The 57,671-nt window shown below is 64.3% G+C and carries 48 protein-coding genes and 1 tRNA gene (2 of these 49 cut by a window edge); 21 read left to right on the forward strand and 28 right to left on the reverse strand.

The features are described 5' to 3' along the window. On the forward strand, positions 1-1,442 hold the 3' portion of the coding sequence (locus tag ACOGJC_RS00265; protein WP_419846507.1) for a DUF459 domain-containing protein. 526 nt of this gene lie to the left of the window's left edge; 1,442 of the gene's 1,968 nt are visible here — the last part of the coding sequence; its start codon lies beyond the left edge, outside the window; its stop codon occupies positions 1,440-1,442. A gap of 52 nt (positions 1,443-1,494) precedes the next feature. On the opposite strand, the gene moeB is transcribed toward ACOGJC_RS00265, so the two are convergent. Next, positions 1,495-2,658, reverse strand: a complete 1,164-nt coding sequence (gene moeB / locus ACOGJC_RS00270) for a molybdopterin-synthase adenylyltransferase MoeB (protein ID WP_419846508.1) — start codon at positions 2,656-2,658, stop codon at positions 1,495-1,497. A 102-nt stretch (positions 2,659-2,760) separates the two neighbouring features. Continuing rightward, positions 2,761-3,534 (reverse strand): SIR2 family NAD-dependent protein deacylase, encoded by a 774-nt coding sequence (locus ACOGJC_RS00275; protein ID WP_419846509.1) that lies wholly within the window; start codon positions 3,532-3,534, stop codon positions 2,761-2,763. Between the two features lie 98 nt (positions 3,535-3,632). Here ACOGJC_RS00275 and ACOGJC_RS00280 point away from each other — a divergent pair, with 98 nt between their 5' ends. The 10 genes from ACOGJC_RS00280 to ACOGJC_RS00325 all read left to right on the forward strand — a co-directional run bounded on the left by ACOGJC_RS00280 (position 3,633) and on the right by ACOGJC_RS00325 (position 18,900). After that, the gene (locus ACOGJC_RS00280; RefSeq protein WP_419846510.1) at positions 3,633-4,058 is read left to right on the forward strand and encodes a hypothetical protein; all 426 of its coding nucleotides are present in this window, start codon (positions 3,633-3,635) and stop codon (positions 4,056-4,058) included. A 24-nt stretch (positions 4,059-4,082) separates the two neighbouring features. After that, entirely contained in the window at positions 4,083-5,270 is a 1,188-nt protein-coding gene (locus tag ACOGJC_RS00285) for a hypothetical protein (protein ID WP_419846511.1), read from the forward strand. Between the two features lie 40 nt (positions 5,271-5,310). Next, entirely contained in the window at positions 5,311-5,808 is a 498-nt protein-coding gene (locus ACOGJC_RS00290; RefSeq protein ID WP_419846512.1) for a MauE/DoxX family redox-associated membrane protein, read from the forward strand. 359 nt (positions 5,809-6,167) lie between these two features. Further along, positions 6,168-9,329: a fibronectin type III domain-containing protein gene (locus tag ACOGJC_RS00295; RefSeq protein ID WP_419846513.1), complete on the forward strand. Its 3,162-nt coding sequence runs from the start codon at positions 6,168-6,170 to the stop codon at positions 9,327-9,329. A 72-nt stretch (positions 9,330-9,401) separates the two neighbouring features. Further along, positions 9,402-10,019 (forward strand): hypothetical protein, encoded by a 618-nt coding sequence (locus ACOGJC_RS00300; protein WP_419846514.1) that lies wholly within the window; start codon positions 9,402-9,404, stop codon positions 10,017-10,019. Positions 10,020-10,171: 152 nt separating this feature from the next. Further along, complete coding sequence (locus ACOGJC_RS00305) at positions 10,172-12,436, forward strand: fibronectin type III domain-containing protein (protein WP_419846515.1); 2,265 nt, start codon at positions 10,172-10,174, stop codon at positions 12,434-12,436. Positions 12,437-12,465: 29 nt separating this feature from the next. Then, on the forward strand, positions 12,466-13,701 hold the full coding sequence (locus tag ACOGJC_RS00310; RefSeq protein ID WP_419846516.1) for a CAP domain-containing protein: 1,236 nt from the start codon (positions 12,466-12,468) through the stop codon (positions 13,699-13,701). A gap of 316 nt (positions 13,702-14,017) precedes the next feature. Then, positions 14,018-16,894 (forward strand): RTX toxin, encoded by a 2,877-nt coding sequence (locus ACOGJC_RS00315; protein WP_419846517.1) that lies wholly within the window; start codon positions 14,018-14,020, stop codon positions 16,892-16,894. A gap of 163 nt (positions 16,895-17,057) precedes the next feature. Then, positions 17,058-18,029: a nucleotidyltransferase domain-containing protein gene (locus ACOGJC_RS00320; protein ID WP_419846518.1), complete on the forward strand. Its 972-nt coding sequence runs from the start codon at positions 17,058-17,060 to the stop codon at positions 18,027-18,029. Positions 18,030-18,180: 151 nt separating this feature from the next. Next, on the forward strand, positions 18,181-18,900 hold the full coding sequence (locus ACOGJC_RS00325) for a Uma2 family endonuclease (RefSeq protein ID WP_419848276.1): 720 nt from the start codon (positions 18,181-18,183) through the stop codon (positions 18,898-18,900). A gap of 25 nt (positions 18,901-18,925) precedes the next feature. Here ACOGJC_RS00325 and ACOGJC_RS00330 read toward each other — a convergent pair whose 3' ends face one another. Then, positions 18,926-20,395, reverse strand: coding sequence for a leucyl aminopeptidase (locus ACOGJC_RS00330; RefSeq protein ID WP_419846519.1), 1,470 nt, complete (start codon positions 20,393-20,395; stop codon positions 18,926-18,928). Positions 20,396-20,477: 82 nt separating this feature from the next. Between ACOGJC_RS00330 and metH the strand changes: the two genes are divergently transcribed. Beyond that, positions 20,478-23,981, forward strand: a complete 3,504-nt coding sequence (metH, locus tag ACOGJC_RS00335; RefSeq protein WP_419846520.1) for a methionine synthase — start codon at positions 20,478-20,480, stop codon at positions 23,979-23,981. Here the strand turns inward: metH and ACOGJC_RS00340 are convergent. The 6 genes from ACOGJC_RS00340 to ACOGJC_RS00365 form a co-directional block, all read right to left on the reverse strand. Further along, positions 23,978-24,835: a hypothetical protein gene (locus ACOGJC_RS00340; protein WP_419846521.1), complete on the reverse strand. Its 858-nt coding sequence runs from the start codon at positions 24,833-24,835 to the stop codon at positions 23,978-23,980. The two genes, metH and ACOGJC_RS00340, sit on opposite strands and share 4 nt — an antisense overlap. After that, a complete protein-coding gene (locus ACOGJC_RS00345; RefSeq protein ID WP_419846522.1) occupies positions 24,832-25,938 on the reverse strand; it encodes a M24 family metallopeptidase in 1,107 nt (368 codons plus the stop codon). Before ACOGJC_RS00345 ends, ACOGJC_RS00340 begins: the two co-directional genes overlap by 4 nt. Before the next feature lie 5 nt (positions 25,939-25,943). Further along, positions 25,944-27,611 (reverse strand): lipoyl synthase, encoded by a 1,668-nt coding sequence (gene lipA, locus ACOGJC_RS00350; protein ID WP_419846523.1) that lies wholly within the window; start codon positions 27,609-27,611, stop codon positions 25,944-25,946. A 7-nt stretch (positions 27,612-27,618) separates the two neighbouring features. Next, positions 27,619-28,911 carry a dihydrolipoamide acetyltransferase family protein gene (locus ACOGJC_RS00355; RefSeq protein WP_419846524.1) on the reverse strand — a complete coding sequence of 431 codons (1,293 nt, stop codon included), beginning with the start codon at positions 28,909-28,911 and terminating at the stop codon, positions 27,619-27,621. Between the two features lie 33 nt (positions 28,912-28,944). Further along, positions 28,945-30,342 (reverse strand): dihydrolipoyl dehydrogenase, encoded by a 1,398-nt coding sequence (gene lpdA / locus ACOGJC_RS00360; protein ID WP_419846525.1) that lies wholly within the window; start codon positions 30,340-30,342, stop codon positions 28,945-28,947. Positions 30,343-30,481: 139 nt separating this feature from the next. Further along, positions 30,482-30,787 carry a lipopolysaccharide assembly protein LapA domain-containing protein gene (locus ACOGJC_RS00365; RefSeq protein ID WP_419846526.1) on the reverse strand — a complete coding sequence of 102 codons (306 nt, stop codon included), beginning with the start codon at positions 30,785-30,787 and terminating at the stop codon, positions 30,482-30,484. Between the two features lie 70 nt (positions 30,788-30,857). Between ACOGJC_RS00365 and ACOGJC_RS00370 the strand changes: the two genes are divergently transcribed. Next, the gene (locus ACOGJC_RS00370; RefSeq protein WP_419846527.1) at positions 30,858-31,754 is read left to right on the forward strand and encodes a TIGR01777 family oxidoreductase; all 897 of its coding nucleotides are present in this window, start codon (positions 30,858-30,860) and stop codon (positions 31,752-31,754) included. Positions 31,755-31,765: 11 nt separating this feature from the next. On the opposite strand, the gene ACOGJC_RS00375 is transcribed toward ACOGJC_RS00370, so the two are convergent. Continuing rightward, entirely contained in the window at positions 31,766-32,224 is a 459-nt protein-coding gene (locus ACOGJC_RS00375) for a ribonuclease H family protein (protein WP_419846528.1), read from the reverse strand. Positions 32,225-32,269: 45 nt separating this feature from the next. Between ACOGJC_RS00375 and aceE the strand changes: the two genes are divergently transcribed. Continuing rightward, positions 32,270-34,966: a pyruvate dehydrogenase (acetyl-transferring), homodimeric type gene (aceE, locus tag ACOGJC_RS00380; RefSeq protein WP_419846529.1), complete on the forward strand. Its 2,697-nt coding sequence runs from the start codon at positions 32,270-32,272 to the stop codon at positions 34,964-34,966. A gap of 13 nt (positions 34,967-34,979) precedes the next feature. Here aceE and ACOGJC_RS00385 read toward each other — a convergent pair whose 3' ends face one another. Next, positions 34,980-36,179: an amidohydrolase family protein gene (locus ACOGJC_RS00385; RefSeq protein WP_419846530.1), complete on the reverse strand. Its 1,200-nt coding sequence runs from the start codon at positions 36,177-36,179 to the stop codon at positions 34,980-34,982. 85 nt (positions 36,180-36,264) lie between these two features. Between ACOGJC_RS00385 and ACOGJC_RS00390 the strand changes: the two genes are divergently transcribed. Beyond that, positions 36,265-37,086 carry an enoyl-CoA hydratase-related protein gene (locus tag ACOGJC_RS00390; RefSeq protein WP_419846531.1) on the forward strand — a complete coding sequence of 274 codons (822 nt, stop codon included), beginning with the start codon at positions 36,265-36,267 and terminating at the stop codon, positions 37,084-37,086. Positions 37,087-37,107: 21 nt separating this feature from the next. Here the strand turns inward: ACOGJC_RS00390 and ACOGJC_RS00395 are convergent, their stop codons facing one another. The 3 genes from ACOGJC_RS00395 to ACOGJC_RS00405 form a co-directional block, all read right to left on the reverse strand. Continuing rightward, positions 37,108-37,413, reverse strand: coding sequence for a type II toxin-antitoxin system PemK/MazF family toxin (locus ACOGJC_RS00395; protein ID WP_419846532.1), 306 nt, complete (start codon positions 37,411-37,413; stop codon positions 37,108-37,110). After that, on the reverse strand, positions 37,400-37,660 hold the full coding sequence (locus tag ACOGJC_RS00400) for an antitoxin (protein ID WP_419846533.1): 261 nt from the start codon (positions 37,658-37,660) through the stop codon (positions 37,400-37,402). The genes ACOGJC_RS00395 and ACOGJC_RS00400 overlap by 14 nt, the downstream gene beginning before the upstream one ends. An 82-nt stretch (positions 37,661-37,742) precedes the next feature. Continuing rightward, entirely contained in the window at positions 37,743-38,888 is a 1,146-nt protein-coding gene (locus ACOGJC_RS00405) for an aromatic ring-hydroxylating oxygenase subunit alpha (protein ID WP_419846534.1), read from the reverse strand. Positions 38,889-39,012: 124 nt separating this feature from the next. Between ACOGJC_RS00405 and ACOGJC_RS00410 the strand changes: the two genes are divergently transcribed. From ACOGJC_RS00410 to ACOGJC_RS00425, 4 genes are all read left to right on the forward strand, one after another. After that, positions 39,013-39,807, forward strand: coding sequence for a hypothetical protein (locus ACOGJC_RS00410; protein WP_419846535.1), 795 nt, complete (start codon positions 39,013-39,015; stop codon positions 39,805-39,807). Next, on the forward strand, positions 39,800-40,561 hold the full coding sequence (locus ACOGJC_RS00415) for an SDR family NAD(P)-dependent oxidoreductase (RefSeq protein WP_419846536.1): 762 nt from the start codon (positions 39,800-39,802) through the stop codon (positions 40,559-40,561). Before ACOGJC_RS00410 ends, ACOGJC_RS00415 begins: the two co-directional genes overlap by 8 nt. Before the next feature lie 66 nt (positions 40,562-40,627). Next, positions 40,628-41,299, forward strand: a complete 672-nt coding sequence (gene rpe / locus ACOGJC_RS00420; protein ID WP_419846537.1) for a ribulose-phosphate 3-epimerase — start codon at positions 40,628-40,630, stop codon at positions 41,297-41,299. A 2-nt stretch (positions 41,300-41,301) separates the two neighbouring features. Then, entirely contained in the window at positions 41,302-41,796 is a 495-nt protein-coding gene (locus ACOGJC_RS00425) for a hypothetical protein (protein WP_419846538.1), read from the forward strand. A gap of 33 nt (positions 41,797-41,829) precedes the next feature. Here ACOGJC_RS00425 and ACOGJC_RS00430 read toward each other — a convergent pair whose 3' ends face one another. The 8 genes from ACOGJC_RS00430 to ACOGJC_RS00465 all read right to left on the reverse strand — a co-directional run bounded on the left by ACOGJC_RS00430 (position 41,830) and on the right by ACOGJC_RS00465 (position 47,109). Beyond that, positions 41,830-42,420 (reverse strand): ATP-dependent Clp protease proteolytic subunit, encoded by a 591-nt coding sequence (locus ACOGJC_RS00430; RefSeq protein ID WP_419846539.1) that lies wholly within the window; start codon positions 42,418-42,420, stop codon positions 41,830-41,832. Between the two features lie 18 nt (positions 42,421-42,438). Continuing rightward, a complete protein-coding gene (locus ACOGJC_RS00435) occupies positions 42,439-43,587 on the reverse strand; it encodes a DUF1214 domain-containing protein (RefSeq protein WP_419846540.1) in 1,149 nt (382 codons plus the stop codon). After that, positions 43,584-44,111 carry a cupin domain-containing protein gene (locus ACOGJC_RS00440; RefSeq protein ID WP_419846541.1) on the reverse strand — a complete coding sequence of 176 codons (528 nt, stop codon included), beginning with the start codon at positions 44,109-44,111 and terminating at the stop codon, positions 43,584-43,586. Before ACOGJC_RS00440 ends, ACOGJC_RS00435 begins: the two co-directional genes overlap by 4 nt. A gap of 1 nt (position 44,112) precedes the next feature. Beyond that, positions 44,113-44,197 (reverse strand) — tRNA-Leu (locus tag ACOGJC_RS00445). Positions 44,198-44,216: 19 nt separating this feature from the next. Continuing rightward, positions 44,217-44,813 (reverse strand): RdgB/HAM1 family non-canonical purine NTP pyrophosphatase, encoded by a 597-nt coding sequence (rdgB, locus tag ACOGJC_RS00450; RefSeq protein ID WP_419846542.1) that lies wholly within the window; start codon positions 44,811-44,813, stop codon positions 44,217-44,219. Beyond that, entirely contained in the window at positions 44,810-45,541 is a 732-nt protein-coding gene (gene rph, locus ACOGJC_RS00455) for a ribonuclease PH (RefSeq protein ID WP_419846543.1), read from the reverse strand. The genes rdgB and rph overlap by 4 nt, the downstream gene beginning before the upstream one ends. Positions 45,542-45,731: 190 nt before the next feature. Further along, positions 45,732-46,682 (reverse strand): PLP-dependent cysteine synthase family protein, encoded by a 951-nt coding sequence (locus ACOGJC_RS00460; RefSeq protein WP_419846544.1) that lies wholly within the window; start codon positions 46,680-46,682, stop codon positions 45,732-45,734. A 10-nt stretch (positions 46,683-46,692) separates the two neighbouring features. Then, the gene (locus tag ACOGJC_RS00465) at positions 46,693-47,109 is read right to left on the reverse strand and encodes a Mov34/MPN/PAD-1 family protein (protein WP_419846545.1); all 417 of its coding nucleotides are present in this window, start codon (positions 47,107-47,109) and stop codon (positions 46,693-46,695) included. An 83-nt stretch (positions 47,110-47,192) separates the two neighbouring features. Between ACOGJC_RS00465 and thpR the strand changes: the two genes are divergently transcribed. Next, entirely contained in the window at positions 47,193-47,696 is a 504-nt protein-coding gene (gene thpR / locus ACOGJC_RS00470) for an RNA 2',3'-cyclic phosphodiesterase (RefSeq protein ID WP_419846546.1), read from the forward strand. Between the two features lie 12 nt (positions 47,697-47,708). Here thpR and ACOGJC_RS00475 read toward each other — a convergent pair whose 3' ends face one another. From ACOGJC_RS00475 to ftsE, 5 genes are all read right to left on the reverse strand, one after another. Then, positions 47,709-48,359 (reverse strand): protein-L-isoaspartate(D-aspartate) O-methyltransferase, encoded by a 651-nt coding sequence (locus tag ACOGJC_RS00475; protein WP_419846547.1) that lies wholly within the window; start codon positions 48,357-48,359, stop codon positions 47,709-47,711. A gap of 45 nt (positions 48,360-48,404) precedes the next feature. Continuing rightward, positions 48,405-48,824, reverse strand: a complete 420-nt coding sequence (locus ACOGJC_RS00480) for a hypothetical protein (RefSeq protein WP_419846548.1) — start codon at positions 48,822-48,824, stop codon at positions 48,405-48,407. Positions 48,825-48,961: 137 nt separating this feature from the next. Then, positions 48,962-50,044 (reverse strand): S-(hydroxymethyl)mycothiol dehydrogenase, encoded by a 1,083-nt coding sequence (locus ACOGJC_RS00485; protein WP_419848277.1) that lies wholly within the window; start codon positions 50,042-50,044, stop codon positions 48,962-48,964. 134 nt (positions 50,045-50,178) lie between these two features. Beyond that, a complete protein-coding gene (locus ACOGJC_RS00490) occupies positions 50,179-51,072 on the reverse strand; it encodes a cell division protein FtsX (RefSeq protein ID WP_419846549.1) in 894 nt (297 codons plus the stop codon). Positions 51,073-51,125: 53 nt separating this feature from the next. After that, the gene (gene ftsE / locus ACOGJC_RS00495) at positions 51,126-51,803 is read right to left on the reverse strand and encodes a cell division ATP-binding protein FtsE (protein ID WP_419846550.1); all 678 of its coding nucleotides are present in this window, start codon (positions 51,801-51,803) and stop codon (positions 51,126-51,128) included. A gap of 224 nt (positions 51,804-52,027) precedes the next feature. Here ftsE and ACOGJC_RS00500 point away from each other — a divergent pair, with 224 nt between their 5' ends. Further along, positions 52,028-53,188 carry an ATP-binding protein gene (locus tag ACOGJC_RS00500; protein WP_419846551.1) on the forward strand — a complete coding sequence of 387 codons (1,161 nt, stop codon included), beginning with the start codon at positions 52,028-52,030 and terminating at the stop codon, positions 53,186-53,188. Positions 53,189-53,211: 23 nt separating this feature from the next. On the opposite strand, the gene ACOGJC_RS00505 is transcribed toward ACOGJC_RS00500, so the two are convergent. Then, positions 53,212-57,671, reverse strand: the 3' portion of a protein-coding gene (locus ACOGJC_RS00505; RefSeq protein ID WP_419846552.1) for a hypothetical protein. Its footprint extends 67 nt past the window's final position; the window shows 4,460 of its 4,527 coding nt (coding positions 68-4,527); its start codon lies beyond the right edge, outside the window; its stop codon occupies positions 53,212-53,214.

Below are 57,671 nucleotides of genomic sequence, written 5' to 3' on the forward strand. Positions count from 1 at the left end.
TTCGGCCCGACTACTTCAACTGGCCGGCAGAGCTGTTGAAGGTGTCCATTCGAGACGACCCCGACGTGGTGGTGCTGTTCCTTGGGGCCAGCGAATGGCAGAACATGGAGGCCAGAGACGGCAGCCTGGTCGAACCGGGGACACCGGAATGGCTAGAAGAGTGGTCGTGGCGCTTGAGCGTGGCGCTCGACGTACTCTCGGCTGACCATCGACTGATCGTTTGGGTCGGCCTACCGCCGATGCGCGTCGCGTGGAGCGTTGCCGGGGTGCCGGCCATCAACGCCGCCGCGGCGGCCGTCGTCGCCGACTTTCCCCAGGCGGCGATGATTGACATTTGGGACCTGTTCGGAGGGGCGCCTTACGCAGAGAAAGTGGCGCCGCCGGCCGGTGGGTCGCCGGTGCGAGTTCGCATGGATGACGGGATTCATCTCAATCGCACGGGCTCGTCTTGGGTGTCCCATGAGGTGGTGAAAGCCGTTGCCGCGGTTTGGGAAGGCCAGTGCGCCGCCGCCGCTGAGGACGGCGCCATCTGCTGGAGGGCCAGGGCGGACGCCGGCCAAGGCCGAGGGGAAGGCACTGAAGGGGAGGAAACCTGCGCCGAGCTGCCCGACGGAGAACTCGTCTGCTGGCCGACCGATCGGGCCGCGCCGCTGTTCAGGCCCCCGGGGAAGTATGAGTCGGTGTCGGCCAGCTGGAACCAAGTGTGCGCCCTGAGGGCGGCTGACTCGACCGCCACATGCTGGGGCGACGACTTGGACGGTCGCGGCAACATACCGGGGGACGCCTTCGAGTCGGTGGTGGCCGGAGCGTGGCACGCGTGCGGGATCAGGCCCTCGGGGCAGGTGCAATGCTGGGGCACCCCGGTGGCGAACATGGCGGTTGCCCCGACCGGGGTCTATACCGAGGTCACGATCGGAGAGCGCCACTCGTGTGCCCTCAAGCCTGATGGGCGGGTCGACTGTTGGGGCGACAACGAGTACAACCGCAGCGCGGTGCCCGATATTGAGTTCGCCATGGTCAGCGCGGGGCGGTGGCATTCCTGCGGGCTTGTTCCCGACCTCTCGGCGGTGTGCTGGGGAGACGATTCCTACGGCCAGGCAGACCCGCCCGGTGGGCAGTTCACGTCGCTGAGCGCGGGCGAGATCCATACGTGCGGCCTGAGGGCCGACGGTACGGTCGAGTGCTGGGGAGCGAATCTTTACGGCGAAACGGAGGCACCCGATGGGGAGTTTGTGTCGGTGGCCACCGGCGAGCGGCACACGTGCGGGCTGCTGGCCAATGGCGAGGCCCGGTGCTGGGGCAACAACGATCACGGGCGGGCCGAGCCCCCCGCCGGGGTGTTTTTGTCGCTGGACGCTGGCGGGAACATCTCTTGCGGTCTGCGTCCCGACCAGAGCGTGGAGTGCTGGGGGCGGGAGTTGGCCGGAGAGACGGTGCGCTAGCCGCGCTTGGCGCTAGTCCACCGGGGCGGGGGCTAGCCGATTTGGATCACGGTTAGCCCATTGGAGCAGGGGCGCAGAGACCGTCGAGTTCCACCACCTGGATCTTGTCGCGGTTCTCCCAGGTGATGGGCTGGTCGGGATCAGGCCGCAGCTTGTACTCCCGGAACGACATCTCGCTGGCGTCGAAGGCCAGCAGCCGTCCCACCAGAGTGTCGCCGTGGCCCAAAATCAGCTTGATGGCCTCCAGGGCTTGGATCGACCCCACGATGCCGGGCAGCACGCCCAGCACCCCGGCCTCGGCGCAGCTCGGGGCCATCTCAGCGGGAGGCGGCTCGGGAATCATGTCCCGGTAGGTGGGGCCGCTGCGGGGATCGAAAACCGTGATTTGGCCCTCAAACCGGAAGATCGACCCGTGGACCACGGGGATGCCCAGCTTCACCGAGGCGTCGTTGAGCATGTAGCGCACCGGGAAGTTGTCGGCGCCGTCCACGATCACGTCGTAGTCCTTGATGATGTCCACGATGTTGTCGGCCCCCAGCCGCACGTCGTAGGTCACCACGTTCACATCGGGGTTCAGGGCGTTGAGCGTCTTTTTGGCCGAGTCCACCTTGCGTTCGCCCACCCGGTCGACGTTGTGCAGGATTTGGCGCTGGAGGTTGGAGGCGTCCACCACGTCCATGTCCACGATGCCCACGGTTCCCACCCCCGCGGCGGCCAAGTACAGGGCGGCGGGAGAGCCCAGCCCGCCGGCGCCCAGGCACAACACCTTGGCCTCCAGGAGTTTGAGTTGGCCCTCGGCGCCCACTTCAGGCAACAGCAGGTGGCGGTGGTAGCGGTTGCGCTGGTCGGGGGTGAGGGTCACCGGCAGGGCCCAATCCCGGCCCTCGTCCTTCCAGCGGTTGAACCCGCCGTCCATGGACACCACGTCGCCATAGCCCATTTCCTGGAGGGTCTGAGCGGCGAACGCCGAGCGCACCCCGCCGGCGCACATGACCACCACCGCGGCATCCTTGTCGGTGAGGCGGTTCTCCACGTTGGGCTCGAGGTTGCCCCGAGGGATGTGGACCGAACCCGGCACCGCCCCCTGCTCGAATTCGTCGGGCTCTCGCACGTCCAGCAGCACCGCTCCCTCGGCCAGCATCGCTTCGGCTCCCGCGGGGTCGGTCTCTCGGATTTCAGCTTTGGCTTCTCTCAGCAGATCTCTGAATGTGGGCATCGCTACGGTCACCTCGGTGTTGGCGGGACATCGGGTCAGGCAAAGGGAGGATTCCCCATAAATCCTACCGACTTAGTCCGATTTTACCAATCCCCGGCCGGTTCACGGAGCCACAATCAGCGGCAGCGCCTCGCTGATAGAGGCGGGCACCACCGCGGCAGCCAGACCGTCGAACGGGGTGGGCTCCGCGTTCACGATCACCACCGCCGCTCCGGCCTGGTGGGCGATGGGGACCACGTTGGCTATCGGGTACACGGTGAGGGTGGATCCCACCGCCAGCATCACATCGCAGTCCATGGCGGCCTGCTCCGACCGGTGCAAGTCGGCCATGACCAGGTTCTGGCCGAACGAGATGGTGGCCGATTTCAAGATGCCCCCGCACCGCCGACACGGCGGGTCGGCCTCCCCGGCCCTGACCCGTTCCAAGGCTCGCTCCATCGGGGCGGTGTCTCCGCAGTCCAAACAACGGACCTTGGACGTGGTGCCGTGAATCTCCACCAGCCGCCCCTCCGATGTGCCCGCCGCCCGGTGCAGGCCGTCCACGTTCTGGGTGATCAGCAGGTGCAGCTTCTCCTGGCGCTCGAGTTCCACCAGCGCCCGGTGGCCGGGGTTTGGTGCCTTGCCCTCCCACATCGACCCTTCGGCCAACCGCTGCCAGTTGCGCTGTCGCAGTTCGGGGTCGGACACATACGAAGACAACGTGGCCGTTTTCTCCGCCTCAGGGTTCTTGGTCCACAGCCCCTCCGGCCCCCGGAAATCAGGTATGCCGCTGTCGGTGGAGATCCCCGCACCGGTCAGCACCACTACCCGTTGCGCATCCCTCAGGACCGCCCTCGCCGCGGCGATCTCGCCGTCAAGTTCTTCGATTGGTCGCATAAATGGCCCTTGACAAGATTACACGAACATGCACAATATACACCTAAAGCTTCCCCTAAGTATCGAGTATGGCGAATGCCAGGAGAAACGATCTTTCCATGACTATCCCCGCTTTGCATTCTTCCCTTTGGATCGAGCCGTGGCGTGATCTGATCACCGAGGAGAAGGGGCATGACCCCCGCTCCAGATACGTGGAGCAATTCTGGCTGGGGGTGATCGGCCCGACTGCCGCTTGGCTCATGCGCCACGTGGCTCACGAGTTTGACAGATCACCTGACGGATTCGAGCTTCCCGTGACCGACATCGCATTGCAATTGGGGATCAGCCCCAAGGCCGGGCCTCGCGGCGGCCTCCATCGGACCCTGGACCGATTGGTGATGTTCCGCCTGGCGTCAGAGGGCCACGCCGGCTTCGCCATACGGCGTCGGCTGCCTCCGCTCAACCACGCCCAACTCCGCCGGTTGCCCCAACACCTCCAACGCTCCCACTCCTCCTACTACTCGCTGGCCGAGCCCGCAGCCTGAGGCCCAAGACGCTAGACATTGGTCGTGGACAACGAACTGAGAGCTTCCTGGGACCGGCTATGCGACACGCTAAAGCAGTCGGCCGACTACGTGTTCGACCCGGCACGGGGGGCGGATGCCTCTGAACAGGCTGAGGGCTTGCGCCACCACCTGAGGATGCTGTTTTGGGCCTATGACCGGATCGTGGAGAACAACGACCCCGAACACCCCGAGTTGGGCTGGGTGTACCCGTTCAAGGTGGGCCAGGACAATCCCGATGCCATGTACATGACCGCTCCGGTGGACCTGAGCCACACCTACCGCCTCACCGGCCGCATAGACACGCTGCGCTACCTGGGGGTGTCGCTGATGGACCACAGCTTCGGCCGGGGGCGCATCATCCAGCTCGTCGACGTCGGCAGCACAGATCTGACCGACATCGGCGATGGCCGCATAAACGTGATCTTCAGCCCCGACCCCGACCCCGGCGACCACATTGGCGACTGGTTCCAGGTGGAGCCGCGCGAGAGTCGGCTGTTCGTGCGCCAGTTCTTCTCCGACTGGGCTGCCGAGAGCCAAGCCGAGCTCCATTTCGAATGCCTCGACCCATCGGGTCCGCCCGCCCGGCTCGATCCGGTGCGGACCTGCGAGCTGCTCGACGAACTGGCCCGGGAAGTGGACACCGTGCCCAAGTTCTGGACCGAATTCGCCGGGGGCCAGCGCGACCGGGGCCAAATCAACTCTTTCGACCATGTTCCCCCTCACAAGGTGAGCCAGAGCGCCCAGGGAGGAAGCGAAAAGCAGTCCTACGGCCAGTGCTGGTACGAGGTGGCCCCCGACGAGGCGCTGCTCTTCGAGGTAACCCCGCCCGACTGCCTGTACTGGAACATCCAAGTGGGCGACACCTGGTATCAGAGCCTCGACTACATCAACCTGCCCACCACGATGAACGACTCCCAGGCCCGCCTCGACCCCGACGGCGTGCTCCGGGTGGTCATCTCCCACCAAGACCCCGGCATCCAGAACTGGATCGCCCTGGGCGGCTGCCCCCAGGGGGCCATCACCTACCGCTGGAACAACGCCGACAGCGCACCGGTGCCCACACTTCGGCTGATGCCTGTCTCCGAGATCGACGGCTGTCTCCACCCCGACACCCCCCGGCTCAGCTCTGATGATCGGGCCGCGCTCGATGCTGAGCGACGTCGCCACGCTTTGCGCCGCTTCACGCGATAGTTCCCTGGAGATGCCTCAGCCCGCGGAGACGAGATAGCTCATGGAATACGTGGCCGCGGTCTACCTGATGGCTGCGGTCTTGTTGGGCGCGGCGGGTGCATCCAAGGTCGTCACCCCTGAGCCGGCATCGGCCGCGCTGGCCCGACTCCAGCTCTACCACCGCCCATGGGCCGTGCGGGCCTTGGGACTGGTAGAGCTGGTGGTGGCGGTCAGCGCCTTCATCCTGGGAGGCATCGTCCCCGCCACCGCCCTCGCCGCCTTTTACGCCGCGTTCGCGGTGGTCGCCGCTGCCATGGTGCGCTCAGGATCAGCGGAACCCTGCGGTTGCTTCGGCCGGATCGAAATGCCAGCCACCAGGCGCCACTTGATTGTGAACATCCTGGCCGTGGTGGCCGGACTGGCAGCCGCCTCCTGGCCAGTCGAAGCCATCGACAAACTCTTCGACGGCCAAAAGTGGCTCCTCGCCCCCTTCACCGTTGTCGTGGTGGGAGGAGCCTACGGAGTGTTCGCCTGGCTCAGCCGGCCTGCTCCCAGTTGACCTATCGACACCACCCGATTCGCCCCTTCTTCAAGGCGGATACCGGACCTCAGAGACGACTCTCCCTCGATGGCGCGCCCGTAGGCAGACTCTCCTTTGGTGAAGACATAAGCCTTCCATAACGAGACATGAAGTTGCCTCAGAATGACTTTTGTACTGTAGGGTCACCGCGTGAGGTCTCCGTCCCCCCCCCCCCCCCCCCAATAACTGATCCAAGGACGAGACGCCACAGCCGAACATTCTCAATCCCCCTCCTGGTCCTCTGCCTGCTTGCCGCCGGACTCGTCACTGCTGCCACTTCGGCCAACGCCCTCCAAAACCAGCAGACCGAGTGGTACATCAACGACGATCCCTCTCTGTTGGGTCCGCAGGAGTCATGGTACGAAGGTGATGCGGGGCAAGGCTACGGAGCCAACAACTACCGGTGGACCTACGCCATTGGGGGTGAAGGGGGAATAGATAACTGGGCTATGTGGGATATGGGCGAACGCATTGGCAGGCAACAAGTAGCTGTCTATATCCCCGGAACAAAAGCTACTGCCACTGTTACGTACATAGTTATATTTGACGGAATTGGACAGTACTCGAGGAAGATTAGTCAGAAGCTCAACGCAGGACGATGGATAAACCTAGGAACGTGGGACTTCAACGGTAAAGATGTCGAGATCGTTGTCTACGACAATGGGGCAGTCCAGCACTGGCGAACAGACGGACTAGAAAATAGCAGGATTGGGGTAGACGCAATGACGATGCGATGCGTCGCCAATTGCGCCACGACGACACCAACGCCAGACCCAACACCAGAGCCGACGCCGACGGTCCAACAACTCGGCAGAGTGACCGGCTTGGAATACAGCAGAAGCGACAGCCGGATCACGTGGAATCCCTTGAACGGCGCAACAGCCTACGACGTTGAATGGCGACAGGCTGGGGAAGATCATATTAGAAGGCCAGTGCTATGCGCTCGCGCTGATGGAACTTTGTTCGGGTCTCGGTGTGGGCTTCAGATCACCCCTGTTGTCTCAAAGGACCTTCAGTTCCGTGTTCGGGGGAAAAACAACAGCGGCACCAACTTGGGCCCTTGGACAAGCTGGGAGACGGTACGCGGCGTCGATGAGCAACCGAAACCTCCACAAGGCCGCGCCACAGGACTGACCTATCACTCAGGACGAATCAACTGGCAGGGATTATCAGATGCCACGGCGTACGACGTGGAGTGGAGAAATGCAGGAGAACGAACAACGAGACAGGAGGTAACCTGCTCCTCTTCCTGCTACCTGAACATTACTCGTGCCCGACATTTGGAGTTGCGGTTTCGCGTAAGGGCCAAGAACAGCGGCGGTACTGGCCAATGGACAGGATGGACAATTTCACCTGCCGAAGTCACGTCTCCGAGCAGTCCGCTCAATCTTCAGGTTCGTGCTACTAAGGCGTCCGACGGGGGGAATCGTGTTGTTGCCTCGTGGTCGCCGCCTTCGAGCAACGGCGGATCGCCGATCACTGGCTACACCATTACGTTCTCCAGGCCGGGCAATAGCAATGTCGCAACCCGGACCCTTTCGGCCTCTCAGCGCTCCCTCGCCCTCATCAGAGCGTTCGACAACACCACATACACCGTCACCGTCACAGCTACTAACGCCTTCGGAGCAAGCACCGCAGCCATAAACACCGTCACCACACCAAGACCTGCCGGTACTGTGCCGTCGGAGCCGCAGAATGTTCGGATTCGGGTCGTTCCGCAGTCGGACGGGACGAACAGCGTTATAGCGTCGTGGTCGCCCCCCTCAAACAATGGCGGCTCGCCGATCACCGGCTACAAGGTCACCATCTCCAGGCCAGGAAGCAACTTCGGCGGACCCCGCAATTTCTCCGCCAGCACGCGAACCCGGACAGTCAACAGAGCATACGACAACACCACGTACACAATTCAGGTCGCGGCACGAAACGCGATCGGCACAGGCTCCGAAGTCACCCGCTCAGTCACCACTCCAAGACCCTCCGGAACCGTTCCGTCGCCGCCGCGGAGCCTACAGGTCCGTACTGCCAAGTTGGGAGACGGGAGGAATCGCATTGTCGCAGCGTGGTCGCCGCCCTCGTACGATGGCGGTTCGCCTATCACCGGTTACACCATCACCTTCTCCCGGCCGGGCAACAGCAACGTCGCAACCCGCAACCTACCGGCAACACAGCTCCACCTCGGCTTCAACGGAGCGCTCGACAACACCACCTACACCGCCATCGTTACCGCCACTAACGCCATCGGAACGAGCGCCGCAATCACCAACACCGTCACTACACGAGGACCAACGTCAACGCCTAACGAGGATTCAAGAGAAATAGAGGATCTTACCTACACACATGGACCCTACCTTGAGCAAGGCCGATTTAGAGTCGTCAATTTGAGATGGGATGAGGTACCCGGTGCGACATCTTATGAATATAGGTGGAATTATCCTTATCCTCATATAAAGGGGGGCTCTGGTGATGCGGATGCATCATGCACAAACAATATCTGTGCTGCGGAGTTCTGGCGCAACCCCGATAACCAGCAGGTGAAAATCGGCGTCCGAGCAAAAATAGGTACTCGGTTTGGTCCTTGGTCGTCATGGATAACTATTGGCAGCCAGTGCCCAAGCGGAGGAAAGTATGAGCATGTGGACGATAGAGGGGCCAATAATAAAAATGTAGCGTTGAAGACTTTTGCGTGGGATTTCGTGGATGAAACGAAGACGGTCACCAGCGAGATAGTGATCAAAGAGGGGTCAGAAGGAGGCCAAGCTAGGCATCACAATTCTCTCTCGCAAGATGGGTGTTCGTGGGTCATGAAGGGATCTAGAATCTTTGATGACGCTAAAGTCTATGAAAATGCATTACTCATCAACAACGCAACCGCAAAAGATAATGCAAGGGTCTATGGAAATGCAATCGTGAATAATGCGACAGTCAGTGGAGATGCAAGAGTTTACGGCAGTGCGGAAATCTGGGATGGGGCGGTGATAAAGGGATCCGCCGATGTTTCAGGTACTTTCAAGCTCAAAGGAGGGGAAATTTCGGAGGGTAAATTCGATGGGTTCGAAGAAAATCTCCGGGCACTTGAGGACATTTACAGGGCTTTATATAGAGAGGTATTCACACATCTAAAGGAATGCCCGAACAATCGTAACAGTTCTAATGTTGAAGTGCATGCACAAGTTAAGGTACTTATCGATCTGTCTGGACAGAAAAATACAGTGGACAATAAAATTGAAGCAGCGCGGCTTCAGGATTGTGTGAATCGAGATCTGATTGGAAGAGCGATGTTAGCTGTTATTCCAGGTTGGACCAGTTACATCCCATACGGCGGTTCGGATGCAATTGCACTGGCGCAATTGACCGAAATCGCTCAAGATTTGCACACGACCGAACGTCTACTTGAAGCGATGAGAGTGCTCCGAAAACTCTACACTGAGATATCTAAGGACGTTATGTGTAAAAGAGACTGTGAAATTAGATTGAATACACTTCTGATTTCCAATTACTGAAGTCTGGCTGCTTCGTTGGGATCCCAAGAAAGAATCGCCAGTCTTTGGTGTGTTCGGCCAAAGGAGAAATGAATGAGAAAACCCAAGTTGACACTCTCGGTAGTGTCATTAGCACTTGTGGCTTTAATGGGTTTGGGCACCGCCGCTGCTCAGGGTGGGTCCGAACCAGATGTCGAGGAGGAGCCTATCCAGGAGGAGCCCGTCGAAGACATCGAGGAGGAGCCCGCCCAGGAGGAGCGCGTCGAAGACATCGAGGACGTCGAGGAGGATTCGACGGGTGACGGGTTGCCTACAGACATCGAGGCGGCGGCTCGGTGCTCGGCGCACCATGGATTCGGTGCGCAGGCGGTGGATGTTGCAAAGACTGCCGACAAATCGATAGTGCTGGCACAAGCCCGCTGGGGCTACAGCCCCGAGCACGGCATCTGCTATCTCGTGCTTGACGACGCGGCGACTCAACTTCTGCGGAACAATGCAGGTCGGATACCCTCCCCAACCCTGACACCCGACCCGGGTGCGGCGGCTCGGTGTTCTGGCCACCATGGGTTTGGTGCGGAGCCGGTGGACATTGCGAAGACAGCCGACAAATCAGTGGTGCTGGCGCAGGTCTATTGGGGGTATAGCGCCCAGCACGGTATCTGTTATCTCGTGCTCGACGACGCAGCCCTGGGTGTATTGCGGAGAGCGTAGCCACATCATTCCGCGACGGAGTGCTGCCTCCTAGAGCAGAGCTTTTATCGATGCGGTCTCGGGTGTCAAAAGGTCCTGGGCGCGAGTCAGTTCGCCATGTCCGAGTTAGCTACTGCGGGCTCGGAGGCGGAACTCTCACGGCGATACTCGCGGTGCTATTGCTGGTTTCCGGGCTTGGTCTTGCTATGGCAGCGCCTGCGGGGGCACAGATTGATTCGAGCGCGGCAGCTCGGTGTTCTGGGCACCATGGGTTTGGTGCTGAGCCGGTGGATATTGCCAAGACGGCCGACAATTCTGTGGTCTTGGCGCAGGCCCGCTGGGGCTACAGCCCAGAGCACGGAATCTGCTACCTCGTCCTCGACGATGCAGTGGTTCAAGTGTTGCGGGACAACGCGGATCGGATGCCCGACCCAATGTTGGGGCCCGACCCGAGCGCGGCTGCTCGGTGTTCTGGGCACCATGGGTTTGGTGCGCAGCCGGTGGATATTGCCAAGACGGCCGACAATTCTGTGGTGCTGGCGCAGGCCCATTGGGGCTACAGCGCCCAGCACGGCATCTGCTACCTCGTCCTCGACGACGCAGCCCTGAGTGTATTGCGGGACAGCCCAGTCGCAGCGTTCAGCGACGGAGTGCTGCCACCTACCGCGGAGCTTTCATCGACGAGTTCTCAGGTATCGGAAGATCCTGAGCGCCAGGCAATCCGCCACGTCCGAGTTGACTATTGCGGGCCCAGCACGGGTTCCAGAGCCTACAGCGCGTCGGACCTTCGCCGCGAGGTGATGGAACTGCAAACCCATGTCGATGGCTTCATCGAGCGGCAGTCAGGCTATGACGAGGACGCGGGCAATATTCGTCGAACAAGGCTCGTGTTCGAGACTGGCTACCTTCTGCATCCCGCCGTTGACTGGGGCAGCCAGTCGATAGCCGATTGGTACAACCAATATCTCGATGCCTATGAAAGCAGCCGGAAATATTCTGACCCTTGCCGAGAGGAAGCAGCGGCAACGGGCCAAGAGAATGAGGACGTCTATCCTGACGTGTTGATATTGGCCGATGTGGATGCGACCGACATCGTCGGATATGCCCGCCAGGGTAGAGGGCCGGCGTTGGTGGCGGCAAGAAACCAGCATCCTGGAGGCGAGGCAGACTACTTGGAGACCGTGGCTCATGAAATCGGCCACGCGTTCTACGACCTATCTCACCCATGGGCAGATTTGTTCGGGCACAGCGATCCCAATGACCTCAGCCCCAGCGAAGTGCAGAAATATCTCCACGAGCACGTGGATGAAGCACAGTCGTTGATGAGCTACTACTACATCCAAGGCGAGTCCACAGGAAAGCGCCGTGACATCCGGGCGAGCGCCCCGAACGACGACCGGGCCTACATCGCCTGCTACCAGCGGCGTGCTGCCGGTTGGACGGTCGGCTCCGGCTGCGAGTTCCCCGTTTTGACCCCAGAGACTCCCGACCCGCCGACGGTCGTGCCTGGTGACCGGCAGATCACCGTGTATTGGAAGGCCCCGAACGAAAGAGGGGCGGCAATCACCGAATACCACCTGCAATACCAGAGGGAAACCAGCACCAATTGGATTGACGTGGACTGGGAATGGGAGAGCGGCACCCCGCTGCAAACAACAATCGGCGGATTGGACAACGGAACGACCTATTTCGTGAGGATCCAAGCCGAGAACCGAGTGGGAAAGAGCGCGTTCTTCTCCGCTGCGGCCTCTGGAACCCCCCAAATCGGGCGGCCACCCACTGTGACACTCACTGTGGGAACCAGCGCACAGGGCGCTCGGGGCGCTGACGGCACTTGCAGCAGTGTTCATTGCCGCTGGCTAAACGTCGAGATCGAGAACTTCGGCCCGGGGCCCCACACGCTCGCATGTGCCCATAGAGGAATTGAGTCCGCCGGTATTCCTGGTGGCGTTTACCACTCCGATGTTGTCTCTGAATGGCCCGCAACCCGAAGCTGCCTATTCGGCTATCCGGGAAGCGAAGTGTTCGTCATTGTCGGCGCTGAGCGCCGGGGTGGCTTGTGGCACGGGGGCGTCTACTCGAACGTCATCACCTGGCCTCATGGCGGAGGCACCGACAACCAGGGCACCGATGGCGAGCCGACGGTCAGGCTGTCCAAAGGACGGAATGCCCAAGGTGTGCATTCTGGCTGCACCAGTGCGAACTGCCATTTTATGCGGGTAGAGATCGTCGACTTTGCCCCTGGTACCTACAACGTGCTGTGCGCGCATCACGGTGTGCCAAGCCACTCGTACTCGCCCGGCGTCTGGGAAAGATATTCCACATCCGAGAAGGTGTCTGAATACTGCATATGGGGATTCACCGATCGGGTGTACGTGATAGTGGAGAACCCAACAACTGGAGTACGTGTGCGCTCCAACGACGCCCAATGGCCATAGGCCGTCACAGGCCTGCTCTTGAGCGCCAAATGAAGACGAAGCAAGGCCGCGGCACCCGCAGGGCTATTGCGTCCTTGGTGGTGGCTGCGTGCTTGATTCTCTCGGTGCTCACCGCCAACGCCGGGGCGCAGCCCCAGGCCAACGGGGCACCCTCACTGGGCGACATCGCATTGCGCGATGAGTTGATCGCCGCCCAAGAATCCTTGCTTAACACCTACCGATGCCAGTTCGACATCGACAGCCACATAGTTCCAGGCGGATGCCTCAACAGTGCGCCCTCGCAGGGGCCGGTTCAGCCCGGGCGATTCTCGGGTACGCCAACCGCCGCCGATTTGGCCAGCCGAGATGACCTCATCGCGGCGCAAGAGGCCCTATTGAACACCTATCGGTGTCGGTTCGGTGTGGACACCCAGATTGTTCCCTACGACTGTGCTACAGGACGCCCGCTTGATCCTTTTGATCAGCTCAGAGCGCGGCTTGAGGCGCTGACGATTGACGCTATGAACGAGATCCGGCGTCCGGCGACGTCGTTGCCGATTCTCAGATCAAGCGAAGAGCTGTCTGCGATTGCCGAGGCTCACGCGCAGGCCATGGCCGACACTCAGAGTTTTCGGACCTGGTTCGATTTCTGGGAGTACTTGGAGCCCGGCTGGGATTTCTGGAGTATCGGCAGATCGGTGAGCATCACCGGCGACATCTACGATCCGCAAGCCCCTGCCGAACTAAGCGCCGCCCTCTTGGGCGAGGAAGGGTCGCGGCTTCCGGCATGCGCGGTGTGCACCCATTTGGCCACCGGTGTCGCGACCGGCGCCGACGGGACTTCCTATGTCACGGTGATGATGGCCGGTCGCGACACCGGACGACAGCTAACCAAGGCCGAAATGGCGGCTGCCGAATCAGAAATGGCCAATTTGGTGAACGAACTGCGTACCAGTCTCGGGCTGAACAGGCTGATTTACGACCCCGGTGTGGCGGCCGCGGCCCGCCGGTGGTCACAGATTATGGGCTCTGCTTTCGATTTCAACCACAACCCGCTCGCCGGCGTCGACTATCCGACCGGGTATCGGTTCAACGGCGAGACCATCGCCGCCAACAAGCTCACCACCACAACCTCCGACGCAGTGCGCCAGTCCTTTGGGGACTGGGTCAACAGCCCAGGACACTTCGCCGCCATGGTCGACCCGGATTCCACCCACTTCGGCATCGGAATCGCCCTCAAGGGCGGATGGCTCTGGATGACCCAGAACTTCGCCATCTACCCGTGATCTCTGGTCTCGGATGCTTCCAAGATCAACTCAACCAAGGCATCGGCCCTTCGCTGCCCCGGCGTGCGCGGGGCTCTGGGGTCTTCGTCTCGCCACAATTCGTACTCTTTGCCCTGCCACAACTGTTGGCAGATCAAGATGGGCTGTCTAGAAGGCCGAGCCAAAGGCTCGCAGTCCGGTGCATAGGCCGACATGTCAAGTGGGTGGGCACCTGGTTGACGCGCACCAGATAGGTGTACTGGGCAGTCCCGGGGGTAGCTTGGTCGCCATGTTTGTGTCAGGTTGTAAGCGGTTGGGACGAGTGTCCCGCGGTGGGATGGCTGTCTTGGCGGTGTTGAGCTTGCTGGCGACCACGCTGGTGACGTCGGCGGCTGTGGCCCAAGGCGATATCCAGCAGGGTGTGGCGCAGCAGTGCTTTGAGCACCATGGTTTCGGCGCGCAACCCGTGGATGTAGCCAAGACCGCGGATGGCCAGACCGTGCTGGCGCAGACCAGATGGAACTGGCACGATGCCATCGGCTGCTATCTCACTCTCAATGACGAGGCGATTTCGGTCCTGCGGACCGCCCCTGTGCCCCAAAGTTTGCCTGCCGTGGAAACAGCGGCTTCGCAGCGGTGCTCTGGGGAGCACAAGTTTGGCCAACTACCCGTGGACGTGGCCAAGACCGCGGATGGCCAGACCGTGCTGGCCCGCCTCAGTTGGGGTTACCACCAATCTATTGGCTGCTACCTCACCCTCGATGACACTGCACTAGCCACGCTGCGAGCCAATGCGGCCAGCCCAACAACCCCGACCCCGCCTCGCACGTTTACCGCAATTGCCGCGGGCTGGGACTTCTCGTGCGGACTCAGAACCGACAGCACCATCGCCTGCTGGGGTTCCAATCGCAACGGGAAATCTGACCCACCGTCAGGGCAGTTCAGCACCATTTCCACCGGCACCCGGCACTCGTGCGGTCTGAGAACCGACGGCGCCATCGTCTGCTGGGGCCAAGACGGGGGATCCGGCCAGACGGAGGCGCCCGAGGGCCGCTTCGCCGGTGTCGCCGCGGGCGGCGGGTTCTCGTGCGGCCTCAGAACCGACGGCACCGCCCAGTGCTGGGGCGTCAACCACGTCGGCCAGCTGGACGCGCCCGACACCAAGTTCACCGCCATTTCCAGCGGCAGCAACCATACGTGCGGCTTGCGGGCAGACGAAACCATCGAATGCTGGGGCACCAACAGCAACGGTCAACTTAACGCGCCCGACGGCCAGTACACCGCGATCACAGCTGGTGGCGACCATTCGTGTGCGGTCAGCGTCACACAGACGGTGGAGTGCTGGGGCAGCAACGAGCTGATTGTCCCCTCCGGCGGCCTTCCGTGGGGGTCCCGCGCCATCCCCGGCGGGCAGGTGATCGCGCTGGAAGGCCAGTACATCGCCGTCGCAGCCGGTCTTGGGCACACGTGTGCGATCAGGGCTGACCACACGGCTGTGTGCTGGGGCGACGACCGAGAACGCCAGTCGAGGCCAACCGGCGGACGGTTCACGGCAGTCGCCGCGGGCTACGAGCACTCCTGCGCGATCAGGGTCGATCAGACGGTCGCCTGCTGGGGCAATAACGACCATAGACAAACAGGCGCGCCAGCCGTCCCTTTCACCGCAGCCGCTGTGAGTTCAGGCGGAGACCATGCATGTGCACTGAGCGAGAGCGGCAGCCTCCGATGCTGGGGTGACGGTAGCCAAGGACAGCTCGACGTGCCCGAAGGCCAATTCAGGGCGGTCTCAGCCGGCGGGCAGCACACCTGCGCAGTGCGAAGCGACCGCACCCTCGCCTGCTGGGGCAACGGCGAATATACCGGAGCGACTGATGCCCCTGCGGGCCAGTTCTCCACCGTCACGTCCGGCGGTTTTCACTCATGCGGGTTGCGGACCGACGGTACTGCAATTTGCTGGGGCGCCAACTACACAGGCTGGGGAGAAACGCCTGGCGGGGCCTTCATTGCGATAGACACCGGTGCCTACACCTGCGGCATCAGACCCGACCAGACCGCCGAGTGCTGGTCGACGCTCCTCGCTGTTGACCGTCCCGGGGGGGATGTTCCCGAGGGCGCCTTTGTCTCCATCGCACCCGGTTTGAACTATACCTGTGGCATACGACCCGGCGGCACCGCTGTTTGCTGGGGCAGCAACCAATACGGAATTCTGAATGTGCCTGACGGAAAGTACACCGCCATCGATGCGGGCTCAAGGTACGCGTGCGGCTTGCGAACCGAGGGCAGCGTCATCTGCTGGGGCGGCCACCTATCCTACGAACCGATCGTCTACGACGGGCAGTACACAGCCATCGATTTCGGCGGCGCATTGTGCGCGTTGCGAACCGACCGCAGGATCGTGTGCTGGGGAAGCAGCGCCGTAGCATTGGACTACCCCGGAAAGGAGTCCAACGCTGTGGCCGTCTCAGCGGGCCAAGACCACGTGTGCGCGCTGCTCAGCGATACCCGCACCGTCGAGTGCTGGGGCGACAACGCCAGCAGGGAACTGGAGGCAACGGGCGGATCGTTCACGGCGGTCTCTTCGGGCGACAGTTTCTCGTGCGGTCTCAGACGCAACGGAACAGTTAACTGCTGGGGACGGAACCATCAGGGACAGTTGGATGCGCCCGATGAGCCATTCACCGCAATCTCCTCCGGTGGCAGCTCCTCCTGCGGCCTCAGAGCCGACGGGACGGTCGCCTGCTGGGGACATAGCGGGTACGGACCACCGCCCGAAGGAGCGTTCACCTTGGTCTCGGTCGGCAGTTCTGCTTGCGGTCTCAGAGGCGACGGCACCGTGGAGTGCTGGGGATGGGGATACAACTATGGGCGGGGCGATATACCCGACGGGCATTTTACCGCCGTCTCCGTAGGCGACAAACACGCATGCGGGCTGAGGCTCGACGGAACCGTCGATTGCTGGAACAGCAGATACGGCAGAGGCGCCAAGGCGAATCTGCCCTCCGGGGCCTTCACCGCCATCTCATCAGGCATCTCTCACAATTGCGGAATCAGGGTAGACGGAACCGTCGATTGCTGGGGAAGCAACGAGTATGGCGAGAGCGATGCGCCCGACGGCGTGTTCACCGCCGTCTCAGCCAGCAACTACTTCTCCTGCGGGCTGCGGGCTAGCGGCACCGTCGAATGCTGGGGCCAGTACGCTAACAAGACAGCCTAGATAGAGTTGAACTGGGGGGCGCTCAACGGGGGTGGCATCGATGGATAACTCGCTCAGCTAACTTCTTGGCCGACTCAGTCATCCGAGTTAATGTTGGTGGCGCGGCAAATAAGCAGGGGAAATTCGTCGCAGGAAACTGGGTGTTGCTGGGTAGGCTGCTGGCATGGGCACCCGAGCGCTGGCGGCGGCTAGACCGGTTCCGACGTTGGAGGATGCTCGGCGGGCGGCGGATTCGGTTGCTGATTTGGATCCAGGCATGGTGCTGTTGTTCGGGTCGGTGGCCCGCGGCGACCCGCATCCGGGGTCGGACTTGGACTTGTGCCTGGTGTTCGACGATCTGGGCGACTACTCCGAACGCCGAAACCTCGTGGCTGACGCCCGCCGCCGTATCCGCGATGCCACTGGTATCCCCGCTGATGTGAAGGTGACCGACCGCGCCGAGTGGCGAAAAAGGTCGGTAGGGTGCAAATCGAGCATTGAGCGGCATATCGCGAGCCATGCCGTTCAGTTGGCTGGCAGACCTCCGGCGCGCCCCATCGATTACGCCAAGGAGATCGGGATGGCGCCCAGCGACGCCGCCCAAGCCGCAGGAGCGCTCACCAGCACGCTGAAAGGTCTATACAGCTTGAACGCCCGCCTGCCGGCCGACGAGACCGAGCGCGAGGCCCGCGATCCGGTGCGTGCCTCCCGCATTAGGCAGGCGAGGATGCTGGACATCTGCGTCTTGGCCCAGACGGTGATGGAAACGGCGTTGAAGGCGCTCATCCACGCGTTGGAGGGAGACCACCCCGACCGGACCCACGACATCGGCGGCCTGATTGGCGATGCGGCCACCGCCGGGTTGAGCGGCGAGCAGGCCAGGAAGCTGCGCGAAGCGATGGGCCCGGTGACGGGCAAGCAGGCCTCGGTGTGGCGAGAAACCAGCACCTACCTCGGCGACACCTATGTCCCGGGCAACCCCGAAGACGCCACCCCGCGCTTCGCCACCCAAATGGCCACCGCCGCGGTCCGCGTCGCCCAAGAATGCGCCCGCTTGGTTGACCTCGAGCTGGGAACCGAGACAGACAACAGCGCCTGTATAAAAGAACTGGCCGCCGAAGTGTTAGCCCGCATTCCCCGCATCGATCCCTCCTAGCCCGCTCAGAAACTGGTCGGGGTGTCCAAGCGCAAGCACGCAGGCACTGCAAATGTACATGTATTGCATGTCATTTCATACATATTTGGTTGTACGTCTAACAGGTCCGAAGTAGTGTGGGCGACGTGTTCAGAAAGTCGCTCCGGTGAGCATGTTGGCGGCCCGCCAACCGGGAGCCGAGGTCTACTATCCGGAAGGACCGCGGGTGCCCGAAGGCGACATGCAAACCCGCCGCCGCATGGAGCTGGTCGTGGCTTTGCGGGGTTGGCTGGCCGAACACCACCCCGACGCCTGGGTGTGTAGCGACATCAACATCTACTACCAACAGGGCGACCCACGGGTCGTCGTAGCCCCCGACGTGGCGGTCGCGTTCGGCGTCAACACCGCCGCCGTTGAGAACAAGGGCACTTACAAGGTGTGGGAGGCCGGCGCCGTTCCGGCGTTCGCGCTGGAGATTGCCTCGCCCACCACCCACAAGAGAGACCTGCACGAAAAGCCCGCCACATTCGCCGACCTCGGCGTCGCGGAGTACTGGCGGCTTGACCCCACGGGCGGTGAACTCCTCGGCACCCCCTTGGCTGGCGAACGTCGGCGAATGGGCCGTTGGGAACCCATCGCCGTCACCGCTGAGACACCCAGCAGCAACGGAGTCCAGCTCAGAGGCCACAGCGATGCCCTGGGCCTCGACCTGTGCTGGGCGCCTCCCAAACTCCGCCTCTACCACCCCGCCATCGGCACCTGGCTGCGAGACCATGAAGACGAAGCCGCCCGGGCCAACTCTGCCGAGGCTCGGGCCAAAGCCGCCGAGGCTCGGGCCAAAGCCGCCGAGGCTGAACTCGCCTCCTTGCGCGCCCGCCTCGACCCCTCCTAGCCCGCTCAGAGTTAGGGCACCAGGCTCAGTCGTCCTCCGAGGCTGAGGGCGGCTCGAAGTTGACTAGGGCGTCGAGGAGCATTCGCACGCCGAAGCCGGTGCCGCCTTTGGTGGTTTCGCCGTCTTCGGCGTCGGTGAAGGCGGGGCCGGCGATGTCTAGGTGGGCCCAGGGGATGCCCTCCTCCACGAAGTTGGACAAAAACAGGCCGGCGGTGAGCGCTCCGCCGTGGGGGCCGCCGATGTTCTTCATGTCGGCCACCGGCGAGTCGAGCTGGGCCTTGTAGTCGTCGGGCAGCGGGAGCCGCCACACCCGTTCGCCGGTGCGCTCAGCGGCATCGGCCAGCTGGTCGACCCATGCCTCGTTGTTGCCCATAAGGCCGGCCACCTTGGGGCCCAGCGCCACCATGCACGCTCCGGTCAGGGTGGCCAGATCCACAATGGCATCGGGCTCGGCCCGACAGGCCAGCGAAAGTGCGTCGGCCAGCACCAGGCGGCCCTCGGCGTCGGTGTTGAGCACCTCTACCGTCTTGCCGTTGGCCATGGTGAGCACGTCGCCGGGCCGGGTGGCGTCGCCCCCCAGCATGTTGTCGGTCATCGGCACATAGCCGGTGACCTTCACCGGAGGGGCCACCGCGGCGATGGCGGCCATCACGCCCAGAACCGCCGCTCCCCCACTCATGTCGCACTTCATCGTCATCATCCCGGTGCCGGTCTTGATCGACAGGCCACCGGAGTCGAAGGTGATGCCCTTGCCTACCAGCGCCACCGACCCCCGGCACTCGGCCTCCGGGTCGGGGGCATACGACACCTCTACAAACCGGGGAGGCTGGTCCGATCCCCGATTCACCCCCAGCAGTCCTCCCAACTCGGCCTCGCGGATGGCGTCCAAGTCGAGAACGGTGATCTCCAGGCCCTCACGCTCAGCCATCTCCTCGGCGAGCTCGGCGAAGCGGATGGGGGTGAGCGATCCGCCGGGCTCATTCACCAGGTCGCGCACAAAGCACACCGCCTCGGCCACCCGCTGGCCTTGTTCCAGCGCCTCGGTCACCGCCCGGCCCCCTGGGCCGATCACATGCACGTTCTCCAGCTTGTTGGGCTTGTGCTCCGACTTGAAGTCGCCGTAGGAGTAGGCCCCCAGCGTCATGCCCTCGGCCAGGGCCCGCAGCGCCTCGGCGCGGTCGACGCTGTCGGGCACGGCGTCGAGTATCGACACCGTGATGCGCTTCATCCGCTTGGCCGACCGGGCCAGCGATGCAGCCGCCCGACGTATCACCGCGGCGGTGACCTTGTCGGCTGGTCCCAGCCCGACCACCGCAATCGGGCGGTCTTGTCCCGACACGATCTCCACCTGACCGGGATTGGCCTCGAATCCCCGGCCGTCGAGCACCCCCCAGTCCAACCCGTCGGGCCGCTGGGCGTCGCCCCCTGAACACACCCCCACTGCGTGCAGCTCGGCGCTGGCCGGGATTTTTCTGCCGGTTCGAAACGCGATCACCAGGTCTCCTCGGTTTGATTCAAGCCCCAGCGATGTTATCTGGCAGCAAATCTCGGCCCCATGCCAAGTAGCCTCGCTTCTTATGGGTTCGTATTCGGAGGCGGCACGCGAGCGCGTCCTCATCTACGACGGCGCCTTCGGAACCTATGTGCAAGAACAGCCCCTGGGAGCAGACGATTTCGGCGGCCCCGACTTGGAAGGCTGCAACGAGCTCTTGTGTTTGACTCGGCCCGACCTCATCGCTGAAATGCACGACCTCTATCTGGGCATCGGCGTAGACGCGGTAGAAACCGCCACCTTTGGGGCGTTTGCCGTGCCTCTGGCCGAGTACGGCATCGCCGATCAGGCCTATGAGATCAACCTGGCCGCAGCCCGCATCGCCAAAGAGGTGGCCCACGGTTACGCAACTGGCGGACAGCCCCGGTGGGTGGCCGGTTCGGTGGGACCGGGCACCAAGCTGGCCTCGCTGGGCCAGATCCGCTACGCCGAGCTGCGGGACGCCTTCGAAGTCCAAGCCCGGGGCCTGCTGGAAGGCGGCGTCGATCTGTTGATGATCGAGACCCAATACGACCTCCTGGGGGCCAAGGCGGCCATCAACGGATGCCGTCGGGCCATGGCTGCGGTGGGCCGAGAGGTGCCGTTGCAAGTGCAGGTAACCATCGAGATGACCGGGCGAATGCTGCCCGGCACAGAGATCGGTGCCGCGCTGGCCGCGCTGGCCCCCCTGGGTCCGGCCGTGTTCGGACTGAACTGCGCCACCGGCCCAGCCGAGATGGGCGAGCACTTGCGGGTTCTCTCGGAGCAGTGTCCGGTACCGGTGGCCTGCATTCCCAACGCCGGACTCCCCCAAGTGGTGGATGGTTGCATGCACTACGACGTGGGGCCCGACGAACTGGCCGACTACCTGGCCCGCTATATAACCGAGCTGGGAGTGTCGGTGATCGGCGGGTGCTGCGGTACCGCCACCGAGCACCTCCAGGCGGTGATCGACCGCTGTGCCGATCTCGTGCCCGGCCCCCGACTCGGCCAGCTTCCCCCTGCGGCCACCTCCATCTACACCGCGGTGCCATTTGCCCAGGACACGTCGTTTCTCATTGTGGGCGAGCGCACCAACGCCAACGGGTCGCGCAAGTTCCGCGACGCCATGCTGGAGGGCGACTGGGACGGCTGCCTCCAGATCGCCCGCGACCAGGTGGGCGAGGGCGCCCACCTGCTGGACCTATGCGTGGACTATGTGGGCCGCGACGGCACTGCCGACATGGACGAACTCGCCCGACGGTTCGCCACCGGAGTGGCCGCCCCCCTGGTGCTCGACTCCACCGAGCCCGACGTTATGCAGGCGGGGCTGGAGTGGATCGGCGGTCGGGCGGTGCTCAACTCGGCCAATTTGGAAGACGGCGAGGCTGAGGGGTCGCGCCTCGACCGGGTGCTGTCGCTGGCCCGGGAGTTCGGCGCCGCGGTGGTGTGCCTGCTCATCGACGAGGAGGGCCAAGCCCGCGACCTGGAGTGGAAGATGCGGGTGGCCCATCGCCTCTATCGCCTGGCCACAGAACGCTACGGGCTGGCGCCCTCCGATCTGATCTTCGATGCCCTGACCTTCCCTCTCTCGACAGGCGACGACGACCTGCGCAAAGACGGCCTGGCCACCATCGAGGCCATCCGACGCATCAAGGCCGAGCTGCCGGGGGCCTACACCACGCTGGGAGTGTCCAATGTCTCGTTCGGGTTGAAGCCCGCGGCCCGCCACGTGCTCAATTCCATGTTCTTGCACGAGTGCTTGGAAGCCGGCCTCGACTCGGCCATTGTCCACGCCGGGCGAATCATCCCGCTGAACCGGGTGGACCCCCACCACCGGGACGTGTGCCTTGACTTGATCTACGACCGGCGAGGCACAGCCGGGAATGCCTCAGACGGCCGGGACGACTACGACCCGCTGACCGACCTCCTGGCCGCGTTCGAGAACGTGACCGCCACTGCGGCTGTGAAAGAGGATCGCTCCGGGTGGCCAGTGGAACAGCGCCTGGAACGGCGCATCATCGACGGCGAGCGAGATGGGCTGGAGGCCGATCTGGACGAGGCGTTGGCCAGTACCCCGGCGCTGGACATCGTCAACAACACGCTGCTGGCGGGGATGAAGGTGGTGGGCGAGCTGTTCGCCTCTGGTGAGATGCAGCTTCCGTTCGTGCTCCAGTCGGCTGAGACCATGAAGACCGCGGTTTCGTATCTGGAGCCTCACATGGAGAAGGCCGACGACACCGGTGGCAAGGGCCGGATTGTGCTGGCCACCGTAAAGGGCGACGTCCACGACATCGGCAAGAACCTGGTGGACATCATCTTGACCAACAACGGTTACGACGTTCACAACCTGGGTATCAAGGTGTCGATCGCCGAGATGATCGATCGGGCCCTGGAGGTGGATGCCCACGCCATCGGCATGAGCGGGCTGCTGGTGAAGAGCACCCTGATCATGCGGGACAACCTCGAGGAGCTGAACACCCGCGACCTCCACCACCTGCCGGTGTTGCTCGGTGGGGCAGCCCTGACCCGCACCTACGTGGAGCGCGACATGCGGGAGACCTACCAGGGTCGGGTGTTCTACGGCAAGGACGCCTTCGAGGGCTTGGCGGTGATGGACCGTCTGGGCGAGCTGCGCCGCACCGGGGTCGACGACCCCGAGTTCGGGCGCCGTCCCGGAGGACGCGACCTGCCCCGCCGTCCTCGTCGAGACGCGTCCGGTGCGGTGCCTGCCGACCTGCCCGAACGAGCCCCGTCAGTGGAAACCGACAATCCCGTATTCAAGCCACCATTTGTTGGATCCCGGGTGGTCAAGGGCATTCCCGTGGCCGACATCGCCGAGTACGTGAACGAGACCGCCCTGTTCCGCAATCAATGGCAGTTCCGCCCCGTCGACGGCGAGGACGATGCCGCATTCAAGGAGCGCATCCGCCCCACCATGCGCGAGCAGCTCACGTCGGCCATGGCTCAGGGCCTGCTGGTGCCCCAGGTGGTGTACGGCTACTTCCCCGTGAGCGGGAGCGGTAACGACCTGGTGGTGTGGGACAGCCCCGATCGAACCACCGAGGTCTGCCGCTTCCGGTATCCCCGCCAGCCCAAAGACCCGTACTTGTGCATCGCCGACTTCTTCCGGCCGGCCGACGGCGAAGAGGTGGATTACGCCGCCTTCCACATCGTCACCATGGGGGCCGAGGTGTCGAAGGCGGCCGCCAAGCTGTTCGCCGACAACCGCTATCAGGACTACCTGCTGCTGCACGGCCTCGGCGTGGAGATGGCCGAGGCGCTGGCCGAGCACTGGCATCACCGCATTCGCACCGAATGGGGCTTCGTCGACGAGGACGGCCCAACTCTCATTGGACTGTTCCGCCAGCAATACCGGGGCGGCCGCTACTCCTGGGGCTACCCCGCCTGCCCCGACCTAGAGGACAACCTCACCGTGGCCCAGCTCCTCGAAGCCGAGCGCCTCGGCATCCAGGTCGGCGAGGAGACCAGCTTCCAATACCAACCCGAGCAAACCACCTCCGCCCTAATCTGCCACCACCCCCAAGCCAAATACTTCGTCGCCCGCTAAGTGGTATCCAGCAGCACCCGGGCCACTAGATCCATCCCGAATCCGGTCAGGATCCCCAGATACAGCAGACCCGTCGCCGCCATCACCGCAGAATAGAACCGCTCCCGCAAGGCGGCCCGAGCCAGCACGACCAGCCCCGCGGTCGTCACCACGCACGCCACCCAGAACCAGCCCAACAGCCCGTTGTATCCGTCGTCGATGCTCCCGCTGAGCACCGAGGCCATACCGGTGGGCCACAGCATCACCACCAACTCGGGTAGCCACAACAGTCCGGTCCAGCGAACCAGCTCCAGTAACGACCCTCGGGCGAGGCCCGGCTGTACGAGATACCAGTGGCCCAAAAGCATGGCGTCGGTGACCGCTCCCAAAAAGAACGCCCCTATCACGGTCCGGGCCACCGCCAGCGCGGCTGGGTCGCCCGCATCGAGTCCTCCGGCTACCACCCCGATCAATCCCACTACCGGAGCAATCAAATCCAGCACCGGGGGAAACTCAGGCCGGGTTCGGTCGAAACGCTGCTCGGCCCGGTCGATCCCCGTCATGGCCGCTACCTCAGCGCTGCGCCGCTCCACCTTCTCGCGCTGACCGCTCACACCCGCCTTGCGCCGGATGACTGACACCAACAAGGCCAGGCCAGCAGCCGCCGCGGTCGCTACCGCGGTCCAGTCCCTCAGTGCCAACGGATCGGTGGCAAATCCCAACCAAGCTCCTCCGGCGGCCACGAGTCCGAAGGTGCTGCGCATCAGCCACCCGTAACCCAGCCCAGCCTCCCGCCGGCGGGTGGTGAGCCAGGTAAACGCCAGTCCGCCGACAGCCAGTTGCAGCAGGAGCGTGGCCGGCTGAAGCTCGATCACGCGTCGATTACGGCCAGGCGGTGATCGGTGGTGGTCAGGTTGTCGGGGCCGTCGGTGGCGGCCACCACGATGTCCTCCAGGCGCAGACCCCATTTCCCGGGCAAGTAGATGCCGGGCTCAATGGAGAAGGCGTGGCCAGGACGCAATTCCTGGGTGTTGCCCTCCACGATGTAGGGGTCTTCGTGGGCCTCGGTGCCGATCCCGTGGCCGGTGCGGTGGATGAAGTAGTCGCCGTACCCGGCCTCGGCGATCATGGCCCTCCCCACCCGGTCGACCGACTCGCAACTGTTTCCGACCACCGCGGCGGCCACTTGGGCCGCTTGAGCCTCGAACAACACGTCGTAGGCCTCGACCAGATCAGCAGGCGGTTCGCCCAAATGCACACACCGGGTGATGTCAGAGCAATAGCCCACTCCGTTGGCATCCATCATCGTCCCCCCGATGTCACACAACACGACTTCTCCGGGTTTGATCACCCTCTCCCCGGCCTCGTGGTGGGGGCTGGCCGCGTTCTCCCCCGCAGCCACGATGGCGAAGTTCACCCGTTGATGACCCTCGGCCAGCAGTCGACGACCGAGCTCAGCCGATAACTCGGCCTCGGTCTTGCCGACCAGCTCAATGTTCCCTGATCGGAGGTCGACCGCAACCCGGTCGGCGGCGGCGGCCGCGGCCCGCAGCGACTCAACCTCGGCGGCATCTTTGACCTGTCGAATCGGACTGGTCAGCTCCGATGCCCGGCGGAACTCCACCGATGGCAGCACCCTCATCAGATCTACCAGGAACCCGGCCCAGGTATGGTCGCCGATGGCCGCCACCGATGCCGGCCCGATGAGCGAGCGGGCTAGTTCGATGGGGTCTTCGGTCTCATCCCACGCTACGACTTTGAACACATCGGGCCGCTCCACCACCCGGGGGGCCTCCAGCCGGGGGACGATCAGCCGGGCATCGCCGTCGCGGGGCACCACCAGCATGGTCAGCCGCTCCATAGGCATGGCCTCGTAGCCGCAGAAGTAGGGCAGATCTGCCCCCACCGACAGCAACAGGACGTCCACCTGTTGTTCGGCCATGAGGCCCCGCACACGGTCGATTCGCTGACTGAACATCGAGGTCAACCTACTCTGACAGTCCCGGCGGGAGAAGCCAACGCCTGAGCGTGGGCCTCTTGGGCATGGTGCGAGCTGCGGGTAAGGGGGCTGGCCTCCACATGGGCGATGCCCAGCGAGCGGCCGATCTCCTGGAAGTGCTCGAATATGTCGGGCGGCACCCATCGGGCCACGGGCAGATGATTGGTGGTGGGCCGCAGGTACTGGCCGACGGTCACGATGTCAGTGCCCACCGCGGCCAGATCGGCCATGGTCTGGGCCACCTCGTCGTCGGTCTCCCCCAGTCCCGCGATGATCGACGACTTGGTGGTCAGCCCGGCAGCCTTGGCTCGGGCCAGCACGGCCAGGCTGCGGGCATAGCCGGCCGAGGGTCGCACCACCCGTTGGAGCCGGGCCACCGTCTCGATGTTGTGGTTCAACACGTCGGGTCGAGCGTCGAAGACCACGGCCAACGCATCGGGGTCGCCCTTGCAGTCGGGAATGAGCACCTCAACCCGCACTCCGGGAGTGCGTCGGCGGATGGCGGCCACCGTGGCCGCGAACCCGGCTGCCCCTCCGTCGGGCAGGTCGTCGCGGGCCACTGCGGTGATCACCGCATACTCCAATCCCATGGCCTCAACGGCGTCGGCCACTCGCTCGGGTTCAGCCGGGTCTAGGGGCTCGGGACGTCGGGTGTCCACCAGGCAAAACCCGCAGGCCCGGGTGCAGCGCTCGCCGTTGATCATGAAGGTGGCGGTGCCGTCGTTCCAGCACTCGTAGATGTTGGGGCAGCCGGCCTCCTCGCACACCGTCACCAAATCCCGGCTGTGCAGCACCGACCGCAGCCGCCGGAACTCGGGACCGGTGCGCAGTGGCACCCGCATCCACTCCGGCTTGCGCCCGTTGATGGCCAGCCCATCAGACAGCCCGGCCTCGTCCATCCGGGATTTCAGTCGAACGAGCCGGCCGGGTACATCACCCGGACCCATGCCCCGACTGAATGGGCTCAAGTCCTCGGGCCGCTGCCGCCACGCCACATCGGCCCGGTCCACTCCCCCGTCGCCCCAGCGGTCGGCGGCCCGAGCAGATACCGCATCCACCACATGTTTCATGGTCGCCCGACGCCCCTCTACGGCCAGCGAGGTCACCGCCTTGTCGGGGATGCCGCAGGGCACGATGCGCCTGAACCAGTCCAAGTCGCAGTCCACGTTCAGGGCAAAGCCGTGCATGGACCGAGTGCGGCTGAGGCGCACACCGATGGCCGCGATCTTGCGGGGGTTGTCGCCGTCGGGGTCAACCCACACACCGGGATAGTCGTCGAGGCGGCCGCAACCAGCCAGGCCCAGATCATCCAGCGTGTCGATCACCAGCTGTTCCACCGAGCGCACGTAGGCCACCGTGTCGGCCATCCCACCGCCCCGCTTGCCGGGCACGGTCAACACCGGATAGCCGACGAGCTGGCCTGGTCCGTGGTAGGTGACATCGCCGCCCCGGTCGGTGTACACCACCTCGGCGCCTACCTCAGCAGGGTCCACCAGGATGTTGGCCTCGTCGCCCCGCAGCCCCAGGGTGAACACATGAGGATGCTCCAGCAGCAGCAGGTAGTCGCTCCCCCGGTCGAACATGGCCTGTTGGCAGGCGTGGGCGTCCCGGTAGGACACGCGCCCCAGCCATCGAATGCGGAGCGGGCTCATCGAACCCTCATGGCATTTCGACGTTCCAGTCTCGGGTCTCGATGATCGACCGCACGTGGTCTAGAAATGCCGCCACGTAGGCCCCGTCGAACGCCCGATGGTCCCAGGCCAGGGCGAGCACGCCCACCGAGTGGATGGCGATGGCCTCGCTGCCGTCGGCTGCGGTGATCACTACCGGGCGGCGGCGTATCCCGTCGGTGGACAAGATGGCCACCTGGGGCTGGTTGATGATGGGGAACTGCATCATGGTGCCCCACTGGCCGGGGTTGGTGATGGTGAACGTGCCCCCGGAGATCTCATCGGCGTTCAATTTCTTGGCCCGGGCCCGCCTCGACAGATCGGCCACCTCCTCGGCAATCGCCGTCAGGCGCTTGCGGTCGGCGTCGACCACCACTGGGGCCAACAGACCCTGGAAGTCGAGGTCGACGGCGACGGCCAGGTTGACGTAATTGTGAACCACCAGCTCGTTGTCGCCCACCGAGGCGTTGATGTGGGGATACTCGTGGATGGCGTCGCACACCGCCCGAGCGATGAACGGCAGGTAGGTGAGGCTGAAACCGTGTTCGGCCTTGAACTCCTCCCGGTGGGCCCGGCGCACCTGCTCCACCCCTTCGAAATCCACTTCCACCGCGGTCAGCACATGGGGTGACACCTGCTTGGAGCGCACCATGTGCTCCCCGGTGATGCGGCGGATGTTGCTGAGCGGAACGACGGTGTCTCGTCCGGCTGCTCGAGATAGCGCGGCCAGCGGCGCGGCCGGCGCGGGCCGGGGGCTGGCAGTGCGGTTCTGGGCGATGTAGGTCTCGACGTCGGAGCGGGTGATGCGGCCGCCCTTGCCCGTGCCGGAAATCTGCGAGGGGTCCAGCCCATTCTCGGCTATGAGCCTCCGAACAACCGGCGACAAGACGATGCTGCTGCCGCTCGAGGCCGGGGCTGGGTCGGCGGCGGCTGGGGCGCTCGACTGGGGCTCGGGCGCGGCCGTCGGCGCAGGTGGCGGCTCTGGCTCCGGGGGCGGCGCTTCAACCGGGGCGGGCGCGGGGGCGGGCGCAGCACCGACGCCAACCCCGTCCTCGCTCAAGACGGCGATAACCGCCCCTACCTCCACGGTGTCGCCCTCGGCGGCCACGATCTCCGTAAGAACCCCGGACATGGGCGACGGGACCTCGGAATCCACCTTGTCGGTGGACACCTCGAAAAGCGGCTCGTCTTCGGCCACCTCGTCGCCCACCTGCTTGAACCACTGGACAATGGTGCCTTCCATCACCGTCTCGCCCAGCTGCGGCATTCTGACCTCAGACATCGATTCTCCTAATTCCGCTCAGTCAAATTCCGCTCAGTGAAGGGCCCGGCCGGTGAGCGACAACACCGTCTCACCGAACAGCTCGCTCATCGTGGGATGGGGCTGGATGAACTCGGCCACCTCGGGTACCGTGGCCTCCCAATTCACCGCCAGATACCCCTGGCCGAGCTGCTCGGTCACCCACGGACCCACCATGTGGACCCCGAGAATGCGTCCAGCCGTCCCATCGTCGCAACGGTCGGCGATCACCTTGACCAGCCCGTCGGTGTCCCCCACGATCATGGCCCGTCCGTTGCCGATGAACCGGTGCATCGAAGTCACCGCTTCGAACCCGGCCTCTTTTGCCGATGCCTCGGTGTGACCGACGAAGGCTACTTCGGGGTGGCAATAGATGGCCCAGGGAACATTGGCGTAGTCCATTGGCGAGGGGGACTCCCCCAGCAAGTGCTTCACCACCATGATTGCCTCGGCAAACGCCACATGGGCCAGCTGCGGGGTGTTCACCACATCGCCCACCGCGTACACCCCCGCGGCAGAGGTTTGGCAGTATTCGTCGACGACCACGTAGCCCCCGTCGTCCACCTTCACCCCGGCGTCGTCGAGTCCCAGACCTTCGGTGAACGGACGGCGGCCCACGCACACCACTACTGCGTCGACACTCAGAGGGTCGGCGCCGTCGATCTCCAGTTCCACTCCAATGTCCGTGGTGCGACAGCCGCTCACCGCTACGCCGGTTCGAATCTCAATCTTGCGCTTCTTGAACGCCCGGGTCAGCATCTTGACCACGTCGTTGTCGGCCCCCACGAGTATTCGGGGAAGCGCCTCCAGCACGGTCACTTCCGACCCTAGATCGGCCAGCATCGAGGCGAACTCCAAGCCGATGGCCCCCCCGCCGATGATCGCCGCCCGCCCGGGCAACTCGGTAATGGACAGCAGCTCGTCGCTGGTCAGCACCCGCTCGCCGTCGACCTCGAATCCGGGCAAAGTCCGGGGCACCGACCCGGTGGCCAGAATCACATGGTCGGCGGTCAGCGTCGCATCGCCCGATTCCCCGCCCGCCACGGTCACCGTCCGGTCGGGCCCGAGCGAGCCCCACCCGTCGAGCACCGTGACCTTGCGGCCCTCGAGCAGCATGCCCACTCCCTTGTGGAGTTGATCCACGATCTTCTGTTTGCGGCCTTGGGCCGCCGCCATGTCCACCGTCGGCGAACCTGAGGTGATGCCGAACTGATCGGCGTGGGCCACGGTGCGGTACACCGACGCCGTTTCCAGCAGCTCTTTGGCCGGGATGCAGCCCACATGCAGGCAGGTCCCGCCCAGCTTCTGCTTCTCCACCAGAGCCACGTCGAGACCGGCGGCGGCGCCGTACAGCGCGGCTGCGTAACCGCCGGGGCCACCGCCGACTACCACCACGTCATGGCTGTTGCTCATGGCATTCAGCCTATAGGCGAGTTGGTCAACGCAGGATGAGCACCGCCTGAACGGCGAAGGCCACCAAGATGGCCACCCCGCACAGCAAGGCCAAAAGAATCAACCGGCGTGTGCTCACAGTGTCATCAGCGGTAGGGCATCAGCGAGTGCGTCGGCGGCTCCGACGGCCCATGTACCAGCCCACAATCTCGGTGCAGACCACGCTCAGGACAATGGTGATCAAAAGCAGCAGGAACAGCGGCAGGTCCCAGTCCCATCCCAAGAAGTTGACCCGGGTTTCATCGGTGTTCTGGGCAATGAAGACGATCAACGCCACCGCGGCCAGCACGCCCAACACCATCCGGGCGTTGATCTGCCGGAGCACATCGGTGAACGACCGGGATTTCGGCTCTGCCTCTGCAGTGCCCTGTTGATCGTAGAGAGGTCTCGATTCGGGCTCAGACATGGCATCACGCTACTCGCGCCGTGAGGCCTAAGGCAGCGTGACGGAGCCGAACTGACCGTACACTGGCCTCATGAGAGTGGCTGTTGCCGGAGCATCGGGGCTGATCGGGACGGCGCTGGTAAGCCACCTTGAGTCTTGCGGCCACCAAGTGGTCCGGCTGGTACGCGATCGGGCATCTCGCACCGACGGAGCCCGATACTGGAACCCGGCCATCGGCGAAATCGACGACGATGCTCTTGACGGCATCGACGGGGTGGTGAACCTGGCCGGCGCGGGTATCGGCGACCGCCGCTGGAACGAGCGCCGCAAGCAGGAGCTGCGTCTCAGCCGGGTGGACGCCACCGAGTTGTTGGTCGAAGCTATGGGCGCGGCCGCTCCTCCCCCCGCGGTGCTGGTGGCCGGCTCCGCAGTCGGCTTCTACGGCGACCGGGAAGACGAGGTGGTCAACGAGCAGTCGGGGCCCGGCACAGGGTTCCTGGCCACCCTGACCGCAGACTGGGAGGCTGCCGCTCTCGGGGCTGAGGGCGCCGGTATCCGGGTGGCCCTGACCCGCACCGGGCTGGTGGTGGCCGACAACGCTCCCTTCCTCACCCGAATGCTGCCCCTGTTCAAGCTGGGCTTGGGCGGGCCGCTGGGAAACGGTCAGCAGTGGTGGCCGTGGATTGCCCTGGAAGACGAGGTGAGGGCGTTGGCCTTCTTGCTGGAGTCCGACATCGCTGGACCGGTGAACCTGTGCGCTCCCAATCCAGTCACCAACAAAGAGTTCACCCGGGCGCTGGCCTCGGTGCTGCGCCGTCCCGCGGCTCTCCCGGTCCCTCGATTCGGTCCCCGGCTGCTGCTGGGTCGGGAGTTGGCCGACGGCCTCCTGTTCTCCAGCACCCGGGCCCGTCCCGCGGCGCTAACCGATGCGGGCTTCGAGTTCCGCCACCCTGACCTGCGGGGGGCGCTGGAAGAGATTCTGCGCTGATCGAAACCAGGTCAGAACAACGACTGCTCTTCGACCACGTCCTGAGTGTCGGCCGCCTCGGTGGCGAGGCGGTCGGCCTCGTCGTTCCAGCGGTTGCCGGAGTGGCCCTTCACCCAGTGGAAGGCGATGGAGCGGGCCTGAACCTGCTCGATGATCTGCTTCCAGAGATCCTGGTTCGCCACCGGCTTCTTGTCGGCGGTGCGCCAGCTTCGGCGGATCCACCCCTCCCACCATCGGTCTTTGAAGCAATTGACCACGTAGGTGGAGTCGCAGTAAATGTCCAGCGGCCCGTCCAGCGACCGCAGTGCCTCCAGCACCCCCATGAGCTCCATGCGGTTGTTGGTTGTCTGCGGGGCACCGCCCGCCCCCGACGGCCCATCGGGCACCACCCAACCCCATCCGCCCGGTCCGGGGTTCCCCCGACAGGCGCCGTCGGTGTACACCACAGTGGGTTTTCCAGCAGCAGGCATCTGCTCATGCTGGCATGACCGCTTCAGAATTGAAAGCATTGGACCGTGGCCGTGAATTTCTCACACCAACTACCCGATACTGATCCCGACGAGACCCAGGAGTGGCTCGACAGCCTCGATGCAGTGGTCAGCGCCTCGGGCGGACAGCGCAGTCGATATCTCCTGCGCCGCCTCCTCGACCGAGCCGACGAGTTGGGCGTGGGCCTCTCCGGCACGGTGCAGACGCCCTATGTGAACACCATCCCCACCGCCGACCAGCCGTTCTTCCCCGGCGACGAGAACATCGAGCGCCGGATCCGGGCCTTCATCCGGTGGAACGCCGCCGTCATGGTGGTCAAGGCCAACAAGCGGGCCGACGGCATCGGCGGCCACCTGTCCACCTTCGCCTCGTCGGCCGCGCTGTACGAGGTGGGGTTCAACCATTTCTTCCGGGGCAAAGAAGACGGCTTGCCCGGCGACGCCATCTACATCCAGGGCCACGCCGCGCCGGGCATCTACGCCCGGGCCTACCTGGAAGACCGCCTGACCGAGGAGCAGCTCGACAACTTCCGGATGGAGATCGGCGGCAGCGGGCTGTCGAGCTACCCCCATCCCCGGCTCATGCCCGACTTCTGGGAGTACCCCTCGGTGTCAATGGGGTTGGGGCCGATCAACTCCATCTACCACGCCCGCTTCTACCGCTACCTGCACGACCGCCGCATCGAAGACACCAGCGATTCCAAGGTGTGGTGTTTTGTGGGCGACGGCGAGTGCGACGAGCCCGAGACGCTGGGGTCGATATCGCTGGCCGGCCGGGCCAAGCTGGGCAACCTCATCTGGGTGGTGAACTGCAACCTCCAGCGCCTCGACGGGCCGGTGCGGGGCAACGGCAAGATCATCCAAGAGCTGGAGGGCAACTTCCGGGGCTCGGGCTGGAACGTCATCAAGGTGATCTGGGGCTCCCGCTGGGACGAGCTGCTGGCCGCCGACGTCGACGGCGTGCTGCTGGAGAAGATGATGTCGACGGTGGACGGGGAGTACCAGCGCTACGCCACCGAGACCGGCGCCTACATCCGGGAGAACTTCTTCGGGCCCGATCCCCGACTGCGCAAGATGGCGGCCCACCTGAGCGACCGCCAGCTCCAAGACCTGCCCCGGGGCGGCCATGACTACCTGAAGCTGTACGCCGCCTACAAGGCCGCCGTGGAGGCCACCGACCGCCCCACCGTGATCCTGGCCAAGACCATCAAAGGCTGGACGCTGGGCGAGGGCCTGGAGGCCCGCAACGCCACCCATCAGATCAAGAAGATGACCACCGCCCAGCTCATGGATCTGCGGTCCCGGCTCCGCTTGGAAGACGAGATCTCCGCCGAGGCCCTTGAGGACGACGCCAACCCGCCGTACTACAAGCCGCCGCCCGACTCTCCCGAGCACCAGTACCTGCTGGCCCGCCGCAAGGAGCTGGATGGCCCCCTCCCCATCCGGGTGGTGAACATCCGCCGGCCCATCAAACTGCCCGACGACAAGCTGTTCACCGACTACGACGAGGGATCCAGCGGGCGCGAGGTGTCCACCACCATGGTGTTCACCCAGATGCTGCGCAACATGATGCGAGACGAGGACTTCGGGGCCCGCGTCGTGCCCATCGTCCCCGACGAAGCCCGCACCTTCGGCATGGACTCACTCTTTCGAGAGTTCAAGATCTACGCCTCCCAGGGCCAGCTCTATGAGCCGGTGGACCACGACCTGCTCCTCTCCTACGCCGAGGGCCAGGACGGCCAGCTCTTGGAGGAGGGCATCACCGAGGCGGGTTCTTTGGCCTCGTGGACGGCAGCGGCCACCAGCTACGCCACCATGGGCGTGCCGATGGTGCCGTTCTACTCCTTCTATTCCATGTTCGGGTTTCAGCGGGTGGGTGATCTGATCTGGTCGGCGGCCGACTCCCGGGCCCGAGGGTTCTTGATGGGGGCCACTGCGGGGCGCACCACGCTGCTGGGCGAGGGATTGCAGCACCAAGACGGGCACAGCCACCTGCTGGCCTCCACCGTGCCGGCCTGCTGCGCCTACGACCCGGCATTCGCCTACGAGCTCGGGGCCATCGTGCGCTCCGGGCTGCACCGGATGTACGGGAATGGCGGCGGTGAGGACGTCTTTTACTACATCACCATCTACAACGAGAACTACCGCCAACCCCGCCGGGCCGACTTCATCAGCGACGAGCACATCCTGTCGGGGTTGTACCAGTGGAACCACCCGCTGGACGGCACCGAGCAGCAGGCCTCGATCATCTTCTCCGGAACCGCCCACCAGGCCGCCCGCGATGCCCAGGCCGAGTTGGCGGAGCGCTACGGGATCGGTGTGGACCTGTTCAGCGCCCCCTCCTTCAAGGCAGCTCGGGAGGAGGCCCTGGAAGTCGAGCGTTGGAACCGCCTTCACCCCGACGAGGAGCCCCAGGTGCCCATAGTCACCCAGCGGTTGGGCGGGGGCCGCGGGCCGGTGGTGGCGGTCACCGATTACATGACCCTGGTGCCCGACCAGATCTCCCGCTGGGTACCCCGCCGATTCGTCCCGCTGGGCACCGACGGCTTCGGCCGCTCCGACACCCGCGAGTCACTGCGCCGGTTCTTCGAAACCGACGCCGACAGCGTGATTTCCACCGTTCTAAGCGCCTTGGCGGCTGACGGCGACCTCGACCCCGCGGTAGCCGAAGACGCCATCGCCCGCTACAACCTCAAAAGCCCCCACTTCGACCCCACCGGGTAGTGAGGATGCCGACTCAGGCCGGTTGCAGCTGGTTCAACTCGGTGACGTTGTCGAGGAGGATCTTCTTTTTGGTGGCATCGTCGAAGCCTTTGTCCTTGAGCTCCACCAGGTAGTCCAGCGGCTGGGGCATGCCCTCGATGTGGGGCCAGTCGCTGCCGAAGATCACCCGGTCGGCGCCCATGTAGTGGACCACCTCGGCCACGTCGTCCTCCCAGAAGGGGTTGATCCACACATGTTGGCGGAACAGCTCTGAGGGGTCTTCTTTGAACCAGCCGATGCTCTTGTGGGTGGCATGGCCCAGCTTGCGGAACATGTCGCTCAGGAACTGCGACCCGTTCTCCACCGAGGCGATTCGCAGGTTCGTGAACCGCTCGAACAACTTCTCCAGGGCCAGGGTGATCAGGTAGTCATAGGCGGCCCGCTCGATATTGTAGGCCTTGATGCTGGGCTTGTACTTGCGCCCCTTGCCCACTCCAGCCGAGGCGAAGCCGTCCACGTCGTAGCCGTGGGTGGTGTAGCCGCTGTCGCCGGCGTGGACCACCGCGCAGATACCGGACTCGTTGACCCGAGCCCAGAACGGGTCGAAATGCTCGTCGGCTGGCGACATGAACCCATCGGCGGTCCAGACCGCGGCCGGGCGCATCACGATGGTGCGGGCGCCTTTGTCGATGGCCCACTCCAACTCCTGGCAGGCCCAGTCCAAATCGCCCAGAGCGATATAGGGAGCGGCGTAGATGGTGTCGCGGTAGGCGAACCCCCACTGCTCGTCCAGCCAGCGGTTGAATCCGCCGAACAGGGCACACACCGCTTCGATGTCCTCCTTGACGAGCTCCTCATAGAGCACGCCCAAGGTGGGGAAGAGCCACACCGACTGGAGTCCCTGCTGGTGTACCTTCTCGACCCGGGCATCCCGGTCGTCCACGTAGTAGCGGGGTAGCTTCTCCCGCTTGCTCAGCATGTCGGCCGGGTTTCGGCCCTCGGGATTGCCCCGGAAGTAGTCGTGCATGGCGCCTGGCAGGGCGATGGGATCCCAAGTGGGGTTCACCACCGCATGGCTGATCTTGCCGCCCACCAGGTGGTAGCGGCGGCCGTTCACCTCGGCCCACTGCACGCATCGGGGATGCATGGCCGGGTCCACATGGCGAGTGAAGGCATCCTCCGCCTCGTAGTAATGGTTGTCGCAGTCGAAGGGGATATAACCGAGCTCGTCCACGAAACCAGGCTACCGCTGGGCCCTTGGCGGTGTCTGCTTGGACAGCGGGTTCCGGCCTGCTGAAGGGCGCGCTACCGTCGGTCCCGTGCCAGAAACCCCAGAAACTGAGACTGCCACCCTCGTCGAGGATCGAGAGCGGGTCCGTTATATCACCCTGAATCGTCCCGAGCGGCGCAATGCCCTGACCATGGCCCAGCTCGGCCAGCTCTTCGACGCCCTGGACGAGGCCGAGGCCGCGGCTGATATCGGGGCCATTGTGATCCAGGGGGCCGGCGAAGCATTCTGCTCGGGCATCGACCTCGACCCCGACGAGATCGACTTGGACTACGACTCCCGCTCCTTCGAGCAGGAACTGGTGCTGGTGGAGCCGTTTCGCCGTTTCGAGGACATGTGGCGACTCCGCACCCCGATCATCGCCTCGGTCCACGGCTACTGCCTGGCGGTGGGCACCGACATCGCCTTCCACGCCGACATGACCGTCTGCGCCGACGACGCCCAGTTCGGCTACCCCATCGTGCGGTCGATGGCCTCGCCTTCGACCCACATGTGGACCTACCTGGCCGGCCCCCAGTGGGCCAAGCGCCTCCTGCTCACCGGCGACATGATCGACGGTGCCACCGCGGCCCGCGCCGGCTTTGTGCTGGAGGCCGTGCCCGCCGACGACCTGGCCGAGCACACCCACGCCCTAGCCCGCCGAGTGGCCACCGTGCCCAACGACATCTCCGCGGCTAACAAGGCCATCTGCAACAAAGTCCTCGAGCTGATGGGCTACACCGCCGCCCAAGAAGCAGCCCGCGAGCACAACGTCATCGCCCACCAATCCCCCGCCGCCCAAGAATTCGGCCACATCATAAGAACCCAAGGCTTCAAAGCCGCCCGAGCCTGGCAAGCCGAACAATTCGGCTAGAAGCGACTAGCTACGCCTCCGCTAACAACCAGTGGCGGCTTTGAGGGCTTGGCAGGCCTCATCCATGCGGGCGGGCGTGAGCTGGGTGACGCGGCGTCGGAAGTCGCTTCGAGGGAGGGTGTAGATCGTGTCGAAGTTGACGACGCTTTCGACGGGGACACCATCGTCAACAGACAGGGGGAGCTCAGAGGGCAGGCCCCGGATGCTGCGGGTAAGGCCGGCGGCAACCACGCTCCCGATGCGGGCAGCAACGGGATCGCGAGTGAGCACGAGCACCGGGCGGTCACCGTTAGGGGTCTCGGCGAACCAGATCTCACCCCTTTGCATCGAGCCACTCAATCCAGTCAGACCAGTCTTCGGCAGGGAGCCAATACTGGACAGCGCTCAATGCAAGTTCGTCTTCGGTGAGTGGCATCTTCTCGTAGATCTCGGCATCGCGCTCGGCCAGGATGGCGTTGATGTGCCGGCGTATCGCCTCGCGGTACAGCTCGGAGAGGGCAACGCCGATGTACTCGGCGCATTCCTTTGCTCTTGCTGCCTCTTCGGGGGTCACCCGGAAGCTAAGCATCGTCATACATTGACAGCTTAAAGTATGACACCAGGGGACGCAAGCCCCTTTTTGCCTTTAATCAGGGCATTTGCCCCATTTTGGCTTGCTAGTTTCCGCTTTCGAGCAGTTCATCCAGTGCTTGGTGGAAGTGGATCAGGGCTACTTCGTGGCGGCCTACGAGGGTCTCTTCGACCAGGCCGGAGGATAGGGAATGCTGGATCTTGACGGCTTGGGGGAAGTCTTCGCCGGCGCCGACTCGTTGGTGCAGCTCCAGGGTGCGCTCGTAGTGGGGGCGGGTTTGTTCTGTGACGGGCTCGGGGGTGTAGAGGGTCATGGTGACGTCGGTTTGGTCGACGGCAGTGGGCAGAAACTGGTACACCGCGAAGTGGTCCACGCTGTGGCTCAGGATGACGTTGGGGGCGATCAAGTACTCCACGGTGGCTCGGCTGAGCAGGTCCCAGTCGTCCTCGGGGGCTTCGGCCAACTCCAGGATCGACTTCTGGCAGGTTTGGAACCGCAGGTTGGGGCCGTAGCCCCGGTAGGTCATGGGCTGCGACAGGTAGTACTTGCCCACTGTGGTGCGGTGCAGCGAGAACACGTGGTACGACTCCAAAAACGTGTCCACCAGCAGCTTCCAGTTGCACGGCCAGCTCGACTCCCACCGGTCGAATGGGAGGTAGCTGCTCACGTTGAAGTCGTCGAGATCGAATGCGGCCTCGCCGACGAGGCTGGCCGCGTCCACCGGATCGTCTCCTTCGGGCTGGACGAACACCAGGCCGTGGGCCTCACCCACCGGCACCGGCACTAGGCCGAGCTCCGATTCGTCAGTTCCATCGAACCCCTCCCCCGCCTGAGGCCGGGCCAATAGCGTTCCGTCCAGCCGGTAGGTCCAGGCGTGGAACGGACACCGCAGCGAAGCCGCCCCGGACCCGCACCCGCTGACCACCGACGACGCCCGGTGGCGGCACACGTTGCGGAACCCCCGCAGCACCCCGTCGTCGCCCCGCACCACCACTACCGGCACCCCGCCCACGGTGAGCGACACATAGTCGCCAGGTGAGGCCACCGCCCCCGACAGGCAGGCCACCACCGGGCGACGGCGGAACAGCGTCTCCCGCTCGGCTTGCCAATGCTGCTCGCTCACGTAGACCTCGGCGGGCAGCACCAGCATGTCGTCGGCCAGCTGCGTAGTGCCCGCGGCGTGGTGGGCCAGCAGCTCCCGGATCAGCTCCACCTGGGTCTCGCGCCGCACGCTCGGAGACTACCGGAGACTCTCGGCGGCGATTGGCCTCGCCCGACTCGGCTGCCCCGGCCCAGTAACGTCGGCGGGTGATGGACAGCCACCTCCAGCTCGCCCACCGCCTAGGACGCTCCGCATGAATCGAGACCTGTACCTGTACGAGGTGGTCGACGTCATCGGGCAGGGCCAATACGACTACATGGAGCACCTGTGGCAAGACCCAGTGCTGCGCATGCCGGAGATGTTCGGGCTCCAGGGCGCGTTTTACATCCTGGGCGCGGGCGGCGGGCGGTGGCCCCAAGTCATCAATATTTGGGACATCGGATCGGAGGGCTGGAAGGGCCTGGCCAAAAACCTCGACCGGCTCAACCTGAAGCGGCGCAAAGCCTTCTACGGGGACTGGTGGGATGAGGCTGCCAAATGGCGCTCCGGCGGATTCGACCGGCTGTGCGGGGGCGTGCCCGGCAGCCCCAGCACCACCGAGATTGCCCAGGCGGGTATCAAGGGCACGCTGTTCGTGAACGAGATTCTCACCGTGCGGCCGGGCACACCGCTGGAGTTTTTGGGCGCGGTGGCCGAGGAGCGAGTTCCCCTTATGGCCGACTACGGACACCGCCCCACTGGGCTGTACGAGGTGCTCAACAACCAGCACGAGGTGGTGATGGTGTGGGCCACCGACATCGCCTCCCACATGACCTTCCGCCAGAACCGCGACACCACCCGGGGCCTGTGCGACGAGGGCACCGCTGACGAGCGAATCACCGCTTGGGAGCAGCGCTCGGCCGAGTACGTCACCGGCGGTGATACCCACCTGATGACTCCCCTTCCCCGCACGGTGTACGGCCCCGACGACTGGGAGGACGCCAGCCTGGAGAATTGGCTGGCGGCGCAAGAATCGGCTGATCAGAAAGCTGGGGGTAGCGATGGATAGGTTCGACCTGACTGGGCGGGTGGCCATCGTCACCGGGGCCTCCAGGGGGATCGGCCAGGCTTTGGCCCTTGGTCTGGCCGAGGCCGGAGCAAAGGTGGTTGCCGCCAGCCGCACCCTGGATGCCTGCCAGGAGCTGGCCGACCAGATCACCGCTGGTGGCGGAGAAGCCATGGCCGTATCGCTCGATGTGGGCCAGCTAGACCAGCATCAGCGGCTGTTGGATGCCACCGCTGAGCGCTTCGGCCGCCTCGATGTGCTGGTGAACAACGCCGGGGTGCTGCGACCCCACCATACGACCCGGGTCACCCCCGAGGAGCTAGATGACGTCTTGGCCGTGAACCTCAGGGGCCCGCTGTTCTTGTCGCAGGCTGCCCTCGATCACCTGGCCGCCGACGGGGGCGGGTCGATCATCAACATCGGGGCGCTGGGGGCCTTTCAGCCCATGGAGGGCATCGGTGCATACTGCGCCGTCAAAGCGGCGATGGCCAACTGGACCACCACCATGGCCCGAGAGTGGGCCAGCCGTGGGGTGCGGGTGAACCTGCTGGTGCCCGGCCCGGTGGCCACCGACATGATCTTGCCCCGCGACCCCGACGCCCGGGCCCGATTCGAGCAGGAGGTGGCCAAAGAGACCATCTTCGGGCGCCTCGGCGTTCCTGAAGATCTCGTGGGCGCAGCGGTGTTCCTGGCCAGCGACGCCTCGGCGTTCATGAGCGGCCGCCCCGTGTTCGTAGACGGGGGAATGCTGCGCTGAACTGGGCAATCGGCGCAGGCCGTAAAGGTGCGCTAGTTGCGGTCCGGCACCGGGTAGGGTCGGGGCATGGCCTCTGAGGTCTTGATCGCGCCTTCAGTGCTGCCCGCTGATTTCGCCCGATTGGGCGAAGAGTGCATCGGCTTGGAGAAGGCCGGGGCCGACCGCATCCACTGGGACGTGATGGACGGGCGGTTTGTGCCCAACCTCACCTTCGGCCCCGACGTGATCGCCTCGATCCGACCCCTGGTGTCGTTGCCGTTCGAGGCCCACCTGATGGTGGAGGAGCCCCATGAGCTGGCCCCCCGCTACGCCGAAGCCGGCTGCGAGCTGCTCATCGTCCACGCCGAGGCTTGCCCTCACCTGCACCGCACGCTGGGGGCCATCCGAGAGTTGGGCATCGACGCCGGGGTCGCTCTCAACCCGGCTACGCCGGCTTCGGCGGTGGCCCATGTGCTGGACTTGTGCCGGCTGGTCCTGGTGATGACCGTCAACCCCGGCTGGGGCGGGCAGTCGTATATCGCGTCGATGGAGTCCAAGGTGGCCGAGATGCGGGCGATGATCTACGAAGGCAGCCACGACGTGGAGTTGGAGGTTGACGGCGGCATCGGACGGGCGACCATCGGAGCAGCCGCCAAGGCCGGGGCCGGAGTGTTCGTGGCCGGCAGCGCGGTGTTCTCCGATGAGCGGGGCTTTGACCACGCCATCACCGACTTGCGAGACGCGGCCACCGACCGCTGACCGTGCCAGTGGTTCGCCGCCGGCTGCCGATTGCGGCTGTGCTATTGGTCGCGGTTGCCCCGCTTGTCATGGCCATCGGGGCGTGCGGGGGCGGAGATCAGTCTGACCTGGCCGCGTTCTGTGAGAAGCTCCGCGTCGCTTCGGGACCCGAGGGAGCGTTGGCCTCGCTCGCCCCCACCGACCCCGATGCCGCCGAGGTGGCTGCTGAGGAATTGGATAATCTGCACCGAGCCGCCCCGTTGGAAATCAAGCCATCGCTGGCCGTGATCAACGACACCGTGGGCCTCGTTCTGACCGCCTTGAGCGGCTCAGATACCGCCGGCCAGGATTCCTTGCAGAAAATGGACAGCGAGATGGCCGCCTATTCCGAAGCCGCCACCGAGTTGGCCCGATTCGCAGCCGAACACTGCGGCTTGGATCTGAATCCCGAGACTCCCGCCATTGTCTTCGACACCGACCGGATTACCGGCGAGGTGCGGTTGGACGTCGCGGGCTGACGCTGGCCGGCTGAGTGTCGATGATCTGAAGGGTCAGATCATCTCGCCGCGCTTGACGATGACGTGGTCGATGATGCCGTACTGCTTGGCTTCCTCGGCGGTGAACCAGCGGTCGCGATCGGAGTCGGCTTCTACCTGCTCTATTGATTGGCCGGTGTGGGTGGCAATGCGTTCGGCCAGCAGCGTTTTCACATAGGCATGCTGCTCGGCCTGGATGGCGATGTCGGTGGCTTGGCCCCGCACGCCTCCCGAAGGCTGATGCATCATGATCCGGGCATGGGGCAGGGCGTAGCGCTTGCCGGGCGCGCCGGCGCACAGCAAAAACTGGCCCATCGAGGCGCCCAGGCCCATGCAGATGGTCCCGACATCGGGGGCGATGAACTGCATGGTGTCGTAGATGGCCATGCCCGAGGTGACCGATCCGCCTGGCGAGTTGATGTACAGCCAGATGTCCTTTTCGGCGTCCTCGCCCTCGAGGTACAGGAGCTGCGCGGTGATGTAGTTGGCGATGTCGTCGTCTACGGCGGTTCCCAAGAACACGATGCGGTTCTTCAGCAACCGGTTGTAGATCTCGAAAGCGCCGCGCTCAGGGCTGCCCGGCTCGAACAAAACGGGGTCGGTCATGGCCCCAATCGTACCGGCCTACTGCCCTCCATCGGCCACCCGATCCACCGGCATCACCGTGCACACCGGCGCCTCAGGGGGTTCGGCGGGGAGCATGAAGCGCCAGAACACCGCGGCCCGGGGCTCGCCGCAGGTGTCCAGCCAGTTGGGCACGCCGGGGTCGCGGTGGGAAATGACCACCCGGTAGCGGCGGTCTTCGCCGAGCTCCATCTGGGTGTCGTTCAGCGACACCGTGCGCTCCAGATAGTCAGCCGTTTGACCGAGCTCGTTCCAAATAACCACGTTGGTGAACAGACCCTCGGGCAGCCGTCCCTCCATGACCAGGGCCTCGTCGGGGCCCAACTCGTACTCCCCGGCCGAGTAGGCGATGTCCACCGCTCCCCATCCGCCGCCGTCGCCGTCGGTCCAATCCACCGGCGGGCCCATGGTGTTGGGCACCTCGGAATACCAGCTCGGACGGCGACGGGGCTGCGGGCCGAGCATCTGTCCGCCGAACTTCGAGCGAACCCATGCCTCCACCCGCCTCAGTCGACGGGCCACCGTCTCATCGTCGGGCACCGGGACCTGCTCGGGCCCGTCGACTGTTTCGATGCGCAGATCGGGGACTAGTTCGGGCTGGGCCGAGGCGGCTTGTGCCTCGTTGAAGTAGAACCGCACCACCACCGATCCGGCGTCTTCTTCCAAGGGCATCCAGTTGACCCTGTGAGCCTCTGGCGACAGGACGACTTCGAAGGAGCCGTCGGCGTCGAACGCCATGTCGTCCATGTTGAGTTCGGCCACCACCCGGGTTGGCCAGTGCCCGTCGCGGTCACCACCGTGCACGGTGAGCGACAGGTAGACCTCCCGCCCTCGCCGACCCTGAACCCGGTAGGTGAGGTCGCCCCGCAGTGGGGCAAAGAAGTAGATGGCGTCCGGGTTGTCGCCCCACTTGCGGTACGGCGAGATAAGGCGCACGAAGTGGGGCCGCTCCGGTTCGTTCTCCAGGTAGAGGTCCAGAGCCCCCCACAGCGCCATGCCCAACCCCCGAATGCCCAAGTGCTCTCGGCCGGGGGCCAGGCCCCGCTGCGGCCCAATCCAGTCGGCGTCGATTTCCGCCAGCGCGCCCAGCAGGTCCTGCCAAGCCCGCCGGGTTTCACTGGCTGGCCTGCTCTCTTGTGGGTCGCTCACAGCGCCTCCGGGCCGATCGGGGTGGCCGCCAGCGTGTCCTCGTCAGCGTCGAAAAGCACCGCCAGAAACGTGGTGGGCTGGTCGGTGCGGTTGCGCCACGCGTGAACCGTCCCCCGCTGCACCACGCAGTCCCCGGCGCGGAGGTGAACGTCGTCGTCGCCTTCCAGCACCAGCCACAGCTCGCCTTCCAATACGCAGATGAAGTCCACCGTGGCAGTCCGATGGAGATTCTCCTCGTCGCCCACCGGGCGGGGATGACCATCGGCGTCTACGTAGACCGCCGAGTCGGGCGGGAGTTTGTTGCGGATGATGTTCACCCCTCCGCTTGGCGGCGAAAGCTGAAACCCGTCCCGGTCACCTGGGGCGGTGTAACTGGCAGGGAGTTCCTCCACTGCCCATAAGGCGGTGAGGAACTGCTCGGGATGGCGGGGGCTGATCACCACCGGCGGCGGTCCATCGCCGTCCACCACCGAGTGGCCGTCGCCGTCCACCGCAGTCACAATCCGCCGGAAGTCATCAGTCATGTGCGCCAGGTGGGATTTGAACCCACACGGGCTTGCGCCCACAGGGACCTAAACCCTGCGCGTCTGCCAAATTCCGCCACTGGCGCGTAGCTCGATGGAGCCAGGCTATAGGCCCAACTGGGCGGCCAAGGACCGAAAAGCCCGGCCCCGGTGGGAGACGGCGTTCTTCTCGTCGGGCGACATCTCGGCAAATGTGCGCCCGTCTCCCCCGTCGGGGACGAACACTGGGTCGTAGCCGAAGCCGCGGTCTCCCTGGGGTACAGCGGCAATGGTTCCTGAGATCGTGCCCTCGGCCAGCAGCTCATGGCCGTCGGGAAACACCACTATCGCAACAGTGCGGAAACGGGCTGATCGGTCGGCGGCTCCCTCCAATTCAGCTAGCAACCGGGCCCGGTTGTCGGCGTCATCAGCGTGCTCGCCGGCATAGCGGGCCGACCGCACTCCCGGCGCACCCCCCAATGCCGCCACCTCCAAACCGGTGTCGTCGGCCACTGCGGGCTGTCCGGTGTGCGCGCATACGGCGGCGGCCTTTAGGCGTGCGTTGGCTTCCAGGGTGTCGCCATCCTCTATCACTTCGCCTAAATCGGCGGGTCGGGGCAGCAGTTCAACGCTCCCTCCCAAGATGGCCGCGATCTCAGCCAGCTTGTGAGGGTTCGCGGTGGCCGCCACCACGTGCGGTGTTTCCCCTGAGGTGAGGCTCAACGGGGCGGGGGCGGGTCGGCCAGCAGCTCGTTCTGCTGCTTGATGATCTGCTCGATCCCCGATGTGGCCAGGTCTAACAGCGCATCCAGCTGGTCTCGGCGAAAGGGCTGGCCCTCGGCGGTGCCCTGTACCTCCACGAAACGGCCCGACTCGGTCATTACTACGTTCATGTCTACTTCGGCGGCCACGTCCTCCTCGTAGGGGAGGTCGAGCGATGGGACCCCGTCAATGACCCCGACCGACACCGCGGCGCACGCCTCGATCATCGGGTGCTGTTCGATCTGGCCTGCGACCACCAACCGAGTGAAGGCATCGTGCAGGGCGACATAGGCGCCGCTGATGGCGGCGGTGCGGGTACCGCCGTCGGCTTGCAGCACATCGCAGTCGCAGACCACTTGGCGCTCGCCGAGCTTGGCGGCATCGGTCACCGCCCGCAGCGAGCGCCCGATCAAGCGCTGAATCTCCTGTGTGCGACCCGACTGGCGACCTCGAGCGGCCTCCCGGTTGACCCGCTCAGGAGATGAGCCCGGAAGCATCGAATACTCAGCAGTGACCCAGCCGGTTCCCCGGCCCTTCATCCATCGGGGGACATCGGAGTCCACCGACACAGTGCACAGCACCCGGGTGCGGCCGAAGGAAACCAGCACCGAACCGTCGGCCATCTCAGTGAAATCCCGCTCAAAGCGGATGGGCCGCAGCTCATCGGCCGCCCGGCCGTCGAATCTCATGTTTCTATCCCATTCTTCCTATCAAGAGGAACGGCCTCGACTCTGGCGGGATGAGTCGAGGCCGTTCGGCTGGAGCAGTGCTCCAGCGTGGTGGTGTGGTTTGGGTGGACGAATTGTAGCAGTGCGGCGCGCTTATAGCACATCATGGAAAAGAAAACCTGCCCCACTGGCAATTTCTTGAAAGCAAGGATCAGAAGTAGATGATCGACTCGGCTCGGGCCGTTACCTGATCGATCGGATCGGTCCACGCTCCAGTGGACAGGTACTTCCAACCGCCGTCGGCCGACACCGCAACGACGGTGCCTTCGTCGGTCCGCTCGGCCACCCGAGCCGCCCCGGCCAGCGCCGCTCCAGTGGAAATGCCGGCGAATATTCCCGCCTCTTCAGATAGCCGCCGGGTCCACTCGATCGATTCCCGGGGACGCACAATGCGCTTGCCGTCTAGGAGCTGATCGCCGCCCCACTTCTCGTAGACCGGGGGGATGAACCCGTCGTCGAGGCTGCGAAGGCCGTCCACCATCTCCCCCGCGGGGGGCTCCACGGCCAGCACCTGCACCGAGGGCTTGCGCTCCTTGAGGTAGGCCCCCACCCCCATCAGGGTTCCGCTGGTGCCCAGCCCGGAGACGAAGTGGGTGATCTGGGGGCAGTCGGCGTAGATCTCCGGGCCGGTGGTGTTGTAGTGGGCTCTGGGGTTGGCCTCGTTGCCGTACTGGTACAGAAACGCCCACTCCGGGTTGTCGTCGGCCAACTTCTGGGCCAGGCGGACGGCGCCGTTCGACCCCTCGGTGCCCGGCGACCAGATGATCTCGGCGCCGAACACTTCAAGGAGCTGGCGTCGCTCGGCCGAGACGTTCTCGGGCATAACGATCTTGATCGGGTACCCCCGAAGCCGGGCGATCATGGCCAGGGCGATCCCGGTGTTGCCCGACGACGGCTCGATGATGGTGCGACCCGGTTCCAGCGTCCCGTCGGCCTCGGCTTCGAGGATCATCTGGCGGGCCACCCGGTCTTTCACCGAACCGGCCGGGTTCACGCCCTCCAGCTTGACGTGGATGGATACCGACGGGTTGGGCGACAGCACGGTGACGTCCACCATCGGTGTGTTGCCGATGAGATCAATCACCGATTTGTGCGCAGCCACAGGTTCCAGGCTACCCCTCGACTAACACCGGCTCTTCGGTTATCCCGCCATCGAGAATGCGGTAGCAGCGCAGCGAGGGCTCAGGATCCTTCAGCGAAACGATCACGTAGAGCAGCGCCCCAAAGGGGTCAAAGGCCGAGGCATCGCGCACGTCGGTAGGCGACGGATAGGCGGTGGTGTGGGTGTGGGAGTGCATCACCGCCACCAGCGCCAGACCCTCGTCATCAGCGGTCCGCTCTACCTGGAGATACTCGGCATCATCCAGCCGATATATCTGGCTCGACTCCGCCGCATTGCGCACCGGGAAGAACCGGTCGACCACCTCTCCCCCACCAGGAGCCGCCAACAGCCCACACGCCTCATTGGGCAGCCCCGAAAGCGCATGGGCAATGACCTCCGAATAAACCTCACCACTCAACCGCAGCACTCGCTCACCCTACCCCTGCCCCGGCCTCATTCAGCCGATTTCGGTTCTCCCTGTCATCCTGTTCTGCCCATAGCCTGCGATGTATGGCTCGGCTGTTCTTGGCTGTATTTCCGCCGGCCGACGTCATCGAGCGACTGGATGAGGTGGAGCGGCCGGAGGTGGAGGGGGTGCGGTGGACGAAGCGGGAGCAGTGGCATATCACGTTGAGGTTTCTGGGGGAGGCGGAGGCTGAGGACGTGGATCGCAGCTTGCGGGGGTTTCGGGGATCGGCGGCCTCAGTGCGGTTGGGGCCGGTCAGTAGGCGGCTGGGGGCGCGGGTGCTGGTGTTGCCGGCGGCTGGGCTGGGCGAGTTGGCGGCTGAAGTGCGCACCCTGACCGCGGACATCGGGCAGCCGCCTGACAAACGAGACTTCACCGGACACCTGACGCTGGCCCGAGCTCGCAAGCGGATACCGGCCACGGTGGTCGGGCTGCCGTTCGAGGCTGAGTTCCTGGCCACCGAGCTTTGGCTGGTGGACAGCGAGCTCCACCCCGACGGTGCCCGCTATACCCAGCTCAGTCATTGGCCGTTGGAGGTGGCGAGCTGAAGGGAGTCTTGCTCAAGTCTCCTCCACGAGGGGGACGAACCGCACCGGACAGAACCGCTTGGAGGTGGTCTCGTCCCCCATCCGGGTAACCAGGGTGAGGTTCTGGGAGAAAGAGGGCGGCCCCACGGGGATGACCAGCCGGCCGCCGTCGGCCAACTGGTTGATCAGCGCCGGAGGGATGCGGAAAGCAGCCGCGGTCACGACCACTGCGTCATAGGGGGCGCCGGGGGGATAGCCCTGCGACCCGTCGGCGCACACCACGGTGGCGGTGGCGTATCCCAACTCGGCGAGCACTCGGGCTGCGGCGTCGGCCAGCTTTCGGTGGCGTTCCACCGAGACCACTGAGGCAGCCAGCTCAGCCAGCACGGCGGCCCCGTAGCCCGAACCGGTTCCCACTTCCAGCACTCGATCCTGCGGCCCAATCGCGGCGGCTTCGGCCATGAGGGCCACGATGTAGGGCTGCGAGATGGTCTGGCCCGCGGAGATGCCCAACGGGTAATCCTTGTAGGCATCTCCCGCCAGCGATCGGGCCACAAAACGGTGCCGGGGCACCGTTCTCATGGCCTCTAGGACCCGCGGGTCGCAAACTCCCCGCCCTTCAATCTGACGGCGCACCATGGCCATTCGCCGGTCTCGGTGCCGGTCTTCAGCAGCCCTAGCCATGGCTAATGATGCTCCAACCGCACCTACCTAGGCGCAGAGAAGGGTCTATGTACGCCCTTGGGCCTTCGCCGCAGGGTAAACGCCGGTCTCCTCGAACACCGCTTGCAGGGCGTCGGCATCGCGGGTGAAGTCTCTGTCAAGGGGGGCAGTGACTCGCTCGGCGTCGGCATCCCAGGGCGGTGCCGGTGCCCACCAGGGCGGCATCTCGGATCCGCCGTCGTCGGTTTCTTCGGGGATGAAAGCCAGGCACCATTGCCAGGAGCCCCTTTGTTCAGGGTCGCCGCTGTCAGGATGTCCCTCGGGGGGAACCAGGGCATAGGTGAAACCCGGGCCGGGACCCGACTTCTCAACCTGGCGAGACGGGAGGTGGCGAGAGCGCGGCAACCGGGCGGCGATAAACGGCAAGGACAGCAGCAACAGCACGATGAGGGAAGTCACTACCGTGGTCAGGTTCAATTCGGGCATATCAGGTGTCTCCGGCGAGAGCAGACCCATGATCTACTCAAGCAACACAGGCCCCTAGAGCCCCACCCGCAACAAAAGCGTACCCACCTGTTCCACAAACGTCAATCGGCAATCTTGCCTGCGGAATGCAGGAAGACTCAGATCACCACAACTGAGCGGAGCACTTCTCCCCGCTCCATAGCGTGAAATGCCCCTTCAACGCCTTCCAACCCGATGGTCTCCGACACGAACCGCTCCAGGTTCAGCCGCCCCTGGAGATACAAGTCGATCAGCATGGGGAAGTCCCGAGACGGCAGACAATCGCCGTACCACGAGGACTTGAGCATGCCGCCCCGGCCGAATACCTCGATCATCGGCAACTCGATCTTCATTTCGGGGTTGGGCACCCCTACCAGCACTACCACTCCGGCCAAGTCCCGGGCGTAGAAAGCCTGTTCGTAGGTCTGGGGCAGGCCGATGGCCTCGATGGCGACATCCACGCCGTGCCCGCCGGTCAGTTCTCGGATCCGCTCCACCGGATCCTCCCGAGCGGAGTTGATCGTGTGGGTGGCGCCGAACTCTTTGGCCCACTCCAGCTTGGTGTCGTCGATGTCTACCCCGATGATGGTGTGGGCACCGGCCAGCCGGGACCCCTCGATGGCCGCGTCGCCTACGCCGCCGCAGCCGAACACCGCTACCGAATCGCCCCGACCGACACCGCCGGTGTTCATGGCCGCGCCCAGACCGGCCATGACCCCGCAGCCGATCAGCCCGGCCACCTCCGGGCTGGCCTCGGGGTTGACCTTGGTGGCCTGGCCCGCGGCGACCAGCGTCTTCTCGGCGAAAGCGCCGATGCCCAGCGCAGGTGACAGCTCCTGGCCGTTCAGGGTCATCTTCTGGGTGGCGTTGTGGGTGGCGAAGCAATACCACGGACGGCCCCGATCACACGATCGGCAATTGCCGCACACTGCCCGCCAATTGAGGATCACGAAGTCGCCGGGGGCCACATTGGTCACACCATCGCCCACCGACTCCACGATTCCGGCAGCCTCATGGCCCAAAAGGAACGGGAACTCGTCGTTGATGGCCCCCTCCCGATAGTGCAGATCGGTGTGGCAGACCCCGCAGGCCTGCACGGCCACCACGGCCTCGCCCGGTCCGGGGTCGGGTACCTCGATGGTCTCGATGCTGACCGGGTCGCCCTTGGCCTTGGCGATTACGGCTTGAACCTGCTGGGCCATCTGCTGCTCCTTTTGCCTGGCCATCGGCCACCACAGCCGCGGCCATCTGCCGCGAATCTACTACGCCCTGAGAATGCCCGGTGGCCAACAAGGGCCGAAAAGGCGAGGCCAGCCGGTCGGGTAAGGCGAGCCGGTCAGGCGTCTAGGAAGCGGCTCACTGCGATGCCGGAGCCCACCGTGCCCACGATTGCGCCCAGTCCAACCATCTGGAATCCCAGTGTCCAGACCCGGGAGGGATCGACGGTGAACCCCCGCAGCAGTTCCAGGGACACGTCGTCGTTGATCACGCTGAAGAAGTTGTTGGTGAGCCAGATCAGCGGTATGGCGATAACTCCGCCGATGAGCCCTTGGATCAGCCCCTCGAACATGAACGGAACCCGGATGAACCAGTTGGTGGCCCCCACCAGCTTCATCACCTCGATGTCTCGTCGGCGGGAGAACAGCGCCATCCGGATGGTGTTCAAGATCAGCACGGCGGCGGCCACTAGCAAGACGATGGCGATGATGATCACCCTCTGGCGAAGCCCGCTGGACAGATCCTCGATGGCCCGGATGGTCTCGCTGGCGGTGACCACCTTGGCCACCCCCGGCTGGGCCCGGAAAACCGAGGCCAACTCGTCCACCCGCTCTGGGAGGGTGTCGGTGGGCTTGACCCGGAACGACGCCGGCAGCCGTTCAGGGGTGATCACGTCCACCAGCTCTGGCGAGTCGCCCAGCAGATCCTGCACCTCGGCGTAGGCCTCGTCTTTGTCGATGTAGGTGAATCCGCTGACTTCGGGGGAGCCCTCGAGTTGGCGGCGGACGTCGGCCTCCAGCTCGGGGCTGATATCGGGCTCCATGAACACAATGAACTCCACCCCGTCCTTCCAGCGGACGGTGGCGTTGTCCACCGCGTCACCGAACAGCAGCGCCGCGCCCAGCAGCGTCAGCGAGATGGTGACGGTGATGACGGTGGCCAGGGTGAGGGTGATGTTGCGGCGGAAGTTGCTGATGGTCTCCCGCAGGACGTAGTCCAACCTGAGGCTCATCGGCTCACGTCCACCGATCGACCCCCGCTGCCGGGATCACTCTTGCCCATCGGCTATTCGTACACGCCCCGGGACTGGTCCCGGACAATCTGGCCCCGGTCGAGCTCCACAACCCGGCGGCGCATCTTGTCGACAATGCTCCGGTCGTGGGTGGCCATGACCACCGTGGTTCCGGTGCGGTTGATGCGGTCGAGCAGCGTCATGATGCCCAACGAGGTATTGGGGTCGAGGTTCCCGGTGGGCTCGTCGGCCAGCAAGATCAGAGGCCGGTTCACGAAGGCCCGGGCGATGGACACCCGCTGCTGCTCCCCGCCCGACAGCTCGTCGGGATAGTTGTGCATCTTCTTGGACAGCCCCACCAGTTCCAAAATGGCCGGCACCTTCGACTTGATCACGCTGCGGGGACGGCCGATCACCTCCAGGGCGAACGCCACGTTCTGGACCACGGTCTTGTTGGGCAAAAGCTTGAAGTCTTGGAAGACGCAGCCGATGTTGCGCCGCAAAAAGGGCACCTTCCAGCTCGGCAGCTCGCCGATGTCGCGGCCAGCCACGAAGACCCGGCCCCGGTCGGGCTTCTCCTCTTTGTTCAGGAGGCGCATGAAGGTGGACTTGCCCGACCCCGACGGACCCACCAAGAAGACGAACTCCCCCCGCTGGACCTCGCAGGTGGCGTTTTGAAGGGCGAGCACCTCGCCCTTGTACACCTTGGTGACATTCTCCATTCTGATCATGCGATGTGAACTCCGAACTACCCCCCGGCAGACAGCCCGCAGTAGCAAGCTGTAAAGCTCGACCCACGCTATCACCAGCGCCCGGCCCCGACGACGCACCCAAGGGAGGATCACCTTCCCCTGGGAGCGTCATCTGGTTTGGTCGCCTCATCGCTGCTGGGTGCGAGGACAGTTTCTGCCAAATCCTACGTGCTATATCTGTTTTTCAAGGATAAACTGTGCCGATGTCATTGGTGGACCGGCCAGCCGACGCCCAGAGCCTGAGAGAGGCGGTTTCCCGCGCTCCAGTGACGCTGCTCACGGGACCTCGTCAAGCAGGAAAATCCACCTTGGCCCGCCAGAACATCTCCTCTTCCCGATCAGCCTTCTTCGACCTCGAAGACCACCGCGACCTCGCTCGCCTCGCAGAACCGACCCTTGCGCTACGGGATACCGGAGAAACAGTGGTGATCGACGAGGCCCAGCGGCTCCCGGAGCTCTTTCCAACTCTCCGAGTCCTCGTCGATGAGAGCCGCCGCCCAGGCCGGTTCGTCGTTCTCGGCAGTGCGTCGCCAGACATCGTGGGACTCGCCTCTGAGTCGCTGGCCGGTCGGGTCACGTTCGTTGAGTTGGGAGGCTTTCGGCTGTCTGATGTCGGTGCCGACGCACTCGATGGACTTTGGCTGCGCGGCGGCCTGCCCGAGTCGTTTCTCGCCGAAACCGACGAGGCATCGAACCGCTGGCGCGACGACTACATATCCACCTTCCTCGAGCGCGACCTGGGCAATCTCGGCTTCCGGTTTCCGGCCACGACGATGAGGCGTTTCTGGACGATGCTGGCCCACTACCACGGGCAGACCTGGAACGGAGCCCGGATCGCCCGCTCGATCGATGTATCGGAGCCCACTGTCAGGAGATACGTCGACGCGCTCACCGATGCTCTGGTCGTGCGCCAGCTTCCGCCTTGGTTCGCCAACATTTCGAAGCGCCAGGTCAAGTCACCCCGGGTCTACATACGGGATTCAGGGCTACTGCACCGTTTGCTGGGCATCAACAGCATGCTCGAACTAGAGCGTTCCCCGATGCTCGGCGCCAGTTGGGAGGGCATGGTCGTCGAGCAGATCCTCGCCAGATTTGCCAACGCCAATCCGTCCTATTGGTCGACCCACGGTGGCGCCGAACTCGATCTCCGCCTGGAGACAGACGGGCGAGTATTGGGTTTTGAGATCAAGCGCACCTCCCAGCCAGCCGTGTCCAAATCCATGCACAGCGCTCTCGCCGACCTACATCTAGACCACCTATACCTCATTCACGCCGGCCCCCACCGCTTCCCCCTCACTGACCAAATCACAGCGATCAGCGCCACCGACCTCCTCACCCACGAAGATCCCCTGAGCATCGTCTGAACCTGGCCGTCTGCTCGTGCTGGTCAGAAGGGCGGTGTGTTTTCTCGCCCCTTCCACCACTCGGGGATGTTGCGGTGGGCGGTGAATTCGGCAATTCCGACGGGAATCCTGAAGTGGTCGGTGATCCTGGCGTAAATCGTCAAGGAATAGTCTTCGCCTTCCACGAGTTCTCCCCGGGATTCAGAAAACACGATCCGTGGTTCCGTGGTCACACAGAGATCATTGACACCTGGGGAAGGGCAACGATTCTCAGGGGAATAGATTTCATACCCTCGGGCATTGGGGACAGGATCCCAGCTCAACTCGTACTCGATGGGAAACTCTCCTGTGGTGCCCTGCGGGTAGAACTCTAGGGAAGCAGGAATAGCGCGTACTCCTATGTCGTATTCATCCCCTAATATGGTGAACTCGACTCTGCTGCCTGGAGCACCGCCAACATTGGTGAGTCCTCGGACTGTCACAAAATATGAGCCCGGCAACAACTCCTTCGGCAGCGGAAACGTTCTTGTGGACGAGGACACTTCATGTCGTTCGACTAATTCCCACATCGAACCGTTGTCTCGTTGAATCCTGATTTCGTAGCCGTCTATTGGTACGGGGTCTTCAAGTTGAATTGGCTCTTGCCAGACTACGGCAGCTGTACCATCTTCAACTTCTACGATTCCGGTATTCCTCACACCGGGCAGTTCCGGTACGAGTACGCACGCAGGATGGACTTCACCTGTAGGCCATCCAAGGTTGCGTCTCGCGAAACAGGAATAGACTCTGGAAAAAGCCGGAATGTCTGATGTCACACCTAAAGTGCGGCTCGACCCTTCTGCGGCGACCCCACGAGTAGGCCCAATTTTTGCCCCGTAGAAATGGGGAACTCCGAGGTTGTGGTCCAGTTCGTGGCCCGCAACACCGAGGACCCACGCAAGTTCGCGCCCCGAAGGTGCTTGCGGAGCTTCGCTGCGCGGATGAGGGTGGAAGATCCAGCTCAACGGGCCACCTAGCATGCCCAGGCCAGCGGGGGCATCGTCGTGGTTGGCACCTGAGGTTCCATACACGTAGAACTGATGGGCAAGACCGCCCTCGCCAGGCCCCTCGTAGACCTGCTCCACGCAAGACTCCCCTGCGTCGATCACCGGCTGATACTCATATGGTTCTTCGAGCACGCGACCTGCTTCGAATTGAACACTTAGCAGTCCAGATGACTGCCAGTCATAGAAGGGTGCGATTTGTTCGTTCAGAGCGTCGACATGGTCGCCTATGAAGTCGGCAGGGATGTACGGGCGTAGTTCAGGGGTCGTACACACATGGAATTTGACCCGGAGCAGCCCCCGCGGCTCATCCCACCAAGAATCTTTACCTACGTCGGCACTGAAATAGTGACCATCACTGGTGCTTGGAGCAGAGAACGGATCCGTCTGGCCAAAGCGACCTTCTCCCCAGCAGACGACGGCTCCGTCGGACCCGATGGCACAGTTGTGATAGTCGCCGGCGGCAATAGAGGTGAATCGGCCTGCTGGCGCGTCGGTCTGGCCGGAGTTGTTGTTGCCCCAGCAGGCGATGCCCCCATCTGTCTTGATGGCACACGAGTGGACTACGCCAGCGGCGATGGCGTAGTACCGCCCTGAGGGAGCGTCTAACTGGCCATACTGATTGCGGCCCCAGCAGGTAATGGTTTGATCAGTATTGATGGCACAGAAATGGGCGTCGCCTCCAACGATCGCGGTGTAGCGGCCCGCGGGTACATCCGCCGTGCTGAAGTGGCTGCCCTCCGAGCAGGCGATGGTTTGATCAGTATTGATGGCACACCAGTGAAGGGTGCTGAAGTCGATAGCAGTGAAACGACCACTAGGAATATTGGCTTGACTCCCCGGGCTGTTTCCCCAGCAGGCGATTGACTGATCGGTTCTGACCCCGCATGTGTTGCTTCTACTGGTAGTGACGGCGGTATATCGGCCCGCAGGCGCTCCTGCCTGTATATAGGGATTGTCACCCCAGCAAACGATGTTCGAGATATCGGAATCGAGCACGAGTGCGCCAATTTTTGTCTTGGCGACGATTGCGCACGAATGGTCTCGGCTGGCAGCAATGGAGGTGTACCGACCTGGGGGAGCGTCTGACTGGCCGTAATCGTTAAGGCCCCAGCAGGCGATGGTCTGATCAGGCTTGATGGCACACGAATGATCACTGCCGGCTGCGATAGTTGTATGTGTGGTGATTGCCGACTGGGTCGCTCTATCCCTCAAGACCCAGTTGTTGTCGCCCCAGCAGGCGATGGTCTGGTCGGTTCTGATGGCGCACGAATACCAGCGGTCGGCTGACACGGCGGTGTATTGGCCGGCGGGGGCGTCTGTCTGGCCGCCGCTGTTGATCCCCCAGCAGGCGATGCTCTCGTCGGCTTTGATGGCACACGAGTGGCCGTGAGCGGCGGCAATGGCCGTGTATTGGCCGGCGGGGGCGTTTGTCTGGGCCCCGCTGTTGAGGCCCCAACAGGCGATGGTCTGGTTGGTTCGGATTGCGCAGGAGTGCCATTCGCCGGCGGCGGTGGCGGTGTAGCGGCCCGCAGGTACTTGGGCGTGGGTGCTCGTGATGCCGCCCCAGCACGCAATGGTCTGGTCGACTCTGATGGCACACGCGTGCCTTGAGCCGGCGGTAATAGCGGTAAATTGGCCCGCCGGCACATCTGCACTAACTCCGAAGGTGCCGCCCCAGCAGGCGATGGTCTGGTCGATTCTGATGGCGCACGAATGCCCCGCGCCGCCGGCAGCGATCGCGGTGAATTGGCCTGCGGGAGGAACTGACCGGAGGGCGGTGCGCTCGTCTCGGTTGTATCCCCAGCAGGCGATGGTCTGGTCGTCTTTGATGGCGCACGAATGGACGCCGCCGGTCGCGATGGCGGTGTATCGGCCTGAGGGGGCGTCTGACTGGCCGTAGTCGTTGCGGCCCCAACACATGACGGCTTCGTCGGTGTTGATGGCGCACGCGTGGTAGCGGCCGGTTGCGATGGCGGTGTAGTGGCCCGAAGGCGGGAGTTCCTCTGAGCTCGGCCTTGCTTGCGACTGCCCGTAGCGGTTGTCTCCCCAACAGGCCATGGTCCGGTCGATTCTGATGGCGCACGAGTGGGTCTGGCCGGCGGCGACGGCGGTGTACTGGCCGGCGGGTGGGTCCGGCCAGCCGGAGAAATTCCTGTCCCAGCAGTTGTCACTGTCAAGTCTGATGGTGCAGATATGGCCTTCGAGCGTGCGGCCCCAGCAGGTGACAGTGTTGTCGGTTCTGATCGCGCAGGTATGGGCATCGCCTGCCGCGATCGCGGTGTACTGGCCAGCGGGCTCTCTCAGTTGGCCGTAGGAGTTGTTTCCCCAGCAGGTAATCGTCTGGTCGACTTTGATGGCACACGAATGCCCGTACGCCGTGCTGCGGCTGCTGGATCCACCGACGGCGATGGCGGTGAAACGGCCCTCGGGTGCCGCAGTGCTGTCACCCCAACAGTTGATGGGCCAGTCGGAATTGGTGGCGCACGGGTCACCCCAGCACACGATGGTTTGGTCGACGGTGATGGCACATGAGTGGGATCGCCCGGCCGAAATGGCGGTGTGTTGGCCGTCAGGCGCGTCCACCTCACTGTCGCCGGTCGCGATGTTGTAGCCCCAGCAGGCAATGGTCTGGTCGGTGCTGATGGCACATGTATGCAACTTGCCGGCCGATATTGATGTGTAGCTGCCTGTTGGCGCGACGAGTTGGCCGTAATCGTCGTCGCCCCAGCAGGCAATGGTCTGGTCGGAAGCCAGGGCGCATGTATGCCACCAGCCGGCTGAGATGTCGGTGAACACCCCTTCTGGTGCATCCAATTTGCCGCCCGCGCTGTCGCCCCAGCAGGCAATGGTCTGGTCGGTCGTGATCGCACACGAATGCTTGCTGGCTGCGGCGACCGCAACATATTCCGTAGGCGGCTCGGGGTCCGGCGTGGGATCGGGAGTCGGGTCGGGTGTGGGATCGGGCGTGGGATCGGGAGTCGGGTCGGGTGTGGGATCGGGCGTGGGGTCCGGGGTGGGATCGGGTGTGGGGTCTGGGGTCGGGTCTGGTGTGGGGTCTGGGGTCGGGTCAGGTTGGGCGGCGGCGCGCAAAGTGGCGAGGGCGGTGTCGTCGAGAACGAGGTAGCAGCCAATTGTGTCCTCGTAGCCCCAGCTCAGGCGGGCGAGCACAGTTTCGCGATCGACGGTCTTGGCGACATCAACGGGGCTCTCACCAAATTTGTGGTGCTCAAAACACTTTCTGGAGTCATCAGTCGAGGCGTCGGGTAGATCTTGAGGCGGCGGCGCAGCCCGCAACACGGTGAGGGCTCGTTCGTCAAGGGTCAGGTAGCAGCCGATAGTGTCGTGCCAATTCCAACTCGTCTGCGCCAGGACATCAGTTCCGTCGGCGGCTTTGGCCACATCTACCGGCTGAGCTCCGAACCCATGAAATTCAAAGCACCGCTCCGCCACACTCTGCT

The organism is Candidatus Poriferisocius sp. (genome assembly GCF_965204015.1).
In the GTDB taxonomy this organism is placed as follows: Bacteria; Actinomycetota; Acidimicrobiia; order Acidimicrobiales; family Bin134; genus Poriferisocius.

Bases quoted from the DNA above. Each gene is read 5' to 3' on its own strand.
- moeB (WP_419846508.1), bottom strand. From the start codon at position 2,658: ATGCCCACATTCAGAGATCTGCTGAGAGAAGCCAAAGCTGAAATCCGA.
- ACOGJC_RS00275 (WP_419846509.1), bottom strand. From the start codon at position 3,534: ATGCGACCAATCGAAGAACTTGACGGCGAGATCGCCGCGGCGAGGGCG.
- ACOGJC_RS00280 (WP_419846510.1), top strand. From the start codon at position 3,633: ATGACTATCCCCGCTTTGCATTCTTCCCTTTGGATCGAGCCGTGGCGT.
- ACOGJC_RS00290 (WP_419846512.1), top strand. From the start codon at position 5,311: ATGGAATACGTGGCCGCGGTCTACCTGATGGCTGCGGTCTTGTTGGGC.
- ACOGJC_RS00300 (WP_419846514.1), top strand. From the start codon at position 9,402: ATGAGAAAACCCAAGTTGACACTCTCGGTAGTGTCATTAGCACTTGTG.
- ACOGJC_RS00310 (WP_419846516.1), top strand. From the start codon at position 12,466: ATGAAGACGAAGCAAGGCCGCGGCACCCGCAGGGCTATTGCGTCCTTG.
- ACOGJC_RS00315 (WP_419846517.1), top strand. From the start codon at position 14,018: ATGGCTGTCTTGGCGGTGTTGAGCTTGCTGGCGACCACGCTGGTGACG.
- ACOGJC_RS00320 (WP_419846518.1), top strand. From the start codon at position 17,058: ATGGGCACCCGAGCGCTGGCGGCGGCTAGACCGGTTCCGACGTTGGAG.
- ACOGJC_RS00325 (WP_419848276.1), top strand. From the start codon at position 18,181: ATGTTGGCGGCCCGCCAACCGGGAGCCGAGGTCTACTATCCGGAAGGA.
- metH (WP_419846520.1), top strand. From the start codon at position 20,478: ATGGGTTCGTATTCGGAGGCGGCACGCGAGCGCGTCCTCATCTACGAC.
- ACOGJC_RS00345 (WP_419846522.1), bottom strand. From the start codon at position 25,938: ATGTTCAGTCAGCGAATCGACCGTGTGCGGGGCCTCATGGCCGAACAA.
- lipA (WP_419846523.1), bottom strand. From the start codon at position 27,611: ATGAGCCCGCTCCGCATTCGATGGCTGGGGCGCGTGTCCTACCGGGAC.
- ACOGJC_RS00355 (WP_419846524.1), bottom strand. From the start codon at position 28,911: ATGTCTGAGGTCAGAATGCCGCAGCTGGGCGAGACGGTGATGGAAGGC.
- lpdA (WP_419846525.1), bottom strand. From the start codon at position 30,342: ATGAGCAACAGCCATGACGTGGTGGTAGTCGGCGGTGGCCCCGGCGGT.
- ACOGJC_RS00365 (WP_419846526.1), bottom strand. From the start codon at position 30,787: ATGTCTGAGCCCGAATCGAGACCTCTCTACGATCAACAGGGCACTGCA.
- ACOGJC_RS00370 (WP_419846527.1), top strand. From the start codon at position 30,858: ATGAGAGTGGCTGTTGCCGGAGCATCGGGGCTGATCGGGACGGCGCTG.
- ACOGJC_RS00375 (WP_419846528.1), bottom strand. From the start codon at position 32,224: ATGCCTGCTGCTGGAAAACCCACTGTGGTGTACACCGACGGCGCCTGT.
- ACOGJC_RS00395 (WP_419846532.1), bottom strand. From the start codon at position 37,413: ATGCAAAGGGGTGAGATCTGGTTCGCCGAGACCCCTAACGGTGACCGC.
- ACOGJC_RS00400 (WP_419846533.1), bottom strand. From the start codon at position 37,660: ATGACGATGCTTAGCTTCCGGGTGACCCCCGAAGAGGCAGCAAGAGCA.
- ACOGJC_RS00410 (WP_419846535.1), top strand. From the start codon at position 39,013: ATGAATCGAGACCTGTACCTGTACGAGGTGGTCGACGTCATCGGGCAG.
- ACOGJC_RS00415 (WP_419846536.1), top strand. From the start codon at position 39,800: ATGGATAGGTTCGACCTGACTGGGCGGGTGGCCATCGTCACCGGGGCC.
- rpe (WP_419846537.1), top strand. From the start codon at position 40,628: ATGGCCTCTGAGGTCTTGATCGCGCCTTCAGTGCTGCCCGCTGATTTC.
- ACOGJC_RS00430 (WP_419846539.1), bottom strand. From the start codon at position 42,420: ATGACCGACCCCGTTTTGTTCGAGCCGGGCAGCCCTGAGCGCGGCGCT.
- ACOGJC_RS00440 (WP_419846541.1), bottom strand. From the start codon at position 44,111: ATGACTGATGACTTCCGGCGGATTGTGACTGCGGTGGACGGCGACGGC.
- rph (WP_419846543.1), bottom strand. From the start codon at position 45,541: ATGAGATTCGACGGCCGGGCGGCCGATGAGCTGCGGCCCATCCGCTTT.
- thpR (WP_419846546.1), top strand. From the start codon at position 47,193: ATGGCTCGGCTGTTCTTGGCTGTATTTCCGCCGGCCGACGTCATCGAG.
- ACOGJC_RS00475 (WP_419846547.1), bottom strand. From the start codon at position 48,359: ATGGCTAGGGCTGCTGAAGACCGGCACCGAGACCGGCGAATGGCCATG.
- ACOGJC_RS00480 (WP_419846548.1), bottom strand. From the start codon at position 48,824: ATGCCCGAATTGAACCTGACCACGGTAGTGACTTCCCTCATCGTGCTG.
- ACOGJC_RS00485 (WP_419848277.1), bottom strand. From the start codon at position 50,044: ATGGCCCAGCAGGTTCAAGCCGTAATCGCCAAGGCCAAGGGCGACCCG.
- ACOGJC_RS00490 (WP_419846549.1), bottom strand. From the start codon at position 51,072: ATGAGCCTCAGGTTGGACTACGTCCTGCGGGAGACCATCAGCAACTTC.
- ftsE (WP_419846550.1), bottom strand. From the start codon at position 51,803: ATGATCAGAATGGAGAATGTCACCAAGGTGTACAAGGGCGAGGTGCTC.
- ACOGJC_RS00500 (WP_419846551.1), top strand. From the start codon at position 52,028: ATGTCATTGGTGGACCGGCCAGCCGACGCCCAGAGCCTGAGAGAGGCG.